The sequence below is a fragment of the Acinetobacter sp. P8-3-8 genome (assembly GCF_000214135.1).
GTDB lineage: Bacteria > Pseudomonadota > Gammaproteobacteria > Pseudomonadales > Moraxellaceae > Acinetobacter.
Genome location: NZ_AFIE01000030.1, coordinates 1 through 43975 on the forward strand (window position 1 = coordinate 1; position 43975 = coordinate 43975).

The 43975-nt window shown below is 37.3% G+C and carries 42 protein-coding genes and 2 pseudogenes; 19 read left to right on the forward strand and 25 right to left on the reverse strand.

The annotated features are described in order from the left end of the window. The first annotated feature begins 135 nt into the window (after positions 1-135). From GGG_RS0112330 to GGG_RS0112370, 9 genes are read left to right on the forward strand one after another with little or no spacing between them, the layout of a single operon-like run. A complete protein-coding gene (locus GGG_RS0112330; RefSeq protein WP_010115293.1) occupies positions 136-477 on the forward strand; it encodes a phage tail protein in 342 nt (113 codons plus the stop codon). Between the two features lie 50 nt (positions 478-527). Beyond that, positions 528-1427 carry a hypothetical protein gene (locus GGG_RS19760; RefSeq protein ID WP_010115295.1) on the forward strand — a complete coding sequence of 300 codons (900 nt, stop codon included), beginning with the start codon at positions 528-530 and terminating at the stop codon, positions 1425-1427. Further along, positions 1411-2214, forward strand: a complete 804-nt coding sequence (locus GGG_RS0112340) for a phage minor tail protein L (protein ID WP_010115296.1) — start codon at positions 1411-1413, stop codon at positions 2212-2214. The genes GGG_RS19760 and GGG_RS0112340 overlap by 17 nt, the downstream gene beginning before the upstream one ends. A 3-nt stretch (positions 2215-2217) precedes the next feature. Next, a complete protein-coding gene (locus GGG_RS0112345; RefSeq protein ID WP_010115297.1) occupies positions 2218-2994 on the forward strand; it encodes a C40 family peptidase in 777 nt (258 codons plus the stop codon). Next, positions 2960-3553 (forward strand): tail assembly protein, encoded by a 594-nt coding sequence (locus tag GGG_RS0112350; RefSeq protein WP_029574571.1) that lies wholly within the window; start codon positions 2960-2962, stop codon positions 3551-3553. Before GGG_RS0112345 ends, GGG_RS0112350 begins: the two co-directional genes overlap by 35 nt. Before the next feature lie 53 nt (positions 3554-3606). Beyond that, positions 3607-8049: a phage tail protein gene (locus tag GGG_RS0112355; protein WP_010115299.1), complete on the forward strand. Its 4443-nt coding sequence runs from the start codon at positions 3607-3609 to the stop codon at positions 8047-8049. Beyond that, a complete protein-coding gene (locus tag GGG_RS0112360) occupies positions 8046-8585 on the forward strand; it encodes a DUF4376 domain-containing protein (RefSeq protein ID WP_010115301.1) in 540 nt (179 codons plus the stop codon). The genes GGG_RS0112355 and GGG_RS0112360 overlap by 4 nt, the downstream gene beginning before the upstream one ends. 45 nt (positions 8586-8630) lie before the next feature. Continuing rightward, positions 8631-9002 (forward strand): hypothetical protein, encoded by a 372-nt coding sequence (locus GGG_RS0112365; RefSeq protein WP_010115303.1) that lies wholly within the window; start codon positions 8631-8633, stop codon positions 9000-9002. Then, positions 8999-9442, forward strand: coding sequence for a lysozyme (locus GGG_RS0112370; protein WP_010115305.1), 444 nt, complete (start codon positions 8999-9001; stop codon positions 9440-9442). Before GGG_RS0112365 ends, GGG_RS0112370 begins: the two co-directional genes overlap by 4 nt. 496 nt (positions 9443-9938) lie before the next feature. On the opposite strand, the gene GGG_RS0112375 is transcribed toward GGG_RS0112370, so the two are convergent. Beyond that, entirely contained in the window at positions 9939-10889 is a 951-nt protein-coding gene (locus GGG_RS0112375) for a diguanylate cyclase (RefSeq protein WP_010115307.1), read from the reverse strand. An 829-nt stretch (positions 10890-11718) separates the two neighbouring features. Here GGG_RS0112375 and GGG_RS0112380 point away from each other — a divergent pair. Both GGG_RS0112380 and GGG_RS0112385 read left to right on the forward strand, forming a co-directional pair. After that, positions 11719-11904 (forward strand): hypothetical protein, encoded by a 186-nt coding sequence (locus GGG_RS0112380; protein ID WP_010115309.1) that lies wholly within the window; start codon positions 11719-11721, stop codon positions 11902-11904. A 622-nt stretch (positions 11905-12526) separates the two neighbouring features. Continuing rightward, positions 12527-12751 carry a hypothetical protein gene (locus GGG_RS0112385; protein ID WP_010115311.1) on the forward strand — a complete coding sequence of 75 codons (225 nt, stop codon included), beginning with the start codon at positions 12527-12529 and terminating at the stop codon, positions 12749-12751. Positions 12752-12906: 155 nt separating this feature from the next. Here the strand turns inward: GGG_RS0112385 and GGG_RS0112390 are convergent, their stop codons facing one another. Continuing rightward, a complete protein-coding gene (locus GGG_RS0112390; protein ID WP_227500499.1) occupies positions 12907-13596 on the reverse strand; it encodes a hypothetical protein in 690 nt (229 codons plus the stop codon). A gap of 111 nt (positions 13597-13707) precedes the next feature. Next, positions 13708-14397, reverse strand: a complete 690-nt coding sequence (locus GGG_RS0112395; protein ID WP_010115316.1) for a DUF3820 family protein — start codon at positions 14395-14397, stop codon at positions 13708-13710. A 496-nt stretch (positions 14398-14893) separates the two neighbouring features. Here GGG_RS0112395 and GGG_RS0112400 point away from each other — a divergent pair, with 496 nt between their 5' ends. The 3 genes and pseudogenes from GGG_RS0112400 (at position 14894) to rnk (ending at position 18108) form a co-directional block, all read left to right on the forward strand. Further along, positions 14894-16117, forward strand: a complete 1224-nt coding sequence (locus GGG_RS0112400; RefSeq protein WP_010115318.1) for a S9 family peptidase — start codon at positions 14894-14896, stop codon at positions 16115-16117. A gap of 174 nt (positions 16118-16291) precedes the next feature. Continuing rightward, the gene (gene glyA / locus GGG_RS0112405) at positions 16292-17545 is read left to right on the forward strand and encodes a serine hydroxymethyltransferase (RefSeq protein WP_010115320.1); all 1254 of its coding nucleotides are present in this window, start codon (positions 16292-16294) and stop codon (positions 17543-17545) included. Positions 17546-17702: 157 nt separating this feature from the next. Further along, positions 17703-18108 (forward strand): annotated as a pseudogene (gene rnk / locus GGG_RS19765) (nucleoside diphosphate kinase regulator). A gap of 90 nt (positions 18109-18198) precedes the next feature. Here rnk and GGG_RS0112415 read toward each other — a convergent pair. From GGG_RS0112415 to GGG_RS0112440, 6 genes are all read right to left on the reverse strand, one after another. After that, a complete protein-coding gene (locus GGG_RS0112415) occupies positions 18199-19746 on the reverse strand; it encodes a DUF4139 domain-containing protein (protein ID WP_010115326.1) in 1548 nt (515 codons plus the stop codon). A gap of 189 nt (positions 19747-19935) precedes the next feature. Then, a complete protein-coding gene (locus GGG_RS0112420; protein ID WP_010115328.1) occupies positions 19936-20343 on the reverse strand; it encodes a DUF3106 domain-containing protein in 408 nt (135 codons plus the stop codon). After that, positions 20333-20659, reverse strand: coding sequence for a hypothetical protein (locus GGG_RS0112425; protein WP_010115330.1), 327 nt, complete (start codon positions 20657-20659; stop codon positions 20333-20335). The genes GGG_RS0112420 and GGG_RS0112425 overlap by 11 nt, the downstream gene beginning before the upstream one ends. Beyond that, the gene (locus GGG_RS0112430; RefSeq protein WP_010115332.1) at positions 20652-21266 is read right to left on the reverse strand and encodes an RNA polymerase sigma factor; all 615 of its coding nucleotides are present in this window, start codon (positions 21264-21266) and stop codon (positions 20652-20654) included. Before GGG_RS0112430 ends, GGG_RS0112425 begins: the two co-directional genes overlap by 8 nt. A 155-nt stretch (positions 21267-21421) precedes the next feature. Next, positions 21422-22198, reverse strand: coding sequence for an RNA methyltransferase (locus GGG_RS0112435; protein WP_010115333.1), 777 nt, complete (start codon positions 22196-22198; stop codon positions 21422-21424). Between the two features lie 102 nt (positions 22199-22300). Next, positions 22301-23275, reverse strand: coding sequence for a class 1 fructose-bisphosphatase (locus GGG_RS0112440; RefSeq protein WP_010115334.1), 975 nt, complete (start codon positions 23273-23275; stop codon positions 22301-22303). A gap of 174 nt (positions 23276-23449) precedes the next feature. Between GGG_RS0112440 and GGG_RS0112445 the strand changes: the two genes are divergently transcribed. Further along, on the forward strand, positions 23450-23635 hold the full coding sequence (locus GGG_RS0112445) for an NF038105 family protein (protein WP_010115335.1): 186 nt from the start codon (positions 23450-23452) through the stop codon (positions 23633-23635). A 194-nt stretch (positions 23636-23829) separates the two neighbouring features. On the opposite strand, the gene pal is transcribed toward GGG_RS0112445, so the two are convergent. The 8 genes from pal to ybgC all read right to left on the reverse strand — a co-directional run bounded on the left by pal (position 23830) and on the right by ybgC (position 29814). Then, complete coding sequence (gene pal / locus GGG_RS0112450) at positions 23830-24399, reverse strand: peptidoglycan-associated lipoprotein Pal (protein ID WP_010115336.1); 570 nt, start codon at positions 24397-24399, stop codon at positions 23830-23832. Between the two features lie 64 nt (positions 24400-24463). Beyond that, positions 24464-25747 (reverse strand): Tol-Pal system beta propeller repeat protein TolB, encoded by a 1284-nt coding sequence (gene tolB, locus GGG_RS0112455; protein ID WP_010115337.1) that lies wholly within the window; start codon positions 25745-25747, stop codon positions 24464-24466. A 101-nt stretch (positions 25748-25848) separates the two neighbouring features. Further along, positions 25849-26289 carry a hypothetical protein gene (locus GGG_RS0112460; protein WP_010115338.1) on the reverse strand — a complete coding sequence of 147 codons (441 nt, stop codon included), beginning with the start codon at positions 26287-26289 and terminating at the stop codon, positions 25849-25851. A gap of 148 nt (positions 26290-26437) precedes the next feature. Beyond that, entirely contained in the window at positions 26438-26866 is a 429-nt protein-coding gene (locus tag GGG_RS0112465; protein WP_010115340.1) for a hypothetical protein, read from the reverse strand. A gap of 82 nt (positions 26867-26948) precedes the next feature. Beyond that, positions 26949-28229, reverse strand: coding sequence for a cell envelope integrity protein TolA (tolA, locus tag GGG_RS0112470; RefSeq protein ID WP_010115342.1), 1281 nt, complete (start codon positions 28227-28229; stop codon positions 26949-26951). A gap of 3 nt (positions 28230-28232) precedes the next feature. After that, positions 28233-28685 (reverse strand): protein TolR, encoded by a 453-nt coding sequence (tolR, locus tag GGG_RS0112475; RefSeq protein WP_010115344.1) that lies wholly within the window; start codon positions 28683-28685, stop codon positions 28233-28235. Further along, positions 28685-29383 (reverse strand): protein TolQ, encoded by a 699-nt coding sequence (gene tolQ / locus GGG_RS0112480; protein WP_010115346.1) that lies wholly within the window; start codon positions 29381-29383, stop codon positions 28685-28687. Before tolQ ends, tolR begins: the two co-directional genes overlap by 1 nt. A gap of 23 nt (positions 29384-29406) precedes the next feature. Continuing rightward, a complete protein-coding gene (gene ybgC / locus GGG_RS0112485; RefSeq protein ID WP_010115347.1) occupies positions 29407-29814 on the reverse strand; it encodes a tol-pal system-associated acyl-CoA thioesterase in 408 nt (135 codons plus the stop codon). Positions 29815-30059: 245 nt separating this feature from the next. Here ybgC and GGG_RS0112490 point away from each other — a divergent pair, with 245 nt between their 5' ends. Next, a complete protein-coding gene (locus GGG_RS0112490) occupies positions 30060-30644 on the forward strand; it encodes a hypothetical protein (RefSeq protein ID WP_010115348.1) in 585 nt (194 codons plus the stop codon). A 112-nt stretch (positions 30645-30756) separates the two neighbouring features. Then, on the forward strand, positions 30757-31632 hold the full coding sequence (locus GGG_RS19770; RefSeq protein ID WP_010115349.1) for an arylamine N-acetyltransferase: 876 nt from the start codon (positions 30757-30759) through the stop codon (positions 31630-31632). A gap of 160 nt (positions 31633-31792) precedes the next feature. Here the strand turns inward: GGG_RS19770 and lpxO are convergent, their stop codons facing one another. The 7 genes from lpxO to GGG_RS0112530 all read right to left on the reverse strand — a co-directional run bounded on the left by lpxO (position 31793) and on the right by GGG_RS0112530 (position 38114). Further along, on the reverse strand, positions 31793-32698 hold the full coding sequence (lpxO, locus tag GGG_RS0112500; protein WP_010115350.1) for a lipid A hydroxylase LpxO: 906 nt from the start codon (positions 32696-32698) through the stop codon (positions 31793-31795). 181 nt (positions 32699-32879) lie between these two features. Continuing rightward, on the reverse strand, positions 32880-33884 hold the full coding sequence (gene ruvB, locus GGG_RS0112505; RefSeq protein WP_010115351.1) for a Holliday junction branch migration DNA helicase RuvB: 1005 nt from the start codon (positions 33882-33884) through the stop codon (positions 32880-32882). 17 nt (positions 33885-33901) lie between these two features. Continuing rightward, entirely contained in the window at positions 33902-34504 is a 603-nt protein-coding gene (gene ruvA / locus GGG_RS0112510) for a Holliday junction branch migration protein RuvA (protein WP_010115352.1), read from the reverse strand. Positions 34505-34624: 120 nt separating this feature from the next. Then, the gene (locus GGG_RS0112515; protein ID WP_010115353.1) at positions 34625-35965 is read right to left on the reverse strand and encodes a deoxyguanosinetriphosphate triphosphohydrolase; all 1341 of its coding nucleotides are present in this window, start codon (positions 35963-35965) and stop codon (positions 34625-34627) included. Positions 35966-36045: 80 nt separating this feature from the next. Next, positions 36046-36558, reverse strand: coding sequence for an SMI1/KNR4 family protein (locus GGG_RS0112520; RefSeq protein ID WP_010115354.1), 513 nt, complete (start codon positions 36556-36558; stop codon positions 36046-36048). A gap of 220 nt (positions 36559-36778) precedes the next feature. Beyond that, complete coding sequence (locus GGG_RS0112525) at positions 36779-36997, reverse strand: hypothetical protein (protein ID WP_010115356.1); 219 nt, start codon at positions 36995-36997, stop codon at positions 36779-36781. A gap of 22 nt (positions 36998-37019) precedes the next feature. Beyond that, positions 37020-38114: a radical SAM/SPASM domain-containing protein gene (locus tag GGG_RS0112530; protein WP_029574573.1), complete on the reverse strand. Its 1095-nt coding sequence runs from the start codon at positions 38112-38114 to the stop codon at positions 37020-37022. Between the two features lie 959 nt (positions 38115-39073). On the opposite strand from GGG_RS0112530, the gene purL reads away from it, so the two are divergent. Further along, entirely contained in the window at positions 39074-42907 is a 3834-nt protein-coding gene (gene purL / locus GGG_RS0112535) for a phosphoribosylformylglycinamidine synthase (RefSeq protein WP_010115359.1), read from the forward strand. Positions 42908-43363: 456 nt separating this feature from the next. Next, a complete protein-coding gene (locus tag GGG_RS21545) occupies positions 43364-43492 on the forward strand; it encodes a KGW motif small protein (RefSeq protein ID WP_264650127.1) in 129 nt (42 codons plus the stop codon). A gap of 67 nt (positions 43493-43559) precedes the next feature. On the opposite strand, the pseudogene GGG_RS21045 reads toward GGG_RS21545, so the two are convergent. Next, a pseudogene (locus GGG_RS21045) lies at positions 43560-43975 on the reverse strand (hypothetical protein); the annotation flags it as partial.

Consider the following 43975-nt stretch of genomic DNA (forward strand, 5'->3'; position numbering starts at 1 on the left):
CAGTGATTCAATTAAGGCTGCGATCAAGAAAGATCAGCAACGAGGCGGATTGCTTGCTGGCAACAAGTTTTCAGAAGGTGGCTTCACAAAAGATACGCGACCAATTATTTCAATAAATATTGAATGGCCGAAGTTATGAGCAATCAAAAATTCACATGGTGCAACGACCTAGATGGCAACTCCCAAACCTCAAGCTTTAAAGTCCTTCAATCCAGTTTTGGTGATGGATATACACAGCGAACGAGTGTAGGGATTAACAATCGGTCATCCACATGGGCATTCAAAAAAACTGGCAAGAAGGCTTTGATACAAGAGATCAAAGCCTTTTTTGATGCACATAAGGGTGCTGATTCATTTTTATGGGATTCGCCGCTAGATGGTGAAGTTCGAGTGGTGGCAGGGGATTACACCCCAGTCAGTTTAGGCGGGGGTGTCTGGTCCATCTCCACTACATTCACCCAAGACTTTAAACCTTGATTTAAATCAAATTCACGCCCCACATGCTGGGGCTTTTTTGTGAGAAAAATATGACAATTCAAACAGTAAATTTAGGTACTGCGCCGAGTGGTGCTGGTGGTGATACGTTTCGTTCAACTGGCGCAAAAATGAATGAAAACTTTACCAATAATAGTCATGCTGCGAGTCGATTGGTTGGTACAGCTACTGGAAATGTGATGGAGGTTGGGGCGTTTGGGTTAGGGGGAGCGATGGTTTCAATGCTGATGCCAAATGATTCACAATATATGGGCTCTGGTAATTACTATTATGATGTCAACACTCAATCTGACTCGACTTGGAGACAAGTAGAAACAAATGTATTTGTTATGCGAAATTCATTTGCTGGTGGGCGTTCAGGATTTGAAATTGGTTGTCTGCCGTATTCTAATAAATTCTACTTGAGAGGTTGTTTACTAAGCTTAGAATGGCGCACCCCTGTTCTGATTCGGCATTCAGGCAATACTTCAGTTGATTCAAACGGTTTTATCAAAGCCGCTTCACCTATTATTAAACTCCTTGCTAACAAAATAGAGTCCAATGAGGAAGCATTAGAACAAGAACCAATTTTTGAAAAAGTGGATGTTGGTCACTACCTGTTAAAAAATACAGAAGGTTTTTCAGATGATGGCTGGTATATCGAGATGCCCAAGGATGCCAATGGTAATGTGCTTGTTGCGGTGCAGTATCAACAAATTGAAGACAATACGATTGAAGTTAAAACCTTTGTTAAAAAGTTTGATGAAGAAACAGGTGATATTGTTCCAAACCTTGAAAAACCTCGTGATATTCCTGCTGGGCGTTGGATCGACATTCGATTAAAAGCATTACCGCAACCTGAGATTGAAATCACAAATACACCTGCTGATTTTCAACCAACAAACTTGGCTCAAGCTGTAGCGGAGGCATTGAAAAATGACGCTGAACAGTGATTATCAAAAACTCTATGTTGATGGGTTAATCACATTATTTGAATTAGATGCCAGCGCTTTAGGTGCTGGCGTTTTGCGTTTCCATGGACATATTTCATATGAAGACTGGGAAAAGATTTATAGCTCAATCGGTTCAAATGGCTTGATTGGTTCAGATACTGGCTCAATTGGTAAACTATATGATGTTGGTGATGAAAAGGTTTGGCACCGCAACATTATATTTAATGGTCAGACTTTTGAACCTATGGCATTACAAGTTGATGGTTTGGAAATGCGTAGTGATGGTAAGGCGTCATCTCCAACTTTAAGCATGGCCAATTACATTAATGGTATCCAAGGTGCTGTATCTGCATATTGTTATCGCTTTAAAGATTTTGCAGGTGCCAAACTTAAAGTGATTCGCACTTTAGCCAAGTATATTGATGCTGAAAACTTTACTGAAGGCAATCCATCTGCCAATCCAAATGAATCAAAAATACAGCATTGGTTCATTGAACAAAAAACTTCTGAAAATTCCACTCAAGTGACATTTGAACTTTCAAATCCTATTGATTTTGAGGGTTTAAAAATTCCTGTTCGAAACATCACTGGATATTGTGATTGGGCTATGCGTGGCAATTATCGTGGAGAATCTTGTAAATATACTGGAATGAAATACTTCACTGACAAGGATGAGCCTACAGATGATCCAAGTCAGGACAGATGTGTTGGTCGATTTGGTTCATGCCGATTACGAGATAATGAAGCAAATTTTGGTGGGTTTCCATCCTCAAATATGTTTGGGTGATCTATGAAAATCAAAGCAAAGCTAAAAAAACAAATTGTCACTGCTGCTATGGAAGCCTATCCACATGAAATGTGTGGAGTTGTTCAGAATGGAGAATTTATTCGGCTTCCTAATATTTCAAAAGATGCAAAAAATCATTTTGAGATTGATCATCAAGCCCTGGTTGAAATTGAAGATCATGGTGAAATTGAGGCCTATGTGCATAGCCATCCTGATGGTACAGCAGTTGCTTCACCATTAGATAAGCATCAAATAGAACTTCACGGAAAACCTTGGATTATCTGTGCTTATCCTGATACGGATATCCAGATGTTTCGCCCAACTGGCTATAAGGCCCCTTTGATTGGTCGTCATTATTTCCATGGTTGGCAAGATTGTTATGCTTTAGTCCGTGATTTTTATTTACGTGAACTTGACATAAAGCTTGATGATTTTGAGCGTGATGATGAGTGGTGGGAATCAAAAGAACATGCTTCTTTGTATGTAGATAATTATGAAAAAGCAGGCTTTTATGAAGTTTACGAACCCCAGTATGGTGACATGATCATTTGTAAGGTTGGACGCACTGAGCATCCTAATCATGCTGTTTTATGGCTTGGTGATCAAGCGATATTGAAATCTGAAAATGCTCAACCATGTACAGGTTCCACTTTGATTCTACATCATCCGTATAACCGGGAATCAGAGCGCACTGTATATGGACCAAATTGGGTAGAACGCACAGTTAAAATATTGAGGCATAAAGATGTACAAAACAATTCGATTTCACGGAGTGCTTAGAGAACGGTTTGGCAAAGAATGGTGCTTAGAAGTTAATTCAGTAAAAGAAGCAATGCGATTACTTTCAGCTCAAATACAAGGTCTAGAACATTTCATGCTGAATGCACATAAGCAAGGGTTACGTTTTGCTGTATTCACAGACAAGCGTAAAACTATTTCTGAAAAAGAAGTGGATATGCAGACTGGATCTGAATTAATTAGAATTATGCCGATTGTTGAGGGTGCAGGCGGTGATGGTGGATTGCTTCAGACTGTTTTAGGCGCTGTTATGATTGTTGTAGGTGTTGTTGTCACAGGTATGTCTTTTGGTGCTGCTTCTCCAATTGGTGCAGGTTTAATTGGTGCTGGTGTGGGCATGATGATTGGTGGTATTGCCTCAATGCTAATGCCAAAAGCCCAAACCGATGAAGCCAATAGTGATGGAAATAAAGCCAATAAAGGTTTTGGTGGTGCAGTCACCACTGTTGGTCAAGGCAATCCAGTCTCCATTTTATACGGCCAAAGAGAGATTGGCGGTTTTATTATTTCCGCTGGCCAGTACCCCGAAGATCAACTGTAATTATGTTTATTTCCTGGCGCATTATGCGCCTTTTTTATTGCCTGAGATAAAGTATGAATGCAAATATTAAAGGAGCTAAGGCAGGCTCAAGCAAATCTAGAACGCCTGTTGTAGCCTCTGATTCAGCTCAAAGTATTGTTTATTACAAAATCTTAATGGGTATGACTGAAGGAGAAATTGAAGGCTTGGCCAATGGCTGGAAATCAGTTTATCTTGATGACACACCCATTTTAGATGCTTCAGGCAATAGTAACTTTGAATCTGTTACTCGTGATTTTCGCACAGGGACCAATGACCAAGATTACATAGAAGGCTTTGTTGAAACATCAAATATTAATGATGTTAATGTAGAACTTACCACTCAATGGGTGAGATCCATTTCAAATACCAGTATTGATGCTATTCGTGTGCTTTTACGTTTTGGTGCATTAAGAACCACTAATCCAAAAAATGGTGATGTGACTGGTGTATTGATTAAATATGCGATTGATATCAGTACAGATGGTGCAGCTTATGTTGAAATGATCAATACAGCAATCGATGACAAGACTTCTGATGCCTATGTACGACCACACCGTATTGATCTGCCAAAAGCCCAAACAGGTTGGAATATTCGTGTTCGACGTTTAACGCCACCAGCGAATAGTGACTACATTACCGACAAGATGTATATCGACTCATACTCTGAAGTTATTGATGCAAAATTAAGCTATCCAAATACAGCACTGCTATCTTTACAGTATGATGCTCAAACTTTTTCTAATGCTGCAAAGGTAGCAGTTGAAGCAAAGGGGATTAAGGTACGTGTACCAACAAATTACAATCCTGAAACGAGGCAATATACAGGTATTTGGAATGGTTCATTTAAACGTGCTTATTCTAATAATCCGGCATGGATTTACTATGATCTTTGTACCGCCAAAAGATATGGCTTAGGTGAAAGAATCACTGATGCAATGTTGGATAAAGCCAGCCTGTATCGTTTAGCACAGTATTGTGATGGCATGGTTTCAGATGGTGAAGGGGGATTAGAGCCACGTTTCACCTGCAATATTTATATTCAATCTGCTGAAGATGCTTATTCAATTCTTACAAAATTATCAGGCTTATTTCGAGCTATTTCATATTGGGATGGTGATTCAATTATTTGTGAGGCTGATGCCCCAGATGATGTTTATTATGCTTATACCAATGCCAATGTAATTGATGGGCGTTTTGAATATTCAGGCACACGTAATCGAGATCGCCATAATGTTGCGAAAGTTGCATGGGATGATCCTAAGAACCGCTACAAAACTGATTATGAGATAGTGCGAGATGAACGTGCGATTGCTGAAGCGAAAGCCGTTCGAATTGTAGATGTTGATGCATGGGGCTGTACGAGTCGTGGTCAGGCGCAACGTGCTGGATTGTGGGCTTTACGTTCAGAGCAAAATGAAACCCAAACAGTCACGTTTAAGCCAGGTCTAGAAGGTCAAATCTCGCCACCAGGTAAAATTATTTCTGTGGCTGATAATGATTTTGCTGGTCGTTTTGTTGGTGGTCGTATCAAAGCTATTTCAGCAGATCGCAAAACCATCACTCTGGATCGTGATGTTTTGGCTCAACCAAATGACACTATTTATATTAATAGTGAATCTGGTCAGTCAGTTCAACGTCAATTGGCTTCAATTAATGGTCAAGTTGTTACAGTTACACAAGCTTTTAATGTAGGGGAGATCGCTGCACAAAATGCATGGAATATTGATTCAACGGATTTAAAAACACGTAAATTTAGAGTTGTTTCACTGACTCAAGATGATGAACACCAATTTACCATTACTGCTGTTGAATACAATGCTGCTAAATATGATGCCATTGATAATGGTGCATTTATTGATGATGTGCCAACAACAATCATTAATCCTGTTGTACAAGCGCCAGCAACGAATGTGCAAATTGAATCCTATGATTCAGTACAACAAGGTATCAATGTTGCGACCATGATCATTAAATGGGTCAAGGCAGAGTATGCAGTTAAATACTTAGTTGAATGGCGCAAAGATAATAATTCTTGGATCAAGATGCCGACCACTGGTGCAACCTCCGTTGAAATACCTGGCATTTATGCAGGTAATTATCAGGCGCGTGTAACGGCTATTTCTGCTTTCGATATTACCTCTTTACCAGCAAGTTCCGTTCTTACTGCACTTCAAGGCAAGCAAGGAAAACCGCCAAAACTCGCCAATATACATGCTGAAGGTATTTTATTTGGGATGAAATTAACCTGGTTATTTCCTGCAGTAGGCGCTTTAGATACGGCTTATACTGAAATTGAAGTCAGTCCAGATGGCGTATCTAACATAGGTCAGTTGGGTTTATTTGCTTATCCAACAACAGTACATACCATCCAAGGCATGCAACCGAATCTGACACAGTTTTACCGTGGACGATTGATTGATCGCATTGGCAACGTTGGAGATTGGTCAAATTGGGTTAGTGGTACAACATCTGCAGATGCGTCTGCAGTACTTGATATTTTAAATGGCAAAATTACTGAAAGTCAGTTACATCAAGACTTACAGACCAAGATTGACCATATTGAAACCATTGATGCTGAAATAGGGCCGATCAAACAGGATATTCAGAATACCAAGGCACAGATTGCACAAGAAATTGTTGATCGTCAGTATGCGATTCAGCAGGCAGAAGATGGACTATCACAGCAAATTATTGAAGGTGATAATGATGTGCTTACTGTTGTTGAGACGGTTAAACAGTCGAGTGAACAAGGTATTGCAGCAGTTCAAACCAACATTGATGTGGTTGCAAATAATCTATCCACCACTGCAACAAAATTGGATGGCGTTTACGCCCAAGTCAATCCAAAGCTGATCGGCTCTACATCAGATTTAATCGGCTCAGAAGAAGGCTTTGCAGGTACTTGGTCACTACAATCAGCCATGATTGAAGGTGATTTGGTATTAAGCAAACGTATTGATACTACTGTTGCACAAGTCAATGATGTACAGGCTTTTGCACAACAAGAAGTAACGGCTCGTATTGAAGGTGATAAAGCCACAGTCCAAAAGATTGACACTTATATCGCCCAAAATGATTCAGCATTAGCGACAGTACGCAATTCAGCACAAATTGCAGTTGAGAAATCAAATGCAAATGCAGTGCTAATCGATGCTTTAGATTTAGAGCTTGATGGTAAAGCAAGTACTGGTGCTTTAAATCAGGTCAAGTCGGATTTAACGACAGCTGATAATAAGATCGCTGCACAAACAATCCGAGTTGATGGGATTTATGCGCAAGTCAATCCTAAGCTAATAGGCTCTGAATCTGATTTGATTGGTTCTGAATCAGGTTATGCAGGTGTGTGGTCTGAACAGTCAGCGCGGATTGAGGGAGATTTATCACAAGCGATTCGTACTGATCAAGTCATTACTCAAATGAATCAGAATGATGCTTTATATCAACAACAGATTAAAGCAAATGCCGATGCAGTTTCAGCCAACGTCACTGCTACGACAACTTTGCAAACCAAGGTTGGGCAAAATACCGCAAGCATTCAAACGCAACAGCAATCGATTAACGGTATCAATCTTCAATATACGTTGAAGTTGCAATCAGGAAATTTGATCAGCGGTATTGGAATGATGAACGATGGTAAGACATCGGACATCATTTTTAATTCAAGTTCTGTGGCATTTGGTTCTGATAATTCAGGTGTTGTAACGTATCCGATTGTGTTTAGAAATGTCGATTATTATGACCCAGTGACAGGTGCAATCTTTCCTGCTGGTGCGTATATCAAGTCAGGTTTCTTTGATTATCAATCTGTCAAAACTTCGCATATTGAAGACCTGGCTGTTAAGACCGCCAAAATTGGCAACCTAGCTGTAACATCAGGAAAAATTGATAATTTAGCGGTGACGACGCTAAAAATTCAAGATGAAGCGGTGAGTGTGCCAGTTGGTGCAAAGTTTGCAGATTTGAGTATGAATACTGCAACGATTCGAACAAATATGACCACTCCACTTCCAACAGATTCGGAAGCACAATTTCAAGCTTGGGAGAGTGCAATAGGCGAGTTAGGTTCAATCACAATGACGCGTAATGGGGGGAAAGCTTCAATTAGCGCAACACTTACGGTGATTAATTTAACAACAACCAATATTGCTTTAGCGGTAACAAATAGCAGTGGGACTGTTTCAGAAGCTGAGCGACGTTATGTAAGGATGGCTTTAAGCGTTTATAGAAATGGTACCTTGGTTGGCCGTTCATACCTTGCACCGACATCAGTCCTAGGTAACTCAGGGGTGGATGTATCGGGAACATTGTCAGTTGTATCCTTAGTTGAAAATAGTTTTGTTGGTACAGCGGTATATACAATGAAGGTTGGTCTTGCATATATGGGAAGCTTAACAAATGTGCAGATCGGAGTTGGTGGTGATACACAAATTAAATTTGTAGGTCGATGTATTTCAGTAATTGAGTTGAAAAAATGACAGCAATTATTTCAAAACATGGTGAATTGCTGAAGATTATTTCAGCAAATGCAGAAACAGTTGTTTTAAACACCCCGAAAGATGGGTTTGCGGTTGATGACCCACCAAGCTCAAATATGTTTTATCAGGATGGGTGGGTAGAGATTCCTGCTCAGCCATCACCATTCCACACATTCGACTACAACACAAAACAATGGATTGACCCACGCTCACTCGATGAAACCAAAGCGCAGAAATGGGCTGAGATTAAATCACAGCGCGATCAAATAGAGTTTGATGGCTTTGAGTTTGAGGGCAATATTTATGACTCAAACCAAGTGTCGCAAGGTCGAATCTTAGGAGCAGCGTCAACAGGTGTAGATCAGACATGGACTCTAGCTGATAACACAACTGTTAATTTAACAGCATCACAGTTACAGCAACTCTATGTGGCATTGCAAGCACATATTGCAGGCGTTCACGAACGCGGGCGCATTGCAAGACAATTAATATTTGATGCGGAAACAAAAGAGCAGGTCGAATCAATCCAACTATAGCACCTTCGGGTGCTTTTTTATTACCAAAAATTAAGGGGAAATACCTTGAACGATCCGATTTCAATCAAAGGCTTACCATGGCTTTTTAAAATTATAGCTGCGGTGATCGGGGCTATTTTTGCCCTGACATTAAGCGGGGACATTGATACACAAGGGCGTATCAAAATCACAATGGGTGTGATTATGAAATTCACATTCAGTGTGGCCATAAGTTTATATGGTGGTTCAGCCTTCATTGAATACTACGATCTTGGGCATTATTCACATATGTCGCAGGGTTTCGTCATGCTTGTGTTTGCCATCTTCGGGATGCTTTGTATTGGTATCGCCTACCAGTCAGTGCAGCTTATGAAAGGTAAATCCTTCATGGAAATTATCACAGAAGTTAAAGAAGCCTTTGGAGCAATATTCAGATGAAAATAAGCACAAACGGAATCAACATGATTTGTGGCTTTGAAAGCCTTAGACTCAAAGCCTATGACGACGGTGTGGGTGTATGGACCATCGGCTACGGTACCACGGTGATTGATGGTACCAAAGTCAAGAAAGGTGACACTTGCACACTTGAGCAAGCCAGGTCATACATGGCTAATGATTTAAAGAAATTTGAATCTGCTGTGAATCAAGTCAAGGTACCACTTAATCAAAACCAGTATGACGCTTTGGTTTCACTGGCCTATAACATTGGAGTAGGTGCATTCTTAAGTTCGACTTTGTTTAAAAAGCTAAATGCCAAAGACTACAAAGGGGCGGCTGAACAATTTGATCGATGGAATCGGGCAGGCGGTAAAGTAATGCGAGGGCTTACAAATCGTCGTGCGAAAGAGCGGAAATTGTTTGAGAAAGCCCTCGGATGAGGGCTTTCTATTTACATTCTTTTTGTTGTGATACAATCACTTTAACAAAAGACAGGAAGCATAGACACTTTTAATTTTCACGGTAGTTAATACGGTATATTTAAAATTCAATAAAAATATATTAAATAAAAACAATAGCTTATTCTTTATTTCTTGTGTCCGCTGGGCGTACCAATTTATCTAATATAATTAATGATTTATGTTTTTTCGATATATTTTTATTATAACTAGTTTCTAATTATGATCATTTAATTCTTAATTTTTGCCCTATCTTATTGTTTATCTTTTTCATCATTTAAAAACTTAAACATCGTGAAGATTTAAATGTGAAAATTTTAAATCATTAGGCTTGGCTTAAATTGTTTTTAACATAGAAAAAATTTAAGCCAAGCCTATTTAATCAAGTCTAGTTAAAATATATGAGTAAAGACAGTTTATTCAAATGATTCAAAAAGCATAATTTTCAAAAACGTAACGATAATATTCACAATTTTTATTATGCTTTGTTTTTCTGTGCTTTCAGCATTTTTTTATGTTGATACATTTTTTTATCCGCTTCATGCATTGCAGTAAGAAGTCCATAACTTGGATTACGTACAGCAATGCCAATTGCCGCACTGATATTTGCTTCTTCAAATGCTTGAAGAATTCTATTTGCTAAGCCTGTTGCATTAATCAAGTTATTTTCAATGCTTAAAACAGCGAACTCATCACCACCTAAACGAGCGACAATATCATTGCTACGAACACATTTTGATAAAGTAGAAGCTGTTTTTTGAATAAGTTTATCTCCAGCAATGTGCCCTGAATTATCATTGATAGACTTTAAATCATTGAGGTCAATCATAATAATAGCAGCAGGATGCCCATAAAATTTACAGCGGTCTTCTTCTAAAGTGAGTAATTTGTCCCAACCTCTACGATTGAATAATCCTGTCATGGAATCGGTTAGTGCTTCTTCTTTGAAACGCTCACTTTGTCGTATATGTTCAATTTCCCGTAATTCACCTTGCAAAATATAGCTTAACATTTGACCGAGTAAGTTTATTAAGCCTTCTTCTTGTACTAATTCTTCTGGTTGGGGTTGAGGATCAATCGCACAAAGCGTGCCAAACAAAGAACCATCCTCTTTTATGAGTGGTTGACCAATATATGCTTTAATATCTGCCAATTTATTGACTGCCGCATTCGCATATTCGGGAATATCTTGTGATCTAGGCGCAATTCTTGGGGCTTTTCCTTGAACCATTTGTGAGCATAAAGTATCTGACCATGGAAATACTTGACCTGGTTTTATATTGTAACCCTGATCTTTCGTTTGAAGTATTATCCAGTCATCACCTTCAGTACGAGTGATCATCCATAATCTAAAACCAAATCGTTGATTTAAAAACGTCAGAACAGCACAACATGCTTCTTCAAAGTTTTTAAATTTAGTATCGTTCATTCAGTTGGCCTGCCACTCATTGATGTTTTCTTTATATAGAGACAAATTTAAAACCACGTTGATTATAACTAGTGTAATAAAAGACTTTTGAACCATTTTTAATGGTTAATTTTGTAAATAATATCAATTTATATGGGAAATATAAAACACTTTTAAACTAACTGAAAGTGGATTTAGTGCGATTTTATAAAATAATTTCTATTTAAAAATAATATTTTAGATTAACTAAAATAACATTCGTTAAAAATATAGAGCTATATAAATGTAAAGTGAGCTTAATTGCATATTTGATCATTGTGAGATTTTCATTATTTTTCAATAGTGCAAATTTTAAATTGGCTTTATTCTAAATAAGCCTTGAAAATAATGGTGATGCATAAGCCATTGTTTACTTATAGGTATGAACTGTATTCCTAGTTTTGTTTTTCGAATAGCTTTGTCCTGTCGTAGGAAAGTCTGATGTAATATATATTGATTAATTTTATTTAATAATTATGGTTTTAATAAACTTTTCTAATCTCATTATTAAATTATATTAAATAAAAAATGTTTAATGGTGATTTGAAAAGAGAAATTCTAAAGAGATTATGTAACAGAAATACGTATTTGACGATGACCATTTAATCTTGATGCACAGTTTTTTTATAAAGCGCAAAGTGTGGGGTAAAAGTTATATGGGTATTTTAAAATTAGGTTAAGCACTTTGTTTGAAGAAGATACAAGCAGTATTTAAGTATAGATTAAAATAAAAGCAGATTTTAAATGATTGATTATAAAATAGCTTACTGATAGATTGATCTTTTAATACTCTAATTTTTTTGGGGGTACTATGCTAATTCAAATTGCCAATACCGTAATTAATACCGATCAAATTCGTTTAATTGAAGTTGATGAAAATGGAGAGTTTGTACGAATTTTTTTAGGTGATGACTTAGTGAGAAGGTTTGAATTTCCCAACCATGATAGTCAAGCAAGATTTTTAAATAAAATTGGATTAAAAGAGTTCTTTACTTAAGTCCCAAAACATTTAAACCCGCTCTCTGCGGGTTTTTATTGGTCAAGTAGTAAATCATAAATCAAATTTTGACTGAATAATCAATTGGATGGTTTGTAAATTTTTTAAAAATAGTTTTAACTTCTGCAAGAATATCAAACAGGAAAAATCAGTATTTTATGTTTTTTTTTGACGAAGCCATAATTATCTACCGAATATAAAATTAATCAATTCTAAAATTGCTATATAAAAGTTGAATAATGTAAAAACATCTTGCGCTTAAAAATAAATCGCAATATATTAAAACTACAGTAGGTCGTTAAGACGCTACGAAGTAGTTGGACAGATCAATGACAGCTTATTGAATTTGCAACTGATGTTCAAATAAGAAATAGGCACTAGCTATCCAACATTAAAAAACTCGCAGAAATGCGAGTTTTTTCATTTGTAAGCGCTAAGTAATTTAATTAATCCAATAAATGTAAATTAGATCAAACTTATGCAATCTTTTAATATCAATTTAGCGCTAATTTCAGTATAGCATTAATGTAATTTAACAATGCCATAAAATCTAACATCTTCAAAAGTACATCGACGCAATAGCGTGATATAAGAAGTTATGTACGAAATGGAGGGTATAAAAATGTCTGAAATGATTACAGTGAAGGTTAAGGATCAATACAGTAATGAACTCAATGCTTTGGCGTGGTTAAATAAATTGCAAGAGCATCAAGATGAGTCTTATTCATTATTTCAACGTATTGATCATATTGTCGTAGAGGGTGAGAAAATTTTACCTAATATTGAATTGCTTTTTGAGAGTAAAAGTTCGGACAGCATTTATCGTATTATCGAAGAAGTAAACTAACGATTTTTAAACTTAAACGCGTATTCACTTAAAAGCGTATTCACTTAAAAGCGTATCGAATCGTTCAGCATTCAATACGCTTTTCATCATCAAATGCCTTTATCAAAATACTTATAACAAGTATAAAACACATCACTTTAATCATTCCTCAACAGCTAAGAACGATACAAATGCTGTAGGGAGCGATTTATTTGTTGCATGTTAAAGTTTAATTCGTCTCGCGGGATTCGAGTTTCTTGCAAAGCCGTAATCCATTGCATTTGGCACAGTTTAATTTCGCGCACAGATTGAGCTTGTTGAATTTTTAAAACCAATTGTTTTGCCATTAAACCGCAATGTAGTTTTAATAAGCCCATCATGGTTTGTTTGACTTCGTCAAAATTTAACATGTCTAAATAGACATCATTTTTTTGAATAAAATTAGTATCTTGTTTTTGTTGTTGAAGGGGGGATTCATTTATTTTCTGATGTTGAATCATTAGATTTTCTATTGATTCATGATCTATATTGGATTGCGTAGCTTTCTCATCGGCTATATCTGTTGTATGAAGATTTTTTGTATTAAGACTTTCATGTTGAACATTTTTAACGGGTTGATTTGGCTCAACGTGATTGGTTTTTTCTGTAATATATTCAACTGAATGGTTTGAGCTTTGTTGACCTGAAAAAATTAAACCCAATTGTTCTAATTGTTGAATAATTTCAGGCGTTGCTAAGCGCTGTTTCATGGCACTATTCAATATTCGAAAATCATCTGTACCAATCAGTAGTAGCAGTTGTCTTTGACGAGCATTCAGTTGAAACGAGCGCTGTTTTAAGGCTTGGACGCCTAAATGAGTTTTCACATAATGATCCATGAGCCAATCTATTTCCCCTAATAAATTGGCTTTAGGATAAAGTGTGAAAATTACACTAACGTGACTATTTTATTACAAATCAATAGCTTGTTTTGTGATTTATTTTGCATTTTCTAAAGCTTTACGCAAATAAGGATCTAAATCTTCTTGGCGTAGTAGCCACTGAATATAATCGGCAGGTAAGTCTACAATTGCTGTGCCACGATGTTTACCAAAATTAATGCTACGTGGAATGCGCGCGTCTTCTGAAGCTTCATATAACTCTTCAATTGTTTGAATTTTCAATTGATAAATAATATGCATTAAGATATTTGCCGTTAAAATAATATCTGCATCTGCACGGTGAGCACCTTTTAACATTTCTCGTGCTTTTTCACTGCCTTTGCTGATCATGTAAATCAGTGCAGAAATATTATGTGCTTCAGCATTTGGCCAAACTAAACGCGCCAATGCGAGTGTACAAATGGCTTTGATTTGAGACGTATCCACACCACATTGCTGAATTGCACGAATATCATAGTCAATATTATGCCCAATGATATAACGTGTGTCTTGAGGAAGTTGAAAGGTGGAAAAGTTAGGTTGATCTATTAAATCTGACTCTAAAATATGGTGCACTGCCATAGAGGCGTACGAAATTTTCTCATCGCCGATGCTATATAGCTGATCAAAAATAAGTTCGCGATCTAAACTCAGTTTACCGTCATTAATTTGGATAGGTGCATATGCAATTTCAATGGGCAAGCCATTTAAATTATGTGTTTCAGTATCTAATATAATTGCTTGCATGCGTTGCTCCAAAATCAGTGCAAAATAGTAAACCTGAATAACACTAGCTTTTTTGAGCTTTGAATACAATTCATAATCAATATTTCACATGATTCTGGCTGAATTGTGGTCTGTCACTTACTTATGCTATTGCATTTTGAAGTTTCAAGGTTTGATATTGTGTTTATTGTAATTGCTCTTAATTGTAAATGAAGGATGAGCAAGAACAAATAAGAAGGAAAAGTAAGATAAATTGTCAAATCATTTTTATAAAAGCATTCGAAAAGCATGAGAGCAAGCTAGCATGGTGCAGTTTTGATCTATAAGCCAAACCATTCACAATGTTCATATAGAATTAAGAAAATGTCTTTTTATTGAGTCTTATAAATCCCAATGATTCTTCAATAATTTCAATGAAAAGACTTGCCTAACAGGTTTTTTTATCGTATTGATGAATAAATATGCAAGGGCATTTTGCATACAAGATTTCTAAAAACTGTGTTTAAGGATAAGTCACATGAAAAAAAATTTACTGACGGTTTTAGTTTTAAGTTCGGGGTTGCTTCTCAGCGCATGTGATAATGGTGGAGATGGGGGTGGTGGCTCTTCATCTACATCAAATGCAGATGTCAATAACATTGCAAATCCTGTTGTAGGGACACCAACGGCTTATTCATTGACAGATTTTTCTGCAGCTGCTGCTGAAAGTGTAGTGATGACTTATAAAATGAAAGGCATCAGTGGGAGTGAGGTTCAAGCGACTGCATTGGTGTTTACTCCACGAACTGCTGCACCTGCATCAGGTTGGCCGATTGTGGTCTGGGCACATGGCACAACAGGTGTGGCTGATCAGTGTGCACCAAGCCGTAATGTGATGAATGATTATATTAAAGGTATGATCTCTAAGTTCTTAGCTGAGGGCTATGTGGTTGTTGCACCTGATTATGAAGGTTTAGGTGAACCAACAGGAACTGAATTACATCCATTCTTAAATTTAAAAAGTGAAGGCTATTCAATTACGGATGCCGTGGTTGCTACCCATAATTGGTTGGGCAATAAAGTTTCTAAGAAATGGGTAACGGTAGGGCATTCACAAGGTGGTCAAGCAGCTTTAGGAGCAGCGCAGTATGCAGCGCGTGCGAACTTAGACTATAAAGGAACAGTTGCTGTTGCACCTGCTTCACAATTAAGTTTGATTTTAAATGCAGGGCAAGCTTCTGTTGCAAATTCAACACCTGATAAACAGATTCCAGTTTATGCATCTTTAGATACATTTACAGCTTTAATTGCTGCGGGTTTACGTAATCAAAATCCAACATTGGAATATAACCAAGTCTTTAAAACACCAACAGACCAAATTGCTAAAAATGCAGAAAGTGTTTGTTACGATGTATTGGGTAACCAGTTTGCTGTTAAAATGGGGCAACATGCGGCTGTGAATGGATCGTTGAAAGATTACCCAAGAACGACCGATAGTTTTATGTCATTACCTGTTGTTAAATCATTCTTGGAAAAAGATTCACAACCTTTACAAATCCAAGTCAAAACGCCAATCGTAATTTATCAAGGTGGGGCGGATACGACCGTACCTCAAGTGGCTACAGATGCTTTATTAGGAACAGCGAAAGCACTAGGAACCCAAGTGAATTACATTACCAGTCCAACTTGGGATCATGGATCAGCTTATGCATTGAATATTGACAATATTGTCTTTGATGTCAATGAAATGATGGCTAAATAATGTTGCCCAAATGACGGTATAAATAGTCTCGTTTTGATATAGCTCATGTTTTGAAAATATGAGCTATTTTTATTTCAAACTGAGTAAAGTTCATTCTGTTTAATTACAAACTTCATGCTACAATGTGCGCAATCTTAGCACGGCTTAAAAGCCCTAATTTATAGGACCTCGCTAATGTTCGCCAATATCTCAATTTCTGAATTTGATCCTGAATTAGCTCAAGCAATTAAAAACGAAGATGCTCGCCAAGAAGCGCATATTGAGTTAATTGCATCTGAAAATTATTGTTCTCCTGCTGTCATGGAAGCACAAGGATCAAAACTGACCAACAAATATGCAGAAGGGTATCCAGGCAAACGCTATTATGGCGGTTGTGAATATGTTGATGTGATCGAACAATTGGCGATCGATCGTGCTAAAGAATTATTTGGTGCTGATTATGCTAACGTTCAGCCACATGCAGGTTCTCAAGCGAACTCAGCGGTTTATTTAGCGCTTCTTAATCCTGGTGATACAGTTTTAGGTATGAGCTTGGCGCATGGTGGTCACTTGACACATGGTGCTAAAGTGAGCTTCTCTGGTAAAACCTATAATGCGATTCAATACGGTTTAAACCCAGAAACGGGCGAAATCGATTATGAAGAAGTTGAGCGTTTAGCTGTAGAACATAAGCCACGTATGATCGTTGCTGGTTTCTCTGCTTATAGCCAAATTGTAGACTGGCAACGTTTCCGTGAAATTGCGGATAAAGTTGGCGCTTATTTATTTGTAGATATGGCTCATGTTGCAGGTTTAGTTGCTGCGGGTGTATACCCAAGCCCAGTACAAATTGCTGATGTAACGACTACAACGACACATAAAACATTACGTGGCCCACGTTCTGGTTTAATCCTTGCAAAAGCAAATGAAGAAATTGAAAAGAAACTTCAATCTGCTGTATTCCCAGGAAACCAAGGTGGTCCATTAGTTCACGCGATTGCAGCGAAAGCGATTTGCTTTAAAGAAGCAATGGCACCTGAATATAAAGAATATCAAAAACAAGTAGTTGTGAATGCTAAAGCAATGGCTGAAGTATTAATCGCACGTGGTTATGATGTTGTATCAGGTGGTACTGAAAATCATTTATTCCTATTGTCTTTAATTAAACAAGACATCACAGGTAAAGAAGCAGATGCTTGGTTAGGTGATGCACACATTACTGTGAACAAAAACTCTGTACCAAATGATCCACGTTCTCCGTTCGTGACTTCAGGTATCCGTATCGGTACACCAGCTGTAACAACTCGTGGTTTCGGTGAAGCTGAAGTTCGTGATCTTGCAGGTTGGATTGCAGATATCCTTGATTCTAAAGGTGATGAAGCTGTAATCAATGCTGTAAAAGCGAAAGTAGAAACAGTATGTGCTAAATTCCCAGTTTATGCTGATTAAGCATTAACTTGAGAAAGGCCCCCTTTCAAGGGGGCTTTTTTATTGGGTATAAAAATTGAAAGTATTGCAAAATACTGACTTAAAAGAACAACATTGACCAAGAATATTGTTGTAACAAAATGGTGTGAAAGACCATAGAAATATAGGGGTCAAAGAGATGATTAAACCGAAAATTATTATTTCAGAACAAGATTTAAATCGTTTAGAAACAATGTTAGAGCATCAAACTAAATTCACCGAAACGATGAAGCATTTAGAAGATGAACTTGCAAGAGCTGAAGTGGTGAAGCCAAATCAATTGCCTGCCAATGTTGTAAAGTATGAATGCAAAGGTTTTGATTACCGTTGAACCATCAACAAAAAGTTCTGAAATCACCCTTGTTTATCCGCATGATTTTCGTGGTGAAGCTGGACAAGTAAATATTATTGCACCAATCGGTGCGGCAATTCTTGGATTGGCAGAAGGTCAAGAAATAGAATGGCCACAACCTGATGGTCAGATGATGAAAGTAAAAATTGAGAAAGTGCTATACCAACCTGAAAGAGAAGGTGATTTTAATTAAACGAAAAGCCATCATGATTGATGGCTTTGTTATTAGAACGTCGTATTTATTCACTAGCACATTTGCAAAAATATCTTTGCAAATCATGATTTAGAAGCCAGATGTATATCCTTTGCTTGGATATTTAAATTGATGTTGTACATCTAATTTAAAGGTTTGCTTCGGATCTAAATTCATTTGCCACTGGTTAATATTGGGTTGACCATTCCATGACGTTGCAGTTGGTGGCGTACTATAAACCGATTGTGTGGTTAATTTACCATTACGGCTTTGTGGTTCAGATTCAAAAACGGTTACTTGAATTGGGTAGCTATGTAGGTTTTGAATTGAATATTGTTGTTTTTGAATAGTTTCAGAACGTGAACGAATAGGATTCTTCTTATCTGTTAAATCTGTAACATTCACTTGAATTTGTTCATCCGTACCAAAGCTCATTTGCAAGGCCTCATCGGCACTATTGTTCCATGTTCTTTGTCCAATATAATCGCCATCACGGTAGAGTTTTAAAATACCAGACGGCCAACTGCTATCGAGTTTTGCAATTTCTGCATTAATCGTTGCTTGCGTACTTTGCTTTGGAAGCACCCAAACTGAAAGTTTTGCAGGGTACTGTTCAGCACTTAAAGGTAAGAAAATTTGTTGTTGGCTACTCGGAATAGATACTTTGGTTTCTGAACGAAATTCAGTGCTGAAATTTAAATCCGATGCTTGGAATTGAGGAAAGCTCGGTCCATTATTTCGAGCAGGGCTTCTCATTTTTGCAGATCCACTATCCATTGCAACTTCAGCCAATGCTATAGGGGCAGGGGCATATTCAGGGATTGGACGTACTGGTTCAGGCTCATGGTAATTCACCCACCATTGCTGAGGCTGAACTTGTTGTACATAGCTTTGAGGTGTTGATGTGGAAAGTGTCAATTTGACATTATTCCAATCTTCACCTGTTTTCTGTGCAATCATCGCCATACGGGTGAGTTTCAGTTGTTTAGTTTGCGTATTTAACTCAGCTTTATATGTCGGTTGCCAACGTGCATAAGGCACAACATAGCTGATTTTGATTTCACCCGATTGTGGTGCATTGACATAAAATTTAAGTGTACGCTGATCGAAATCACTATCACCAATGGTATTTAAATCTTGTTCGAGTTCTGCTAAACGCTGTTCTAATTTTTCTTTTTCTATTTTGGCTTGATCAATCGCAATAAACGCTGAATAAGCTTCCTGACGAACTTTAGGAGCAGAACCTTCTGTCACATTGCCTAGAAATTTATTTTGTAATTCAGCCGCTTGAATAATCGAGTTTTGTTCAGAAATTTTCTTTTTTAAGTTATCAATTTGAGTTCTAAGTTGAGTCGATTCATTGCCAGCTGGTTTATCGATGGCACTGTCTGTATGTGAAACTGCATTGACTTCAATGTTACTACTCTGATATTGCAATTGATTAATATCAAAATTCGCCGCCAGTCCAGTGAGTGTGACGAGTTGCTCGCCTGTTTGTACCGGAATAGTTCGTTCTATTTTTGCCGAAGTTGGATAAAGTGTGATTTGTTGAATAGGGGAGTGATTTAAACCCAAAGCGAAGCAATAGCTACTTGGAATGCAAAGGATGCTGAGTTGAATGACAGATTTTATATTCATTATAATGTCCAAAAAGAGTAATGAGATCAGTCTTATGGATAAAATGTAGCAGAAAGTTCAGATAAGCTAAATAAAAGAATAGTATAAAATTAAATTAAAACAGATCTTTTTAATGTATTTCAAAAAAGAAAGCCTCAAAAGAGGCTGATGATTTCTTAAGGGGCTTCTTAAATATTTGGATCGAATGATTTAGTGAGAAGCCACAGTCGTTGGTTGATATTTTTGCATATATTCTTCACGTATTTCATTACGTTGCTCAGAAGTTGAAGCTTTCTGCATTTTTTTGCGTAACTCATTGCGTTCAGTCGTGCTCATTTGTTGCCAAACTTCACGCATTTTTTGTTTATCTTGTTCAGGAAGTTGAGTAAACCAATCCATGCGTTGTTGCAAAGTATTATTTTGATCAGCAGGGATTTCTTTTAAATTCTGATAGCGTTTAATGAGGGCTTTTTGTTCGTCCTCAGATAAATTATCCCATGTTTCATTGACTTGAGTATTCGCATCTTTGGAAAAAATCCAAAAACGTTCAAAACCAGCAAAACTCGTTTGTAGAAAACCAATAGCGCAAAAAGCCAAAGCTAATTTTCTAGCTACCATGGGTATTCTTATCCTCACCAAATACAGATAACATGTCTAAATCTTCCATCATTTGTGGTGAAAGTTTAGGACTAACAATAACTTGTTGTTGATTATGTGGCTCATTTGAAACATCAAAAGCATTTGGAATCACCACAAAACCTGTGATCGCAGCAGCCAATGCAAAGCCAGTCATTTTCCACGTACCATAACGAGACTTAGACTTGTTTTCAATGTGATCCAACACATTATTCATCACTACAGCTTTATTGCGATGATTATGTGCAAGTCCATCAAGTTTAGAAGTCACTTGTTTGGTGAAATCATCATTATTCATCCGATGAACCTCCATAAGGATTTAAGTGTGATAGCGAAGCTCTCAGTCCTTGGATCGCCCTGTGATAATGGGTTTTTACGCTACCTTCAGTACAATTCATAATTGACGCCGTAGTTTGAGTATCAAACCCTTCCCAAGCACGTAACATAAAAGCTTGTTGCTGACGTGTGGGTAATTGACTAATCGCTTCCTGTATTTCTTCAACTGTTACATGTTGATCTAAAAATTGCAGTGGATTGGGTGTCGACTCATCCACAATATCCATGGCTTCATCATCGTCACCATCTAAATCAATTTTACGGAATAAAGAAAAAGGGGAAGCACGTCTTGCTTCTTTGCGACGCCAATCTTGTAACTTGTTATTTAAAATGGTGTAAAACAATGGATACCATTCTTCAGTCGATTTCTCTGAATAGGATTTATGTAAGGAAATAAATGCTTCCTGTACTAAATCCATGGCAATGCCATTGTGTCCCTGAGTTGCACTTTCCATCATCACTAATGCACGACCTGTTACATCATGCATAAAAAATCTCAGGCGCTGCTCAGCCGTGCTCGATTGAACACTTGCTATTTCAGACTGTGACTTCTTTGGTGCTAAGTCCATAGAGATGGAAAATCCCGTCATTGGGTACCCACCATAATTTTAAATTCGTATACATATAACGTTTAAAAAATGGTTTGGGTTGACATGTAAATCAATTATTTTTTCAGTTTAAATGATTTTGTCCAATAACGGGCAATATTTAAAATAATTTAACGTTATAGGCGTTGACGAACCATTTCAAAGAAACAAATTGAGCCTGCAACTGCAACATTGAGTGACTCTTGACCACCCGGTTGTGGAATAGCTACAGATTCAGCATATTTCAAAGCAAATTCTGAAACGCCTTGACCTTCATTACCTAAAATCCAAACGCATTGTTTACGCAGATTTTTTGAATATAAGCTTTCTGAATCATGTGAGCTAGTGACATAAACAGGAATGTTAAACTGTTTGATAATGTCTTCAAGCACGACATTTTCATAAGTTTGCAATGAAAAATGTGCGCCCATGCCTGCGCGAAGGACACGAGGTGACCAAAGTGATGCAGAGCCTTTAGTACATACAACTTGCTCAATCCCTGCGGCAGCTGCTGAACGCAATAATGTGCCAACATTACCTGGATCTTGAACATTTTCCAGAATCAACGTGTCTTCATTGAAGTTTAGTGCTTGAGTGGAGCTAGGAAGATCAACAATGGCCAAACAGGCAAGGGTAGTCCCTAGAGTGCTTAAATCTTTATATAAAGATTCACTAATCACAAAAACAGCACCTTGATATTGGTCAATAATCTCACCCAAATCTTCATGGTCTAAAGCATGTTCAGTGGTGAAAATTGAGTTGATTTTACGACCTTTTTCGAGCCAAGCTAGACTCAAATGAGTGCCTTCAAGTACGGTTTGTCCTTGTTTTTTACGATAGGTATTTTGTTCAATTAAACCACGTAAGTGTTTAATTTTTGGATTGTCTTTTGATTCTAGGAAAATAGTAGGCATGGGAGTGCATCCATAAAAAGTAAGTCGGGGTTGTGCAAAATGCGACAACCCCTGAATGATGTACTCCCTCTAAACTAGAGCATAGGGAGTAAAAGCTATGGATTAGTTGTGGTAGCTTGTGACTAATTCAACTTCATTTTTAGAACCAATCACTACAGGCACACGTTGATGCAATTCAGTCGGTTGAATGTCCATGATACGCACACGACCTGTCGTTGAAGCGCCACCTGCTTGTTCCATGAGCATGCTCATTGGATTTGCTTCGTACATTAAACGTAAGCGACCTGCTTTTTTCGGATCTTTGGTATCGTATGGATACAAGAAAATTCCGCTACGGCAAAGGATACGATGAATATCGCCCACCATACATGCAACCCAACGCATATTAAAGTCTTTTTCACGTACAGACGTTTTACCTGCGATGAGCTCACCAATATAACGTTTTACAGGTTCTTCCCAATGACGTTCATTTGATGAATTAATTGCATATTCTTTGGTATCTGCTGCAACTTGGATATTTTCAGATGTGAGTAAAAATTGCTGAGTTTCAGGATCAAATGTAAAGAATACTGTGCCAGCACCTACTGTTAAAGCCATCATTGTCGATGGGCCATAAAGTACATAGCCTGCTGCAACTTGTTGAGTACCTGCTTGCATGAAATCTTCAGTTTTTGTCACTGCATTTTTTGCAGGAAGAATTGAGAAGATCGTACCCACACACATATTAATGTCGATGTTGCTTGAACCATCAAGCGGATCGAATAATACAAGGTATTTACCATTTCCTTGAGCAGGAGTGAAGTCATCTAATTCCTCAGAAGCTAAACCACCCACGTTTTTATTGATTTTTAAAGCATCAATTAAATAATCATTTGAAATAACATCAAGTTTCTTTTGTTCTTCGCCTTGAACATTCTCGTTTTGTGCGCTGCCTAATACACCTGCTAAAGCGCCTTTTTGTAAAGCCTGATCAATGGTTTTACATGTATTGGCAATCGTTTCAATAACATCAGCAAGTTCAGTTGTTAAGTTCCCTTGTTGTTGTTCTAAATATTGGGATAGGGTGCGATATGACATATCAGTGGTGCTCCAAAAGCAATAAAATTCTATCAAATTAAAGAATGCGACCATTTTAGATGAGTTCGACAGAAAATAAAAATTATCCTGTGTTATTTGTCGTGAAAATACCCTTGAAAGTATTTTATAAAGTGTTATGTTAAATTTATAAACCATGGAATAAGGAGTACTAACATGACAACGGCAAAGTTTGATGCGACTCCAACGGAAAGCGAAGGCATTGATTTAAAAGAAATTAGTGCTGAAAATGTGAAAGATGCTTGGAAGGATTATGAAGCAAAGCCTGAATTCAAAGAATTCAATAAGCACGATATGATTGAATCTATGCAAAGCCACAAACCTGATGAATCAAAGGCTTAGCGAATTAAAAAGGCTTTATTGATCAAAGGACGTTTCTTTACAGAATTATTTTGAAAATTAAATTGAATCTGCATTGAAATATATAAGGAGAATATTTTCAAACAAAGTTAAGACTATTTTGACTATTCTCAACAAAAAATAAATGCCCAATTGAATTGAGCATTTATCAATAATTTAGAAATATGACTTTGACATTATTTTAATAATGGCGGTACAGCTTCGTAGTTAATTTCTACGCGACGATTTTCTTTCCAAGCCGCTTCATCATGTCCTGCATTAATAGGCATTTCTTTGCCATAGCTCACTGCTTCAAGCTGAGTTGATTTAACACCATTGGTGATTAAATAACTTTCAACAGCTTTGGCACGACGTTCACCTAAAGCCATATTGTACTCACGAGTACCACGCTCATCTGTATGACCCGTTAAAGCAACTTTTGAATTTGCATTGGCAATCAGGAATTGAGCATGTGCTTGAAGAGTTTGATAATCTTCATTTGATAGATCACTACTGTCATAATTAAAATGAACAACACGTTTTGCTAAAAATGCTTTATTTGCTTCAGTTACGCCTTTAGATGAAGCACCATTTAAGTTTTGAGCATTTAATGCAGCATCTTCACTTAAACCATTGGTATTGACTGTTGTTGCACCATTTGGATTGGTTCCAGTTTCAACGGTTGCAGCAGGCTTACGACTTGCACAGCCTGTCATCACAAGGCTTACAGCCAATAACGGTAAAGCTAAATATTTGATCGAATTCATTTTAATCTCCATGACTTCATTTTAAATTAACACGATTTTGAGCATAAAAACGATTGTTTTGGTATTACTTTGGTGCCCAAGCAGGTTCACGTACTTCACCTTGTTCACTTGGTAAATTCATACGGAAACGGCCATCTGTAGACATGATTGCCAATAAGCCACGACTTCCTTCACGTGTCGCATAAACCACCATTTGTCCATTTGGAGAGAAACTTGGTGATTCATCTAAACTCGTTGGCGTGAGAATGTTGGTAATTCCTGTTGAAATTTCTTGAATTGCAACTTTGTAGTTACTTCCAGATGGACGATGTACCAATGCAACATATTTACCATCTGCACTTAGTGTTCCACGAGCATTAAATGCACCACGGAAAGTTAAGCGTTTTGTTGAATCATCTGCAAAGTTATAACGATAAATTTGAGCTGATCCACCACGGTCAGAGGTAAAAATAAATGATTTTCCATCTGGTGCATAACGTGCTTCTGTATCAATTGCGCTATCGTTGGTAAGTCGTTTCACTTGGCGTGAATCTAAATCCATCTGATAAATCTCAGGATTACCATGCATAGAAGCTGTAAATAGCATTGATTTGCCATCAGGCGAGAAGCTCGGCGCACCGTTTAAACCACGGAAACTGGCTAATTTCTCACGTTGACCTGTTGCTAAATCTTGAACATAAATCGCAGGACGTTTGGTTTCAAACGACACATAAGCGATTTTTTTCGCATCAGGTGTCCAAGCAGGGGAAAGAATTGGATCTCGTGAGCTTAAAACGGTTTTTGGTTGCTCACCATCTGTATCTGCAATTTGTAGCGTATAGCGCTGTTCAGGTGTTGCAGGATTACGCAGTACATAAGCAATTCGACCGCTGAAATCACCTTGAACACCTGTCAAAGCTTGATAAATCGCATCACTGATCATATGTGCAGCAGAGCGTACTCGTGATGCAGGAACGGTAAGCAATTCATTGAGTAAGAATTTCTGCTTTTCAACATCATACAATTGATAATGAACAGAAAGAGAGCCATCTGCATTGGTTTTCGATTCACCAAGCACTACATAAGGAACACCCGCAGCTTTCCATGCTTCAGCATTCACATTGTTAATAGATGCTGTGGCAGGAAGATTTTGCGATGCACTGGTAAAACGACCCGAACGATTTAAATCTTGTTCCACCACTGGATAAATTGATTGATCATTACTAAAGGGAATGATCGCAATTTTAGGTGCAGATTCAGGCGCTTTGGCAATTTCCAAATGGAGTTGTGCATAAGAGGTGGTAATGAGTGCAGGACTCAGTGCAGCAATAATTGCTAATCCTAATAGTTGTTTAGGCATGATTTTCATTGGACTTCATGTACTCAAATATTGGTTTTAAACTATGCATAGCTTTGTAGCATAAAGAGATAATTTTAATCTATATAAAGCATGTAATTATGTATAAAAGATTAAAGTCGTTTAGTTTCGCTATAAAAAACAAACTCAATTTTATTACAAAGATGAATTTTGCTTTCATCTTTAGGCATGTCAAATGGCACAGATTTAAAAATAGCTTTTTTTATTGCTTGAACAGTAATGTCATTGTTGCGCCCATTGGTTTGAATTCTTTTAATTTTTCCATCATCTTTAAATTCAACAAGCACCTGTAGATTTTGATTGGAAGCGGTGAAGGGTAATTTTAGATTATCCATAATTTTCTGTAAATTATTGGTATGGCAAGTGAGTAATTGAGGTGTATTAATTAGTGTCAATGGGAGGTGAGTGACGGTTAAAGGCTCACCTGATGAATCTAATTTTTGTTGACTCTGTGTATCTGTAGCTTGTTCTGCAAAAGTAGCAGGAATAGATAAAGTGAGTATGCTGATTAAGCTGAAAATTTTCCAATTCATTTTTATTGTCCCCAAAAACGCTAACAGATCTAACATAACATAAAGCTTTCAAATTCGGGATAAACCTGAAAGCGATTTCAAATCATTGTTTGACTTGGAATTGTAAATTCTAAGCGTATATAAAGATAATGATCTGAAATTTAACAAGTTAATATTTATTTAGAAAACTAAATTCAATCTTGTTACACAAATGGGCTTTAGATTCATCGGCTACGGTTTCAAAAGGTGCTGATTTATAAATCGCTTTTTTAAGCGCTTTTACAATGATGTCATTGTTCCTTCCATTGATTTGAATGCTTTTTACTCGACCATCCTCTTTAAGCTCCACAACGAGATCGTAATGATACTCAGCATTTGTCTCAGGAAGTTTTAGATTTTTCATTATTTTTTGAAAATTATGGTAGGAGCAAGAAGCAAACAGGGTGTCGTTTTTAGGCGCTGGAATTGCTGATATTGTTGGCTCATTGCTTAGTACTATATTTTGTTGATTCTGTATTTCTATAGCTTGTTCATTCTCAGCAAAAGTAGCAGAAGATAAAGCTAGTAGGCTGATTAAACTAAAAATTTTCCCATACATTTTTATTGTTCCTGAAACGCTAACAACTCCAAAATAGCATAAACCCTGCCGAAGCAGGGTTTAAAATATTCATTTCAGTATTTTACTTCACTGTAAATGAAGCGCTAAAACTTCGTGCTTCACGTCTTGCATCGGGATCGGATGGCATTGGGAACGGTGCAGCACTTCTGACAGCCTGTTCAACACTGGCTTTAACGTCTGGATCAGAAGCATTCACAATCACAGAAGCAACAGCACCACTTTCAGTTAATGTGACTCGAGCAGTCGCTTTTTGACCAGATGAACCTGCTGGCATACGCCATGCATTACGTACTTTATTTTCAAAGTCACGTTTTGCAGAAGATGCAATCTTTCTTGCTTCTGCTTTTTTATTGGCAGCAGCTTCTTTAGCTTTTTCAGCCGCAGATGCTTTTTCCTCATCCAATTCACGGGCTAGGTCAGCTTTACGTTTAGCTTCTGCATCAGCTTTTGCAGCAGCATCTGCTTTGGCTTTATTTGCTGCATCAGTTTTTGCCTTTGCAGCAGCGTCTGCTTTGGCTTTGTTAGCTGCATCAGTTTTTGCTTTTGCAGCAGCGTCTGCTTTGGCTTTGTTCGCTGCATCAGCTTTTGCCTTTGCAGCAGCGTCCGCTTTGGCTTTGTTCGCCGCATCAGTTTTTGCTTTTGCAACAGCATCTGCTTTGGCTTTGTTCGCCGCATCAGCTTTTGCCTTTGCAACATCGTCCGCTTTAGCTTGACGTGCTTTTTCTGCGGCATCCGCATTACGTTTTGCTTGTTCATTCAGCTTGAGTTGATGTGCTTTTTCAGCGGCATCTGCTTTGGCTTTTTGAAGGGCTTCTTGTTTTGCTTTGGCAGCAGCTTCAGCTTTTGCAACAGCATCCGCTTTCGCTTGTTGCATGATTTCTGCAGCTTTTTGTTTTGCCTTTTCAGCGGCATCCGCTTTAGCTTGCGCTAATTTGGCTGCTTTTTCTTGAGCCATTTGCGCAGCCGCAGCCTCTTGTTGACGTGCTACCGCTTTTGCTTCTTCAGCCGCCTTTTTCATTTCGGCAGCTTTCATATCTTCTGGCTTGGGTTTGCTTTCAGCAGGAATTACTGGCGCAGTTGGATTGGGTTCAGCCGTTTGTTTAACTTGCTCAGCAACTTTAGTATCCGCCGTTTCTTCTGAATCCGTTTGCTCTAAAGGTTTTGCTTCGAGTAGTGGTAAGTCTTCAGGTTTTATCAGCACTGTTTTAATTTGCTTAGGTGGTTCAGGTGGCTTACTTAAACCGAGAAAAAGTAAGCCAGTTATCGCCACCATGTGGATTCCAAAGGTGAACCCAAGTGCAATCGCTTTTTCTTTAGATTGCGGCTTTTGAATATTTTTCATAACTTACTTTACAGGCTCAGTCAGTAACCCAACTTGGCTTAAACCAGCATCTTGAAGTGTTGACATCAACTTCATGATCTCACCATAAGGGCGTGATTCACTACCATTAATTAACACAGTGAGTTGTTTTTTGTCAGCTTCAGCCTGTTGTTGACTCTCAATCAATACAGCTTTTAACTCTTCAAGTGTCATCGCATCATTTTTATGTGCTTTATCTTCGAGTTTGATGGTTCCATCAGCTTCTAAAGTGACAATTGCGGGGCGCTCATCTTGAGAAGAAAGTGGTTTATTATTGGCCTGTGGTAAATCGACTTTTACCCCAGTGGTAATCATCGGCGCTGTAACCATAAAAATAACCAACAAAACTAACATCACGTCGATATATGGAACGACATTCATATCACTTTTTAAAGGTTTTTTAATACGGTCAAAACTGCCTGAGCGTCGGATTGCCATTATTCAGCTTCCTGTGTAGTACCCACAGACTGACGTTGTAATAGCGCCACCATTTCTTCTGCAAATAATGCACGATCTGAATAGATTTCTTCGCCCTTAGCTGTGTAATGGTTAAATGCCAATACAGCAGGAATTGCAGCAAAAAGACCAATCGCTGTTGCAATCAAAGCTTCGGCAATACCCGGAGCGACGGTAGCCAGTGTGACTTGATCTACTTGGGCTAAACCGATGAAAGCATTCATGATGCCCCAAACTGTACCAAATAAACCGACATAAGGTGCAACTGAACCAATACTGGCTAAAGCACTTAAACCTTGTTCTAAACGGCTTTGGTCGCGGCTTAAACCGACACGTAGAATACGTTCTGTACCTTCGATTCGGGGTGCAATATCAGCATTACGCTTTTTGAGTTTTAAGAATTCACTCAAACCTTGATAAAAAATATCTTCTAAACCATCACGTTTAGAATTCAGTTGAGCATTGTTATATAAAGTGTTGAGCTCAGCGCCAGACCAGAAGATTTTTTGAAAATGACTATCTCCTTGTCTTGCACGTTTATAGCCCATATGTAACTTGGCAATCAAATACCAACTAAAAACAGACGCCAGTACTAAAACTAGCATGACCAATTGAACCACAGGGCTCGCTTGTAAAATTAAATCAGAGATGTGTAGAGAAGATTCTAGTTGTGTTGCCATAGTTACATGTGCCAATAGTATTTTTATTCGTGAGCTAATTCTCGAAGAATTAAATCACGGATTTCGTCAGGAATTCTGCGGGGTTTCATGTCAGTACTTAAACATGCCAATTCCACCTCGCCAGAAGCAAGCATGATTTCACCACGATATATATTTTGTTGCAATACAAATGACGAAGCTTTACATGAAACTACACTTGCTGTAACAGTAATAAGATCGTCCATAAGTATAGGGCGAGAATATTTCAATGCAATTTTATGCACCACAAAATTGTAATCTTTTTGATGCCAATAGTGGTCAATACCAGATGCACGTAACCACTCGGTGCGAGCACGTTCCATAAAACGGATATGATTGGCATGATATACGATACCACCAGCATCGGTATCTTCAATATAAACACGAAGTTGAAATTCAAATTTGTTCGCCATGATGCTGACCTACTTCTTAATTCAATTTGCTGATTCATCACTTGAACTGAGGAAACGCTTCTGAGAGAAAATGAATATTTCCACTCATATTCAAGTTATATAATGCGTGGCAGTTTAGCACTCTAATTTTTCAGTCCAATGGCACAAGGTGTCAATTCGTTTTACGCTGAAATATTTTATTCAATGCTCATTTACTTAAACAATATTTCAAAGTATTAATAAATATAGAAATTGAGAAATATCTTATGAAACGATTTTTTTATCTATTGATTAGTGTATTGCTGGGGTATTGGGTTTGGACACATTGGCTAAAACCCAATAGTGGTGTCATGGATGCTCCGAATTATCGGGAGGTCACTGAACAAGTCAAAACTTTTGATGGATTCACCATGACAAACTTATCTGTTTTTGAAGGAGAGTTTAGAGTTTTATCTCGTGAAAATTATAGTGTTGGTCGGGAAGCTGAAATTAGCCCAGTAGACTTCGCTTTAGGGTGGGGGAAAATGGCAGAACCTGAGGTTTATAAACAACTTTCAATTCGACAAAGTAATCGTTGGTATTATTGGCGTTATGAAAATACACCACCTATTGATATTAGAGAAATTGAAACACACAGTGCAAATATGCACATCATTCCTGCAAATAAAGAAATTGCAAAACAAATCGCTAAAGTGGATCAGGATGATTTAATTTACTTAAAAGGTCAGCTTGTTGAAGTGAGTTCACAAGATGGTTGGACATGGCGCAGTTCTTTGTCTCGTGAAGATACTGGCAGTGGTGCTTGTGAATTATTTTTAGTTGAGGATATTAGAATTATTGCAAGCAGTTAATATTAAGGATAAGCCTAATATTGGCGTATGACGAGTTTGAGAAGTTAATTTCTCCTTACTAAATTATGCTCCATTAAATAATTAACGAGAATCAATAAAGGAAATTTTCAAAATGGAAACAACGAATAATATTTCACGATTGTATTTACAAAAATTAGGCTTTTTTGATGTATCGCTTGAACCAACACTAGAAAATTTAAACAAATTGCTAGCATCACACGTACAAAATATTCCGTTTGGTAATTTTAATCCATTTCTAGGTTTAAGTGTAATGTTGGATATTACAACATTAAGTGAAAAGATTTTAATACAAGGTCGAGAAGCTTATTGTTTTGAACATAATATCTTAGCGAAACATGTTTTAAATGAATTGGGATACAATGCATTTAATGTGTTATGTCGTGTTTATTATAAAAATCAGCCTACAGAATCTCCAGGGAAAACGCATTTAGTGACTGTTGTTCGATTGGATGATTCATTATATCTGTTTGACCCTGGTTTTGGCGGAATGACACCAACAAAAGTGCTGTCGTTAAAGTCTTTGGAAACTTCACAAGAAACTTTAAATGAACCTTTTCGCTTTATACCAGTCGCAGATAGTGGGGTAGTAGATTCAGCATTGTTAGATATGAAATATATGTTGCAAGTCTGTATTTCTGGACAATGGGATAATGTCTATGCCTTTAATCCTGAGCAGCTCGCTGCTGATGCTGATATCAAAATCGCAAATTGGTTTATGTCTACATATCCAAAGTGTCCATTTACTCAAAATTTAATATTATCCATTGTCAAAGGACAAGAGCGCTATAATTTTAGTAATGGTGTTCTCAATGTATACAGCGAAAATAATCAGGTTAGGCAACAAACGATGAAGAATACTGATGAATTAAAGGATGTTTTGGTTTCTATTTTTAAACTGAACCTAAAGGCATTAAATTTTGATGATGCTGTTCAAAAACTGAGAAAAAATAATCTTTTATCAATATAAAAGTTTGTTAGGTCTTTTTATTTGTAGACATAAGTTGATTTTATTTTGCTAAAAAAAGCCAAGTTTAACAATTTGATAAAGCTTGGCTTAAATCATTCACGATCTTTCTACTGCATAAAATCACTATATAAAAAGATCATGAATAGATAAATTCTGATTTTTATATCAAACTTGGGAGTAATATCAATAATATAATCAAGCCAAACAGTAGCCATTTATAAAAATAATAAAGTTTTCTATTTTTAGCTTTGATTTCACGGCCTTTTGCGTGAACTGCATAACCATATTTAAAAACTCTATTGATAAATCCCGTATGGTCATTTTCATCATTGGGAGAGCTTGCCGCAGACATCACATTGCGACCAAACCATGAGTTGAATGCTTCAGCCCATTTCCATTTCATTGGTCGCTCTATATCACAAAATAGAATGATTCGTGTTTCACCAGATTTGTTTTCAGCCCAATGCACAAAAGTTTCATCAAACAACGTTGCTTCACCATCACGCCAACTATAACGTTCTTGATCAACTTCAATAAAACAAGCATCGCTATTTGGTGTTTTTAAACCTAAATGATAACGCACGGAACCTGCATAAGGATCACGATGTTTTCCTAGATAGCTACCATTAGGCAATTCTGCAAACATTGCTGCTTTTACACTTGGAATTTTTTCAAGTAGAGCCACGGTTTTTGGACAAAGCTGTTGCGCTGATGGATGGCTTTGTTGGTACCATTTTAAATAAAAGCGTTTCCAACCACGTTTGAAAAAAGTATTAAAGCCAGCATCATTATTGCTTTCTGCGGCTTTAATTTGGTTTTGTAACACAATGGCTTCATCTCTGATCATTTCCCAATTGTCTTGCAATGGTTGTAATTCAGGAAAAGATTTAGTGTCAAAAAACGCTCGATTTGGGAGACTGGAAAAACCAGTCATAAACATATTTACTGGGCCTAAAAATGTAGAGTGATCAAACAGTTGACGTGAGAATTTTAATTTTTCCTTACCTCTTAAATGTGCGTATAAGACACTCAGTATAAAGATGAGAATAATTACAATTGCATACATAAGTTTGGTTGATGACGTTCGAAAGGGAACAATAATTTTAACGTATTTTTCTTAAAAAAAAGTTTGAATATTTTAAGGAAAATAATAATTTTAAGGTGTAAAAAGGCGTTAATAATTTTAGTTATTGTATTTTAAAGGAATATGATTTATTCCATATTCCTCAATATGCTTCATCTATGATTTAACTTTTTGGCTCAGGCGGAGTCATTCCAAACTGTAAATAAGCTTGATTGGTTGCAATTCTGCCACGGGCTGTACGCATTGCATAACCTTGCTGAATTAAATAAGGTTCAATCACATCTTCTAGTGTGCCTGAATCTTCTGCCATAGCCGCCGCTAAAGCTTCTACACCCGCAGGACCACCATCGAAACGCTCTAAAAGCATGGATAAATAACGGCGGTCTAAAGTATCCAAACCATCTTTATCGACATTCAACATATCTAAAGCACGTTGCGCCATTTCTTGAGTGACTTCACCTGTGCCTTTCACTTGCGCATAGTCACGTACACGACGTAATAAACGGTTGGCAATACGTGGTGTTCCGCGAGCACGACGGGCAATTTCTAAAGCACCATCTGCTGTGGTTGGTACATCCATTAACGAAGCAGAACGAGCAACAATATGAGTTAAATCTTCAACTGAGTAAAACTCTAAGCGCTGTACAATCCCAAAACGATCACGTAAAGGTGAGGTAAGTAAGCCTGCACGCGTTGTCGCTGCAACCAGTGTAAAAGGGGGCAAATCCAATTTAATCGAACGTGCTCCGGGGCCCTCACCAATCATAATATCAAGTTGGTAATCTTCCATTGCAGGATAGAGAATTTCTTCAATCACGGGCGAAAGACGATGAATCTCATCGATAAATAAAACATCGCCTTCTTCAAGATTGGTGAGCATTGCAGCTAAATCACCTGCACGTTCCAAAACAGGGCCAGAAGTTGATTTGAGATTTCCACCCATTTCACGTGCAATGATATTGGCCAAAGTGGTTTTACCTAAACCTGGTGGGCCAAATATTAAAGTGTGATCTAGCGCCTCGCCACGACCACGTGCCGCACCAATAAAAATTTCCATTTGTTCACGAACCACAGGCTGACCGATATAGTCATCGAGTGAAGTCGGGCGAATGGCACGATCAAAATGATCTTCTGGTTTTTCAGAACCACTGATTAAACGATCTTGCATGATTGTCTTAATCTATCTTATTTATTCATGGATTTAAGTGCAGCACGAATGATATCACTGGCTTCAGTAAAATCACCTTTAGCAGCATTGACTAATTTCTGGGCTTCTAAAGGTTTATAACCTAAAGATTGCAAGGCTGCTTCAGCTTCTGCAACGGCAGAATTACCTGTAAATTGGATTTGCTCAACCGTTGAGTTACCTGAAATTGTACCTGATGACATCGCTTTAAAACGATCACGTAATTCAATCATTAAACGTTCAGCGGTTTTTTTACCAACTCCCGGCACTTTGACGAGGGTATTTACATCTTCATGTTCAACCGTATGAATGAGCATCTCTACACTTAAAGTCGAGAGAATACCCAAAGCCATTTTTGGACCAACACCGTTTACTTTCAAAAGAGTACGGAAAATGGTTTTTTCTTGTGCGTTCGAAAATCCATAAAGAAGTTGAGCATCTTCACGAACAGCTAAATGTGTCCACAAAGTAACTTTTTGACCTTTTTGCAATTGGCAAAATGTTGAAAGAGGGGTGTCAATTTCATAACCCACACCATTTACATTTAACAGTACCGTTGGCGCTTCTAATGCAAAAACTTCACCAATAAGACATCCGATCATGAATATTGTTCACTTCTAAAAATTGTGAAACTAAGCTGTTCTGAAACTTAGTTTGTTTATTGAGTTATCTGAGTATAACGAAAACTAGGCGTGATCCATACTCAAAAGGATTTGGATGATTTAAAAGAAACCAACTTTATTGCCTTGTAATTCTTGCGCTAAATTATAGGCCTGATGGTCTGAAAATTTACTGACAATATCTAAAACTTGCATAATATTATCATAGTGATCATCACTAAAACGTGCCCCAAAACGCTCTAAAATAGACATGAGTCGACCATCCTTAAAGCTTAGCGTTTTATTGGGTGTGGTCAAAGGAATAAATGCATCTAAGATATGTTGCAAACTTTGATGGGCAATAATTTCTAAACCAGATTTCTGTGGATGTTCAAAAATCTTTTCACGGGCAAGATTTTTAGCACGATCAATCCCAATTTCAATGTCTTCAGAACAATATTGTAGTAATGAGCCTTTTAATTGACCTGATAAAATTTGAAAATGGTGTCGTGCAAAAGCCGTTGTAACCTCATCGACTAAACGTTTCATCACACGTCCACGCAATGCAGCAATTTTTTGTTGCCACGTGGTATAAGGCGTACTGAGCTCAGAAGGTATTCCAAAGTCACCAATCAAATCGAGAAAGATCGGCTCAACTTCTTCATAAGACAACATATTTAAAATAATGCCATCTTCTAAATCAATCAGTGCATAGCAAATATCATCCGCAGCTTCTAATAGATAGGTCAGTGGATGACGACAATAATGATATTCACCAAGCTGAATGAGCCCAAGCTGATCTGCAATTTGTTTAAGTACATCTTTCTCTGCTTGGTAACAACCGAACTTTGCACGTTTGCTTGCAGGTGTATCACCTTGTGATTCAATCGTTTTTGAAAGCCAAGGGTACTTTAAGTAAGCCCCTAACGTTGCGTAAGTAAGGCGCATACCCCCATCATTTGGGTGGTAATCAATTTTGGTAAGTAGTCTTAAACCTTGTGCATTGCCTTCAAATTGGCGTACATCAGCTTGTTGTTCGGGGCTCAGATCTTTAAGAAAATCTGTATGTGAGGCATCATCAAACCATTCTCGAATCGCATATTCACCTGCGTGTCCAAATGGTGGATTACCAATATCATGGGCTAAACATGCTGCTTGAATGATTGCACCCACATCGGCAGGTGAAATCCATACAGGTAATTCATCTTTAATTTTTTCCGCAGCCAACATCCCCAATGAGCGTCCAATACAGGAAACCTCTAAAGAATGAGTCAAACGGGTATGAATACCATCATGTTGTGTCAACGGATGAACCTGAGTTTTACGATTTAACTGTCGAAAGCTTTGTGAAAATATAATGCGATCATAATCTTTATGAAATGGGCTACGTGCCTGTTCTGTATTTTGTTTTTTACTCCCAATTCGAACTGTTGAAAGGAGTTCTAACCAACGCATTTGAGTCATTTATCGTTATTCAGTTATTGCTTATTGGTATGATGCCAAATTTAGTGGAAATGTACTAGGGGAGAGCGACATAAGTTGTCTTAATCAATTTTATAGTTTTGGATTTCCCAATACTTTTCGCCATTATTCTGAAAATAATTGATGATGAAATCATAAAAATTCATTTCAATAATTTGCCATTCATTCCTTGGTGAAATGGGGCAAACAATTATGATTGTTCCAAAATCCGCTATGCTTGGATCAAGCCTTACTAAAAGTTTCTCACCATCACCTAAAAATTCACCAATAATACGGTCACCAGTTAAAGCGTCATCGTATCTATTCTCAAAAAACTCAGCTGTAATTCTTTGAATTAGATGCAAATCAAGTAGATGTAAACCCCATTGACCATATGTTGCATCTTGAAATAGATATGCACCATTTGATTGTTTGAAAAACTCATTGAGTTCATTAGGGAAGTTAAATTTTAATAATTGCGAGGCTTCTACGCCATGATGAAATAGACATCTAAAACCTAGATCAGAGCTAATACTTGAATTATTCTTTGGAAATAAATATTGGTTTTGAGTGTTTGCAATAAGTTCTTTATACATTTTAATCCATTTAGTGTTTCAATCTATTTGAAAAAGAATATTGAAAATGATGTCTGAATAATATGCCTGAAATTTTATGTAAGTTTAATGACATTATTATTTTAAAGTAAGAAAAATCTAGTCGCCCAAGGGTATTTTTTGAAATGAATTAACAATAAACAGCATAAAATAATGCTGTTTATTGTTTAAAAGGTTATAAATTAAAATAAAACTCAGAAAACTAACCAACAATCGTAATAATATTGGTGGTTGCTCTGAGTCCATCCAGAAATTTTTTCCCGTCACGTAAATCAAGGTTTAAATTAAGCTGTTCAAGAACTTTAGGGTCTTGAATATCAACACCACTACGTTCTAGTGTCCCTAATAGATCAGCAAGAAACCGAGTCCGAGCAACAGGATTCGTTTCAAGTTTCTTTTGTAAGGATTTCATATCATTCATTATTCTATTCCTTTTAAAAACACTAAGTTATGATTTCTTCTACTACAGACGTCGCCTTGTCTATACCTAATAACTCAACGACGATTTCAAGTGCATGAGATACTTTTTCTTTCTCATACTCTGAAATAACTTGCAAAATCTCAGTACACATTGCTTTATCTTTAAAAATAGCATTGCATAAGCTACATGGGCCAACAACGTTTTGAGCCTGAGGGAGTTGCGTATATAAGTGTGGTGCTCGGCTTTTTAGGATTGAATATAACTCCCCAAAACCTTGCCTTTTCATAATGCGAAAGAGCAGGGAACCTTCTATTTTTTCCCAAATTTCACGCAAAGACATATTGTTCGCATTGCCGACTTTTATACCGGGTGTTGCCCGATTAAATGTAGAGCAACATGGGTAAACTGAACCATCATGCCAAATAACAATGTCGTGATTCACTCTGCGATAACAACATAGATCTTCAGTGTCCAAGGACAATCCATAAAGCTGTTGGGTGATGTCCCATTTTTTTGCCATTCCGACTTTTGCGACGTATTTAGTCAATAAAGACACTTTGGGTAGATCAAGAGCTTCAGGTAAAAAGGATTCGAGTGATTCATGAATATTATCGAAAGTCCCTACAACATAAGTTGCGATGCCTAATTCACTGGCAGCACGAACTGCATTCATTACAATCGCTTTGTCTACAAACTTCATATGGCTAGGATCATGGCTGATATTCAGTCTGATCAATCCTTTACTTTTTAAATAACCCAATAACGTTTTAGAATAATCATCATCGATTGCCCAATGAGCAGCAGTTGCGATTGTAAATGGTAGATTGACTTCAAAAAGTACATCGGCCAAAGCACAGATTTCCTCGGGGAAAAGTAGTGGTTCACCACCTGTAAACCCAACCGATGAAAATGTATCGAGATCAGCTGCTTCCCGAATTAGCCTTTCTGCCAATTCAAAGGGCATTTTTTCTTTACGTTTAGGATTACATCCATAACAACAAAAATCACATGCTAAAGCACATTGCATCGTGTAATTAAGGACTAAGACATCATTTTCTTTTCCTTCCCAATCATGTACTTCAGTTGGGATCCATTCTTTGAGTTTAAGCTTTTTCATCATTATTCTGACTTAAATTGCCGTATTTATAGGCAGTAATTAAAACTAAATTATTTATTTTGAATGCATGTTATTTAATTGTATGGTTGATATAGTTTTTTGAAATTATAAAATTATATTTTTAGTTTATTTAATGGGTTTTAAAACATCTGTTATATTTAATAAAAATGATGATTTATGTTAATAATATTTTATTTTCTAGTTTTTATTTTTGCTTAATTTCTATTTTTTAGATTTAACATTATGTTTTGCTATGGTTAATTAAATTGATTTGTATTTCTGTTTGTTAAAATTACACCTATTTATTGATTTTATTTAAATTTAAAATTAAGGAAAATTTAAAAATATTTATAATTATGTTTTAAAACATTATTTTATATTTAATAGTTTGAATGGGTGAATATGAAATTTCAAATTAATGAAATTTATGATTATATTTTATTTGTTGCAATAAGGCGGGTTTTAGAAATATTCAGATTTGAGATAAGAAAATAAGTGGTAATTTTAAAATAATATATTTTATAAATATTTATGCTTTATTCTTAATTTCGATTTTTTTACTTTTGTAGTTATAAGTGCAGTTTTATTTTAAGTTCTCTTTTAAATATTTAGTGATTTTTGATTATTACATATAGATGCATTGGTTAAAGGAAATGCTGAATAGGATGAGTTGGAATTAAATTACAGTGACTATGTTGCCTATTGATGAGATTCCTGATTCAAAACCTGAAATTTTCCACCGATTGAGCGTAGTCAACAGTCGTATCTGCTAAATATTTGTTACTATTTACATTGAAATTAAAGCAATGAGCGTAAAAGCAAGTACTTGCATGAAAAAAATCTCCCATTTTTAAAGTGGATATGACTAGCTGAAAATCTGCTTTCACAGTAGAATATGCGCTCTCTTCAAGTCACATTGAGGTAGGTTAGCTAAACCTGCCCGTGGAGCCAAAAACAGCATGTTTATCATTGCCGGTGCACCCGCACATTCTTCTTTTAAGCAAACACAACTATTAACACGTTTATCGTCTATCAGTTCTGTTCAATCAATAGAAAGCCAATGGGTCTATCTGTTTGACCAAGCGCTCAACGAGCAACAACAGCAATCTGCTTTACAGCTTTTAAATGACGGAACTACATTCCAAGTTCGTCAGGCTGCAAAAGATGAAGTGCAAATTTTAGTCACGCCACGTGTGGGAACGATTTCTCCGTGGTCATCTAAGGCGACTGATATTTTTGCCAACTGTAATACACCAATACACCGCCTTGAACGCGGTGTTTTGTTTACTTTAAAAGGTATTACAGAAGTATCTGATGAAGTAAAACAAGTTTTACATGACCGCATGACTGAAAGTGTATTCAATCAAATTGATGACGCTACTGCATTATTCTCAGAAACAGCACCAAAACCTCTAAACTCGATTGATATTTTAGGTCAGGGTAAAGACGCTTTGGTTAAAGCCAATTCTGAGTTTGGTTTTGCATTGTCAGATGAAGAAATTGATTACCTAACGGCTGCATTTAATAAATTAGGTCGTAATCCAAACGATATCGAATTGATGATGTTTGCTCAAGCAAACTCTGAGCATTGTCGTCATAAAATCTTTGGTTCTGAATGGACAATTGATGGTGAAAAACAGCCATTGTCATTGTTCCAAATGATTAAAAATACCTATAAAGAATCACCGACAGACGTATTGTCAGCATATAAAGATAATGCATCAGTGATTGTTGGTTTTGACACACAACGTTTCTATCCGAAAAAAGATGAAGCTACTGGTCATCACGTTTATAAATACAAAAGCCAAGCTGCTCATATCTTGATGAAAGTGGAAACACATAACCACCCAACTGCAATTGCTCCATTTGCTGGTGCTGCAACAGGTTCGGGTGGTGAAATTCGTGATGAAGGTGCGACAGGTCGTGGTGGTAAACCAAAAGCAGGTTTAACCGGTTTTACGGTTTCAAACTTAAATATTTCCGGTTTTGAGCAACCTTGGGAAGAGAACTACGGTAAACCATCTCGTATGGCTTCTCCACTTCAAATTATGATTGAAGGGCCTTTAGGCGGAGCAGCATTCAACAACGAATTTGGTCGTCCTGCACTCAATGGATATTTCCGTACTTTCGAACAAAATGTGAATGGTGACGTGAAAGGTTTCCACAAACCAATCATGATCGCAGGTGGTTATGGCAATATTCGTCCTGACCATGTTGAAAAAGATGCGATTCAACCAGGCGATTTACTTATCGTTCTTGGTGGTCCTGCAATGCTTATTGGTTTAGGTGGTGGTGCAGCGTCTTCTGTAGATAGCGGTAAATTGGGTGAAAACTTAGATTTTGCATCTGTACAACGTGAAAACCCTGAAATGGAGCGCCGTTGCCAAGAAGTTATCGATGCGTGTTGGAGAATGGAAGATTTCAACCCAATCGTATCTGTACATGATGTCGGTGCGGGTGGTGTTTCCAATGCAATGCCTGAACTTGTGAATGATCACGAACTAGGTGCGATTCTTGACCTTCGTAAAATTCCATCGCTTGAACCTGGTATGTCTCCGATGGAGATCTGGTCAAATGAAGCTCAAGAGCGTTATGTACTTGCGATTCACCCAAGCTCTTTAGAATTATTTGAATCTATTTGTGCACGTGAACGTTGCCCATTTGCTGTACTTGGTGAAGCCACTGAAGCACGTCAATTGACAGTGAACGATCCATTATTCGATAACAAAGCTGTTGATATGCCAATGCAAGTCATGCTTGGTGGCACACCTCGTATGAGCCGCTCATATGAAACAATAGAGCGCAAAGGGGATGCTTTTGATGCATCACAAGTCGATTTAAAAGATGCGATTTTCCGTGTACTTAAAAATCCAACAGTTGCATCTAAATCATTCTTGATTACGATTGGCGACCGTTCTATTACAGGTATGGTTGCACGTGACCAAATGGTTGGACGCTGGCAAGTTCCTGTAGCAGATGCTGCGGTAACGACAACAAGCTTACAAGGTTATACAGGCGAAGCAATGGCAATGGGTGAACGTCCACCTGTGGCATTGTTGAATCCTGCTGCTTCAGCACGTTTGGCTGTTGCAGAAGCGATTAGTAACATCATGTGTGCCAATATTGAACAGGTCAGTGACATTAAATTGTCTGCGAACTGGATGGCAGCAGCAGGTCAAAAAGGTGAAGACCAAGCCTTATTTGAAGGCGTAAAAGCCATCGGTATGGAAATGTGTCCAGCTTTAGGTATTGCAATTCCAGTGGGTAAAGACTCATTGTCAATGCGTACTACTTGGAATGATGAAGGTGAAGATAAAGCTGTAACTTCGCCAATGTCAGGTGTGATTACAGCATTTGCACCAGTATTAGATGTACGTAAAACATTGACACCTGAATTGAAAAATGAAGATTCAGTATTGGTACGTATCGACTTGTCAAAAGGTCAGTTCCGTTTAGGTGGTTCAATCCTTGCGCAAGTGTATAAAGCAATTGGCTCAGTCACACCTGATGTAGATAGTTTTGACGATTTCAAAGCATTCTTTGCATTGGTACAAGACTGGAACAACCGTGGCTTGATCAAGGCGTATCATGACATTGGTGATGGTGGCCTGTTAACAACTGTTGCAGAAATGATGTTTGCTTCACGTTTAGGTGTTGCTTTAGAAGATCAAACGACTGAAAGCTTATTCGCTGAAGAAATTGGTGCAGTATTACAGATTAGCCAAGCAGATTGGACGAGCTTAAAAGCTGAAGTTGCGACTTCAAGCTTGAGAGAAGCAATCAGTGTTGTTGGTACTGTAAATGATTCTGACCAATTGTCTGTCAATGGTTTGGTGTTGAATCGTGCAGAATTACAACAAGCGTGGACAGGAGTTTCGCATCAAATCCAACGCTTACGTGACAACGTAGAAACTGCGGATTCTGAATTTGCATTGATCACAGACACCAAGCATAAAGGTATTATCGCTTTACCAACATTCGATTTAAATGAACCTGTTGAAGCGCCGTATATCAATGAACGTCGCCCGAACATGGTGATTTTACGTGAGCAAGGTGTCAATGGTCATGTCGAAATGGCAGCAGCATTTGATAAAGTTGGCTTTAACACAGTCGATGTTCACATGAGTGATCTTCTTGCTGGTCGTGTAGATTTAGACGATTTTGAAGGTTTAGTTGCATGTGGTGGCTTCTCTTACGGTGATGTCATGGGTGCTGGTGGTGGCTGGGCTAAATCTGTATTGTTTAATCCAAAACTACGTGATCAGTTTGAGAAATTCTTTAACCGTGACAATACTTTCTCTGTGGGTATCTGTAATGGTTGTCAAATGTTGGCTCAGCTTGCACCACTTATTCCGGGTGCAGATAACTGGCCACGTTTCCGCCGTAATACTTCAGAAGTGTTTGAAGCACGTGTTGTGAATGTTAAAGTTGAAAAATCTCCATCGATTCTTTTAGAAGGTATGGAAGGTTCAATTTTACCTATCGCTGTGGCACATGGTGAAGGTCGTGCAGAAGCTTCTGCTGAAAACTTTGCATCGTTGAATGCGTCTAATCAAGTAATCTTACGTTATGTCGATAGCTTAGGTAATGAAACTCAACAATATCCGTTAAACCCGAATGGTTCACCTGAAGCGATTTCTGGTGTGACGTCGAAAGATGGTCGTGCAACAATTATGATGCCGCACCCTGAGCGTAATTTCCGTGCAATTCAGCATTCTTGGAAACCTGAAGAATGGACTGAAGATGGTGCATGGTTACGTATGTTCCGTAATGCACGTAAGTTTATCGGTTAATTAGAACAGATTTAATCGATTAAAGCCCCGAAAGGGGCTTTTTTATTTTGAATATATTCACCCTAGAAGAAGTTGTGATGTAATCCTTTATTGTGAGATAGCATCATAAAGTGAGTATAGCCTTATATTGGGTTGAATAATTAAACTAATTTGCGCAGCTGATGCCTCACTTTTCAGGGATGAAAAGTGACAAAAATCCTTTGTTGGGCGAGGGATACATCCTATATCCCCACCCAACGGCGGCATCCATGCCGCCACGCGATAGCCGAACAATGTATGATTAAATAAAACAAAAGCAATTTAATTTATATCAAGTTAATTATATTGATGAAGCTAAGATAATTTTAGTTACAGTTAAAGCGTTGGTTTAATTATTGCTTATCCTATATTGTCTATTAAAAGATCTATGTTTTGCCCCAACAATGTTCCATAATGTAGCAAGAATGAGGTGATAAAATGATAAGAACAGTCAATTATTCAAGTGTTGATCGTATTGCCATGCGCCATAAAGGATGGAAATGGTTTGGTATGGTTTTAAGTTTGCAAATATTGATGATTTTTTCTGCTTATTTTATAGGCTACTGATTAATTTTTGAATATGTAAAAAACTAATACATGTTTAATTTTGACAGTATTTTATATAGAAAAAATCTTAATCTTTAAATATTTTAGAGTAGAACTCAAAAAATTGTGGAGTTCTAATATATTGGGTTGTTGGTAGTAACTCTGCCCCAATATAAGCTTGTTGTGGTTCCTCTCGCATAAACCCAAAACTTATAAAATCCATATTTGGGTTTGAGAAATATGAAGTTGTTGCAATTGCATTAGCTAACTTGTCATCTGGAAGCGCTATAGGGTTTGCTTTTATATCTTTACCAGATTGATAATAGCTTTCAAAGAGTGAAATTAAATGATTATTTAATTTGGTAATGATATAAATATATTTGTCAAATTCTTGTTTAGAAATTTCTTTGTCTTTAAACAGCTTCGTTGAGCGATAAATCATACGTGCTTGTTTTTCTAGATATGTTTGATCTAGTATACCAAGAATTTCAAAACCTAATTCAC

What these genes read in the sequence shown, in the direction of transcription:
- GGG_RS0112445 (WP_010115335.1), top strand. Translation starts at nt 23,450, where the DNA reads ATGACAACGGCAAAGTTTGATGCGACTCCAACGGAAAGCGAAGGCATT.
- ybgC (WP_010115347.1), bottom strand. Translation starts at nt 29,814, where the DNA reads ATGGCGAACAAATTTGAATTTCAACTTCGTGTTTATATTGAAGATACC.
- GGG_RS0112385 (WP_010115311.1), top strand. Translation starts at nt 12,527, where the DNA reads ATGTCTGAAATGATTACAGTGAAGGTTAAGGATCAATACAGTAATGAA.
- glyA (WP_010115320.1), top strand. Translation starts at nt 16,292, where the DNA reads ATGTTCGCCAATATCTCAATTTCTGAATTTGATCCTGAATTAGCTCAA.
- GGG_RS0112425 (WP_010115330.1), bottom strand. Translation starts at nt 20,659, where the DNA reads ATGAATAATGATGATTTCACCAAACAAGTGACTTCTAAACTTGATGGA.
- GGG_RS0112525 (WP_010115356.1), bottom strand. Translation starts at nt 36,997, where the DNA reads ATGAATGATATGAAATCCTTACAAAAGAAACTTGAAACGAATCCTGTT.
- GGG_RS19770 (WP_010115349.1), top strand. Translation starts at nt 30,757, where the DNA reads ATGGAAACAACGAATAATATTTCACGATTGTATTTACAAAAATTAGGC.
- tolQ (WP_010115346.1), bottom strand. Translation starts at nt 29,383, where the DNA reads ATGGCAACACAACTAGAATCTTCTCTACACATCTCTGATTTAATTTTA.
- GGG_RS0112520 (WP_010115354.1), bottom strand. Translation starts at nt 36,558, where the DNA reads ATGTATAAAGAACTTATTGCAAACACTCAAAACCAATATTTATTTCCA.
- GGG_RS0112420 (WP_010115328.1), bottom strand. Translation starts at nt 20,343, where the DNA reads ATGGTAGCTAGAAAATTAGCTTTGGCTTTTTGCGCTATTGGTTTTCTA.
- GGG_RS0112355 (WP_010115299.1), top strand. Translation starts at nt 3,607, where the DNA reads ATGAATGCAAATATTAAAGGAGCTAAGGCAGGCTCAAGCAAATCTAGA.
- ruvA (WP_010115352.1), bottom strand. Translation starts at nt 34,504, where the DNA reads ATGATCGGATGTCTTATTGGTGAAGTTTTTGCATTAGAAGCGCCAACG.
- lpxO (WP_010115350.1), bottom strand. Translation starts at nt 32,698, where the DNA reads ATGTATGCAATTGTAATTATTCTCATCTTTATACTGAGTGTCTTATAC.
- GGG_RS0112360 (WP_010115301.1), top strand. Translation starts at nt 8,046, where the DNA reads ATGACAGCAATTATTTCAAAACATGGTGAATTGCTGAAGATTATTTCA.
- GGG_RS0112490 (WP_010115348.1), top strand. Translation starts at nt 30,060, where the DNA reads ATGAAACGATTTTTTTATCTATTGATTAGTGTATTGCTGGGGTATTGG.
- GGG_RS0112415 (WP_010115326.1), bottom strand. Translation starts at nt 19,746, where the DNA reads ATGAATATAAAATCTGTCATTCAACTCAGCATCCTTTGCATTCCAAGT.
- GGG_RS0112465 (WP_010115340.1), bottom strand. Translation starts at nt 26,866, where the DNA reads ATGTATGGGAAAATTTTTAGTTTAATCAGCCTACTAGCTTTATCTTCT.
- ruvB (WP_010115351.1), bottom strand. Translation starts at nt 33,884, where the DNA reads ATGCAAGATCGTTTAATCAGTGGTTCTGAAAAACCAGAAGATCATTTT.
- GGG_RS21545 (WP_264650127.1), top strand. Translation starts at nt 43,364, where the DNA reads ATGATAAGAACAGTCAATTATTCAAGTGTTGATCGTATTGCCATGCGC.
- GGG_RS0112330 (WP_010115293.1), top strand. Translation starts at nt 136, where the DNA reads ATGAGCAATCAAAAATTCACATGGTGCAACGACCTAGATGGCAACTCC.
- GGG_RS0112370 (WP_010115305.1), top strand. Translation starts at nt 8,999, where the DNA reads ATGAAAATAAGCACAAACGGAATCAACATGATTTGTGGCTTTGAAAGC.
- tolR (WP_010115344.1), bottom strand. Translation starts at nt 28,685, where the DNA reads ATGGCAATCCGACGCTCAGGCAGTTTTGACCGTATTAAAAAACCTTTA.
- GGG_RS0112440 (WP_010115334.1), bottom strand. Translation starts at nt 23,275, where the DNA reads ATGTCATATCGCACCCTATCCCAATATTTAGAACAACAACAAGGGAAC.
- GGG_RS0112435 (WP_010115333.1), bottom strand. Translation starts at nt 22,198, where the DNA reads ATGCCTACTATTTTCCTAGAATCAAAAGACAATCCAAAAATTAAACAC.
- GGG_RS0112375 (WP_010115307.1), bottom strand. Translation starts at nt 10,889, where the DNA reads ATGAACGATACTAAATTTAAAAACTTTGAAGAAGCATGTTGTGCTGTT.
- GGG_RS0112515 (WP_010115353.1), bottom strand. Translation starts at nt 35,965, where the DNA reads ATGACTCAAATGCGTTGGTTAGAACTCCTTTCAACAGTTCGAATTGGG.
- GGG_RS0112340 (WP_010115296.1), top strand. Translation starts at nt 1,411, where the DNA reads ATGACGCTGAACAGTGATTATCAAAAACTCTATGTTGATGGGTTAATC.
- pal (WP_010115336.1), bottom strand. Translation starts at nt 24,399, where the DNA reads ATGAATTCGATCAAATATTTAGCTTTACCGTTATTGGCTGTAAGCCTT.
- GGG_RS0112430 (WP_010115332.1), bottom strand. Translation starts at nt 21,266, where the DNA reads ATGGACTTAGCACCAAAGAAGTCACAGTCTGAAATAGCAAGTGTTCAA.
- GGG_RS0112380 (WP_010115309.1), top strand. Translation starts at nt 11,719, where the DNA reads ATGCTAATTCAAATTGCCAATACCGTAATTAATACCGATCAAATTCGT.
- GGG_RS0112395 (WP_010115316.1), bottom strand. Translation starts at nt 14,397, where the DNA reads ATGCAAGCAATTATATTAGATACTGAAACACATAATTTAAATGGCTTG.
- GGG_RS0112400 (WP_010115318.1), top strand. Translation starts at nt 14,894, where the DNA reads ATGAAAAAAAATTTACTGACGGTTTTAGTTTTAAGTTCGGGGTTGCTT.
- tolB (WP_010115337.1), bottom strand. Translation starts at nt 25,747, where the DNA reads ATGAAAATCATGCCTAAACAACTATTAGGATTAGCAATTATTGCTGCA.
- GGG_RS0112530 (WP_029574573.1), bottom strand. Translation starts at nt 38,114, where the DNA reads ATGAAAAAGCTTAAACTCAAAGAATGGATCCCAACTGAAGTACATGAT.
- tolA (WP_010115342.1), bottom strand. Translation starts at nt 28,229, where the DNA reads ATGAAAAATATTCAAAAGCCGCAATCTAAAGAAAAAGCGATTGCACTT.
- GGG_RS0112460 (WP_010115338.1), bottom strand. Translation starts at nt 26,289, where the DNA reads ATGAATTGGAAAATTTTCAGCTTAATCAGCATACTCACTTTATCTATT.
- GGG_RS19760 (WP_010115295.1), top strand. Translation starts at nt 528, where the DNA reads ATGACAATTCAAACAGTAAATTTAGGTACTGCGCCGAGTGGTGCTGGT.
- GGG_RS0112345 (WP_010115297.1), top strand. Translation starts at nt 2,218, where the DNA reads ATGAAAATCAAAGCAAAGCTAAAAAAACAAATTGTCACTGCTGCTATG.
- purL (WP_010115359.1), top strand. Translation starts at nt 39,074, where the DNA reads ATGTTTATCATTGCCGGTGCACCCGCACATTCTTCTTTTAAGCAAACA.
- GGG_RS0112350 (WP_029574571.1), top strand. Translation starts at nt 2,960, where the DNA reads ATGTACAAAACAATTCGATTTCACGGAGTGCTTAGAGAACGGTTTGGC.